We start from the raw sequence: 46,015 nt of genomic DNA, 5'->3' as shown, positions 1-46,015 counted from the left end.
CTGGTCCGGAGGCAGGCCCGGGCCTGGGATGCCCGAAGGGCACGGCGAAGCCGCGAAGTCCCAGGGGTGGGCCTGCCGCAGGGCCTGCAGGCCACCCCCTGTCAAGGGGCGCGGGGACCCACACACCACGGACGGCCGCCCCCGACCCGCCCCGCCCCCCACACACCACGGACGGCCGACCGCAGCCCCCCTAACCGAGGACCCCCAAGCCCCCCCAGCCCCCCAAAACTCGCCCCCTCCTCCCCGACCCCCCACAGTGTTCCCGTGACCCCCACACCACCCACACCACCCACAGAGGACCACCACCCCCTCCCCACCCGCCTCAACTGGCTCCGAGCCGGCGTGCTGGGGGCCAATGACGGGGTCATCTCCACGGCCGGTCTGGTGGTCGGGGTCGCGGGGGCCACGACCTCGCGGTCGGCGCTGTTGGCGGCCGGGGTGGCCGGGTTGCTGGCCGGGTCGCTCTCGATGGCGGCGGGCGAGTACGTGTCGGTCAGTTCCCAGCGGGACTCCGAGCGGGCCGCTTTGGAGAAGGAGCGGCGCGAGCTGGCCGCGGATCCGGCGGCCGAGCTGGAGGAGCTGACCGGGCTGCTGGCCGAGCGCGGGCTGAGCCGGGAGGTGGCCCGGGAGGCCGCCGAGCAGCTGACCGAGCGGGACGCGCTGCGCGCGCACGCCCGGGTGGAGCTGGGCATCGAGCCGGACGCGCTGGCCGACCCCTGGCAGGCCGCGTTCGCCAGCTTCGTGTCCTTCACGGCGGGCGCCCTGCTGCCGCTGCTGGCCATCCTGCTGCCGCCGCCGGGGCTGCGGGTGCCGGTGACGGTGGCGGCCGTCCTGGTCGCGCTGGTGGCCTGCGGCCGGGTGAGCGCGCGGCTCGGCGGCGCACCGCCCGGCCGGGCGGTGCTGCGCAACGCCGCCGGCGGCGCCCTCGCCATGGCCGTCACGTACGCCGTGGGGCACCTGCTGGGCACCACAGGGGGGTAGCGGCGTCCGGCAGACCAGGGCGACCAGGCGGATCAGGAGGACCAGGCCGATCAGGTAGACCAGGCAGATCAGCCGGATCAGGCAAACCAGGCAAACCAAGCAGACCAGGCAGACCAAGCGGATCAGGGCCGGTCCCGGGCCGCCCAGACCCGGGACCCGGACCCCAAACCCGGGACCCGGGACCCGGCCCCCGGACCAGGGACCCGGACCCCGACCCGGACGCCCATCCGCCGGACACCCCCCAGGTGACCTCCGGCCGCCGCCCGCTGGGGCAGGATGCGGTCATGCGGATCGTGGTCACCGGCTCGACCGGTCTCATCGGCAAGGCGCTGGTGCGCTCCCTGCGCGCGGACGGGCACGAGGTGGTGCGGCTGGTGCGCCGGCCGCCGGCCGCCCCGGACGAGGCGACCTGGGACCCGCGCCGCGGGTACGTGGCACCGGACGCACTGGCCGGCTGCGACGCGGCGGTGCACCTGGCCGGCGCGGGCGTGGGCGACCACCGCTGGAGCGAGGCGTACAAGAAGGAGATCCGGGACAGCCGGGTGCAGGGCACCCGCACCCTGGCCACCGCGCTGGCGGCGCTGCCCCAGCCGCCGCGGGTGCTGGTCTGCGGCTCGGCGGTCGGCTACTACGGCGACCGCGGGGACCAGGAGCTCGACGAGGACTCCTCCGCCGGTACCGGCTTCCTGCCCGAGGTCTGCGTCGCCTGGGAGGCGGCGGCGGACCCGGCCCGGGCGGCGGGCATCCGCACGGTGCACGCCCGCACCGGCCTGGTGGTCACGGCCGAGGGGGGCGCCTGGGGGCGGATGCTGCCGCTCTTCCGCGCCGGTCTGGGCGGCCGGCTCGGCAGCGGCCGGCAGTACTGGAGCTGGATCTCGCTGCGCGACGAGGTCGCCGCACTGCGCTTCCTGGTGGACGAGGAGTCCCTGGCGGGCCCGGTGAACCTGACCGGCCCCGGGCCGCTGACGAACCGTGAGCTGACCGCCGAGACGGGCCGGGTGCTGCACCGGCCGGCGGTGTTCGCGGTCCCGGCGCCGGCGATCCGGCTGGCCCTCGGCGAGTTCTCGCAGGACGTGCTGAGCAGTCAGCGGGCGCTCTCCCGGCGGCTGTCGGAGGCCGGCTTCTCGTATACGGACCGGACCTACGCCGACGCCCTGCGGTGGGCGCTGGCCACCGGCGCCGGCCGGTAGCGCGCGGGCGGCCGCGGCGGCGCGGTGGCCGGAAACGGCGGCCGCCGGGGCCCGGCCGGGGCGGGGCGGGCGCCGCAACGTGCGGTGAACTCGGGGCGGACGGGCGGGGGCGGATAGCGGACGTGCGCCCCCGGGACCGAATACGACCGTTGTGCGACCGGCGTGCGACCGTATGCGACCGGACTTGCGCCCACTCCCTTGCCGAACTCGGGTTCTGGTGGAGCCGGTTGGGGGAAGGAGGTTCCCCACACCAGCCGCGCCGACCTCGGGGAGGGGCACGTGCTCAGCAGCATGCATCACGCGGACGTCGTCATCGTGGGAGCTGGAGTCGCGGGACTCGCGGCCGCCCACCACCTGATCGGCGCCGGGATCAACGTCGTCGTACTCGAAGCCGCGCAGCAGCCGGGCGGCCGGATGGCCACCGACTCCGTGGACGGCTTCCGGCTCGACCGGATCGGCCAGTTGCTCGACACCTCGTACCCGGAGCTCGGCCGCGCTCCGGGACTGGCGGGGATGACCCTGCGGCCCTTCGCGCCGGGGGTGCTGATCTGCGGGGAGGGCCGGCGCCAGCGCCTGGGCGGCACCCGCACCGCCGCCCGCGCCCTGGCCAGCGGCTCGCTGCCGAACGCCGCGCTGGCCCGGCTGGCCGCGATGCCGCTGGACCGGCTGCTGGCCCGGCCGGAGCGCACCGCCCAGGCGGCCCTGCCGCGGCCGGTGGCGGGGATGCTGCGGCCCCTGCTGGCGACCTTGCTGAGCGATCCGGAACTGGGCACCTCGAGCCGGTGCGCGGACCTGGCCCTGCGGAGCTTCGCGCGGGGCGGGCCGGCGGTGCCGGAGGGCGGCGCGGCCGCGCTGCCGGAGCTGCTGGCCGCGGGGCTGCCGGCCGGCACGCTCTGGACGGGCGTGACGGTCCGCTCGGTGTCCACCAGCGTGGTGCGGACCGAGGAGCACGGCGCGTTCCGGTGCCGTTCGGTGCTGCTGGCGACGGGGGCGCGGGCGGCGGCGGAGCTGCTGCCGGGGCTGCGGGTGCCGGCCTTCCACGAAGTGTCGGTCTTCCACCACGAGGCGCCGGCCGCACCGATGACGGGGGCCTCGCTGCTGCTGGAGGCGGAGCGGCGGGGGCCGGTCGCGCACACCGCCGTGATGTCCTCGGTGGACCCCTCGCGGGCCCCGGCGGGCCGGACCCTGGTCTCCTCGACGGTCCTGGGGCCGCCGCCGCCGGAGGCCGAGGTACGGGCGCACCTGGCGGCGCTGTACGGCACCGCGACCGGCGGCTGGGAGCTGCTGGCCGTCCGGCACACGCCGGAGGCGGTGCCGGCCATGCCGCCGCCGTCGGACCTGCGGCGGCCGGTGCGGGTGCTGGGCGGGCTGTACGTCTGCGGGGACCACCGGGACGCGAACACCGTCCAGGGGGCCCTCTCTTCGGCCCGCCGCGCCGCCGCCTCCGTCCTCACGGACTTCGGCCTCCCGACCCTGACCGACCGCCGCACCCCCGTACCGGCCGCGGCCTAGCCACGCCCCCGGGGCTCAAACTCCCCCAGCTACCGCTGGGAGGTGCCCCCAGCGGGGCTGGATTTTCCAGCCCCGCTGGCGATTGAGGCGACCGCCCCGCCGGCCTACGGCAAGGCCGCCACGCGGTCGCGGTAGCTGCGGACGGCGGCGGCGTCGCGGTACGGCTCGAGGCGGCGCTCGAAGTCGCGGACGTACTCCACCGCCCGCACCGACCGCATCTCCGTGGCCTGCTGCGCCGCCTCCGCCCCCAGCGCACAGGCCTGGTCCAGCTCGCCGAGCCCCAGCCGGGCCGTGGCCAGCACCACCCGGCAGAAGAGCCGGGACCGGGCGTAGCCGGGCGCCCGCAGCTGGAGCGAGCGCTCCGCGTGCTGCGCGGCGGCCCGGTACTGCTGGAGGTCCCGGTGCGCGTGCGCGAACTCGTCCGCCAGCTGCCCCTCGTCGAAGTACCGGGCCCAGTGCGGCACGTCGTCGCCCGGCCGGACCGCCCCCAGCGCCCGCTCGGCCCGCACCAGCGAGGCCGTGCAGGCCCGTACCTCGCCGAGCACGCCGTGCCCGCGCGCCTCCGCCGCGTGCAGCAGCGCCTGCACCACCGGCGGGGCGCCGGTGCCCACGCCCTGCTGGGCGACCCGGGCCAGCTGGACGGCCTCCCGGCCGTGCCCCAGGTACACCGCCTGCCGGCTCATCGTGACCAGCACGTACGACCCGTACGGCCGGTCCCCGGCGGCCTGCGCCAGCCGCAGCGCCTGGACGAAGTACCGCTGCGCCAGGCCGTGCGCGGCGATGTCGTACGAGGTCCAGCCGGCCAGCCTGGTCAGGTCCGCGGCGGCGGCGAAGAGCCGGCGCCCGGTGGTCTCGCCGTAGGTGCCGCGCAGCATCGGCTCGGCCTCGTGCTCCAGGTACCGCACCAGCGCCTGCCGGGCGTGCCCGCCGCCGTAGGCGTGGTCCAGGGCGCGGAACAGCTCGCCGACCGACCGCAGGGCCGCGATGTCCCCGGCGGTCACCCGCTGCCCGGGCCCCCGGTCCACGGCCCGCTGCCGGGGGACGGTGAGCCGCCCCTGTCCCGGTACCCGGGCCGGGGCGGCGAGCTCGCCCCGGCCGACCCGCTCGTCGGGCCGGCCGATCAGCCAGTCGCGGCTGGGCACCACCAGTCCGGCGGGGGTGAAGGCGATCTTGCGGAGTTCGGCGTGGCTGCCGGAGTCCTTGCGCCACAGTCCACTGGCGATGTCCACGGCCTCTTCGGGCGTGGCCGCGAACTCCAGCCCGGCGTAGACCGGGGCGCACGCGTCCAGTCCGAGGTCCTGGGCGGAGAGCCGGCGGCCCAGCCGGCGGGTGAACACCTCGGCGATCAGCGCGGGGGTGGTGCCCCGCGGCTGCTGGCCGCGCAGCCAGCGGGTCACGGAGGTCTTGTCGTACCGGAGATCGAGACCGTGCTCCAGGCCGAGCTGGTCGACCCGCCGGGCGAGCCCGGCGTTGGAGAAGCCCGCCTCCGCGATCAGCGCCGCGAGCTGCCGGTTGGGGACGCGCTGCGGGGGTCGTTCCGTCATGGGCTCCACGGTCTCCTGCCTTGCCTGACCGGGTTTCCGGCCCTGTGAACGGCGTGAATGTAGCGGCCAACTCCCGCTTCGCCGCCCTGTCTGCCCCACATTCATCCGATCGTGCGAAGAACCGCCATGCCCCTTTACGGATCTCCGTGAGCCGCGCGCATAGGCTGCCCGGCATGAACCCGCACCATCCCGCAGATCCACTGCCGGCCCCGGAGATCACCGAGGCGGAGTGCCGCCGGTGCGGGACGCTGATCGCGGGGCTCGACGGGCGGTACGCGTGCGGGGTCTGCGGCTGGGTGAACGACCACTCCGAGGGTCACCGCCGGCTGCCCCGGGCGGAGGAGGACCCGGACTTCCCGCGGGGCCGGCGGCGCCGCAGGCCGCTGCCCGGTCCAGGGCCGGTGGACCTTCCCGGCTGACCGCCGCGGCGCCGCCGTACCCTTGCCGAGTGCGATACGTGCACGGGGCAGTTTCTACGAGGAGGCGCTGCGGTGGCTGAGCTGCGGTTTGTCCGTCTGGGTTTCGGGCCGGACAGGGTCGAGTACACCGAGGCGTGGGAGGAGCAGCGCCGCGTCCACGCCGCCCGCTTCGCGGACGAGATCGAGGACACCTGCCTGCTGCTGGAGCACCCGCCGGTCTACACCGCCGGCCGCCGGACCGCGGACAGCGAGCGCCCGCTGGACGGCACCCCGGTCGTGGACGTGGACCGCGGCGGCAAGATCACCTGGCACGGCCCGGGCCAGCTGGTGGGCTACCCGATCATGAAGCTGCCCCGGCCGGTGGACGTGGTCGCCCACGTCCGCCGCCTGGAGGACGCGCTGATCCTGACCGCGGCCGAGTTCGGCGTCGAGACCACCCGCGTCGAGGGCCGCTCGGGCGTCTGGGTCCTGGGCGACCCGGTCGAGCAGCGCCCGGCGCCGGGCGGCCTGAAGCTGGACTTCGACCCGCGGCTGGCGGACGAGGAGTTCGACCCGCGGCTCAACGGCCCCGAGTACGCCCCCTCCAACGCCGGCCAGCGCCGCGAGGACCGCAAGATGGCCGCCATCGGCATCCGCGTGGCCAAGGGCGTCACGATGCACGGCTTCGCGCTCAACGTGAACCCGGACAGCACCTGGTTCGACCGGATCATCCCCTGCGGGATCCGGGACGCCGGTGTGACCTCCCTCTCGGCGGAGCTGGGCCGGGAGGTCACCATCGACGAGGTGCTGCCGGTCGTGGAGCGGCACCTGGCGGCGGTCATGGCCGGGGCCACGCTGGCCCCGCGCGAGATCGAGCGGCCCGCGGCGGCGCCCGCGGCCGAGCAGGAGCCGGCCGCGTAGCGGTCCGGCCCCGGCTCCGGGGAATGCCCTCGGGCAGTCTCAGGTTGGCCGGACGTAAGAGCGTACGAATTACGGGCGTACCCTGGTGGGCGCCGAGGAATCAAAGTCACAGGGAGCCGGTCGTGTCCGCAGTCGCACCCGACGGACGCAAGATGCTGCGCCTGGAGGTCCGTAACGCCCAGACCCCCATCGAGCGCAAGCCCGAGTGGATCAAGACCCGGGCGAAGATGGGTCCCGAGTACACCGCCATGCAGAAGCTCGTGAAGAGCGAGGGCCTGCACACGGTGTGCCAGGAGGCCGGTTGTCCGAACATCTACGAATGCTGGGAGGACCGCGAGGCCACCTTCCTCATCGGTGGCGACCAGTGCACCCGGCGCTGCGACTTCTGCCAGATCGACACCGGCAAGCCCGAGGCCCTGGACCGGGACGAGCCGCGCCGCGTGGGCGAGTCCGTGGTCACCATGGACCTGAACTACGCCACCATCACCGGCGTCGCCCGCGACGACCTGGCCGACGGCGGCGCCTGGCTGTACGCCGAGACGGTGCGCCAGATCCACCAGCAGACCGCCGGCCGCGAGGGCGGCCACACCAAGGTCGAGCTGCTGGCCCCCGACTTCAACGCCGTCCCGGAGCTGCTGGAGGAGGTCTTCGCCTCCCGCCCCGAGGTCTTCGCGCACAACGTGGAGACGGTGCCGCGGATCTTCAAGCGGATCCGCCCCGGCTTCCGCTACGAGCGCTCCCTCGACGTGATCACCCAGGCCCGCGCGTACGGCCTGGTGACCAAGTCGAACCTGATCCTCGGCATGGGCGAGACCCGCGAGGAGGTCAGCGAGGCGCTGCGCGACCTGCACGCCGCGGGTTGCGAACTCATCACGATCACGCAGTACCTCCGGCCCTCCCCGCGGCACCACCCCGTGGAGCGCTGGGTGAAGCCGGCCGAGTTCGTGGAGCTGGCGAAGGAGGCCGAGGAGATCGGCTTCTCGGGCGTGATGTCCGGCCCGCTGGTGCGTTCCTCGTACCGCGCCGGCCGCCTGTACCAGCAGGCGATGGAGAAGCGCGCGAGCGTCTGATGCACACCTCCCGGAGCGGTCCGCAGCCTCGTGCCGCGGACCGCTCCGGCGGTTGCGGGCCCGCTCCGGACCCGTGACCCGACTCACGCTGCAGGGCCCGCACCAGCGGTCACATAGCGCGCTCCTGCCGCGTCAAGGTTTCATCACCGTTTGACCGACCGGTCACGCGCTGGTAACACCGGTCAGTGACGATTGCTCCACGCACCGCACACGACTCAGGCCGAGCGCACCACGAAGGGACCGTCATCATGCAGGCCGCGCCCGTACGCGCCACCGCCATCCCGACCGTCACGGACGCACTCCGGGCGGTCGAGACGCTCCTGATGCGCACCGCCCGCCGCAACGCCTGGACCGCGGTGCTCGAGGACCGCCGCCGGGCCAGCGACCGGGTCGAAACCGAGCACGCACTCGAGGCCGTGGCTACCCGTCTGCCGTAAGACACGTAAACTTCGGTACATGGCGAGGAAGGCAAACGCAGCCGAGGCTGCGAACTCCGGGCGACTCAAGCAGATCGCACTGACGTACAAGATGACGAGCAAGGCCGACCCCAAGGTCGGGCTGATCGTCGCAGGTGTGGGCATCCTCACGCTCGGTGTCTTCCTCGCGATCGGTTTCCTCATCGGACACCCGGTCTATCTGGGCATCCTGGGCTTCCTGCTCGCCTTCCTGGCGATGGCGATCGTCTTCGGCCGCCGGGCCGAGCGGGCCGCCTTCGGCCAGATGGAGGGCCAGCCCGGCGCCGCCGCGGCCGTCCTGGAGAACGTCGGCCGGGGCTGGACCACCACGCCGGCCGTGGCGATGAACCGCAACCAGGACATCGTCCACCGCGCCGTCGGCAAGGCCGGCATCGTGCTGGTGGCCGAGGGCAACGCGAACCGTCTGAAGACGCTGCTCGCGGCCGAGAAGAAGAAGATGAACCGGATCATGCCGGACGTCCCGGTGCACGACATCATCGTCGGCACGGGCGAGGGCGAGGTCCCGCTCAAGAAGGTCCGCACCACCCTGCTGAAGCTGCCGCGCGTGCTGGCCGGCCCGCAGGTCACCACGGTCAACGACCGGCTGCGCGCGATGGGCGACCTGATGAGCAACATGCCGCTGCCCAAGGGGCCCTTGCCCGGCCGTGGCGGCGCCCGCATGCCGCGCGGCGGGAAGATGCGCTGACCGCGCAGACCGCTCCTCGTACCTGACACGTCGAAGGGCCCCGGGAACTCGCTTCCCGGGGCCCTTCCGCGTACCCGTACCCGTACCCGCGGGGCGTGCGACGGGTACGCGCGGCCCTCGGGAGCCGGTCCGGGGCGGCGGTACAACCTTGGCCGGGCCTCGTCCGTCTCCCCTCCGGAAGCGATCGCACGATCACTCACCTCACGGGGGAAACTTGATGCTCTCCGTCTCTGCCGGCCGTCGCAACGGGCGCGTGCTCGCCACGATGGCGGCGCTGGCCACCGTCGCCGGGGCCGTGCCCCTGCTCGCCGCCGCACCGGCCACCGCCGCGGCCCCGGTCCCGCAGCCGTGGACCTCCGCGGCCAAGGTCACCGGCACGAACGCGCCCACCGGCGTCCAGGAGCTCGTCACCACGGCCGACGGCGCCGCGGTGGCGCTCTGGAACCAGCTCCCGGCCGGTTCCGGCGGCAAGCAGCGCCGGCTGTACGCGGCCGTACGGCCGGCCGGCAGCGGCACCTGGGGCGCGCCCCGGCAGCTGGCCGTGACGCCCACCGACGCGGGCGTGGCCAAGCTGGTGACCGCGGGCTCCCGGGTCGTGGCCGTCTGGACGGAGTTCCCGGACAGCACGGGCCCGGGCGACGAGGGGCAGACCCTCGGCCGGATCATGAGCTCCACCCTGTCGGCCGGTACCTGGTCCGCGCCGGCGAGCGCGCTGGGCCCGGCCGACCGGCGCTACCTGTCCGGCCTGGACGTGGCCGCGGGTCCGGACGGCTCGGTGACCGCCGTGTGGCGGGAGCGCCCGCTGGCAGGCGACACCTGGGGGATCACCACCGCCACCCGGGCCTCCGACGGCAGCTGGTCCGAGCCCGTCCGGGTGGACGACGTGGGGGCCGACAGCACCGACCGGGTCGAGGGCGGCGAGGTGGCCGTCGACGCGCGCGGCACGGCGGTGATCACCTTCCTGGAGACCAACCCCAGGTGGGAGTACCGGGTGCGGACCGTGACCCGGCCCGCCGGGTCGGCCGGCTGGGCGAAGCCGGTCACGGTGGCCTCGCACTCCTACACGATGGGCCTCCCGCAGGTCTCCGCCGGGCCGACCGGCACCATGGCCGTGAGCTGGTGGTCCGAGAACATCAACACCGGCGCCCGGACCATCGCGGTGGCATCGGCCGAGGACGTGCGGGCCGGCTGGGGCGCGGCCCTGCCCGTCGCCCGCGCCGAGGGGCTGACGGGGACCCCCGAGCCGCAGATCGGCCCGGACGGCGACCTCACGGTGGCCTGGGAGGACTGGGACGGGGACTACTACACCACCGCGGCGAGCCTGCCGGCGGGCGCCGCGCAGTGGTCGCAGCGCGTGGTCCTCTCCACCGGCAAGGTGTCCGGGCGGTCCGAGGTCTCGACCGCGGGGGACGGCACCGTGCGCGTGCTGTGGACCCAGGAGCAGGCCGACGGCTCGGGCCGGCAGCTGATGCAGGCCGTCCGCACCACCGACGACAAGTGGAGCGCCGGCGCCGAACTGGCCGGGTCCCGCGCCGACGCGGCCCACGGCGACATCGCAGCCGGTCCGGGCGGCACGGCCACGGCCGTGTGGACGGGGACGACCGGTGGGGCGTCCTACCTGTGGAGCGCCCGGGCGAGCGCGGACGCCCCGGTGGAGGTGACCTCCTCGTACGCCCCGCGCACGGCCGACCTGGCCGGGAGCAGCAGCTCCAGCACCGTCTGGGACCCGTGGTGGAAGCTGAACCGGCCGGTCGCCGGCTGGTCGCTGACCCTCACCGACGCCGCGGGCAAGGCGATCCGGGTCCGCACCGGCAGCGCCACCACCCAGAAGATCGCCGCCGCCTGGAACGGCCGCACCCTGGGCGGCGCACCCGCCCCCAACGGTCCGCTGAGGTGGCGGCTGGCGGCCGCGCCCGTGGGGTCGGCCACCAGGACCGTCCTGGCCACCGGCACCGTCACGATCACCGGCGGCGCGGCCGTGCGCCACGACTACGGCAGCGCCGCCGGCCGGCCCGACGGCATCGGCGACGCGGTCGTGCTCACCCCGAGTGGAGACGTCCGGTCCATCTTCGGCGACGGCGCCACCGGCAGGTTCGAGGGCAGCGCCACCGGCTACGGCTGGCTCCCGGGCATCCGTCCGGTCCCGATCGACGACATGGACGGCGACCGCTGCGACGACCTGCTCGTCCGCAGCAGCGCCGGACAGCTGCGCCGCTACACGCCCGCCTGCGGGACGCCCGTCACCCCGCGCACCCGCAACAAGCTGATCGGCGGCGGCTGGAACCAGTACGACGTGCTCACCTCACCCGGTGACGTCACGGGCGACGGCGCGGCGGACCTGGTCGCCCGCAACCCCGCCACCGGGGCGCTCTACCTGTACGTGCGCACGAGCCAGGGGGTGTTCGCCCCCCGCGTGCAGATCCCGGGGACGTACAAGGGCTACAAGAAGATCGTGGGCGCCGGGGACCTCGACGGCGACGGGCGCGGCGACCTGGTCCTCCAGGACGGCGGCAACGAGCTGTGGCGCATGAGCGGCCTGGGCCGCGGCAGGTTCGCCGCCCGGGTCAAGATCGCCGACAACTGGGGCGCCGGGTACGACGCCGTGGTCGCCCCGGGCGACATGAACGGCGACGGCCGGGCGGACCTCGTCGCCCGCGACGGCCACGGCACCGTCTGGCGGTACGACGGCACCGGCCGCGGCACCTTCGGCGCCCGCACCAAGGTCGCCACCGGCTGGCAGGGCTACGCCGGGCTGTACTGACCCGGGCCGTACCGACTCTGACCGCTGCGGCGGTCGGGCCCCTTCGGCGGATGCGCCGGGTCCGTCAGAAGCGGACCTGGACCGAGCCGGCGGCGCGGTCGTGCAGGCCCCGGCCGTCCCGGTCGAAGACCACCGCGGGCAGCACCAGGACCAGCAGCAGGCTGCGCAGCAGCACGCGGAAGAAGCCGAGGCGGGCGCCGTTGACCGCGACCACCCGAATGCCGAGGATCCGCTTTCCGGGCGTGAAGCCCACGGTGCCCACGGTCAGGACGCTGAGGACCAGGAACACCAGCAGCGGCCAGTTGCCCATCGCCAGCCAGTCACGGTGGGCGATGAGCCCGAATACGATCAACAGGCACAGCGCCCAGTCGATGGAGATGGCGGCGAGCCGGCGGCCGGCCCGGGCCACGGAACCCGGGCCCTCCTTGGGCAGACCCAGGCGCTCGCCCCGGTACCCGAAGTCGACGCCCATCTCCTCGGCCGTCGCCCGGGGGCCCGAGAGCCACGATCCGATTACTTGTCTGTTGTCCACCCGTCCACGGTACCCGCCCCGGAATGCGGATCTTCGGGGGCTCCGGGCCCCGCTGCGGCGTGCTCGGGCACCCGGCGACCGCGGCCAGGTTAACTTGTGCGAAACAAATGGGTCATGCTTGAGAAATCCCGTCTGCTTATGGTCGGGTCAGCGTGCGCCACCGCACTGACGCACCACGAGCTATGCAAACCCGCTCCCGCCCCGGGGGTCGGGGGTAGGAGGAGTTGGATGTTCCAGAACGCCGACGACGCGAAGAAGTACATCGCGGACAACGACATCAAGTTCGTTGATGTCCGGTTCTGCGACCTCCCGGGTGTGATGCAGCACTTCAGCATCCCGGCGAAGGCGTTCGACCCGTCCGAGGAGCTGGCCTTCGACGGCTCCTCGATCCGCGGCTTCCAGGCGATCCACGAGTCGGACATGGCGCTGCGCGCCGACCTGTCGACCGCGCGCCTGGACCCGTTCCGCCGCGACAAGACGCTCAACATCAACTTCTTCATCCACGACCCGATCACGGGCGAGGCCTACAGCCGCGACCCGCGCAACATCGCGAAGAAGGCCGAGGCGTACCTGGCCTCCACCGGCATCGCCGACACCGCGTACTTCGGCCCCGAGGCCGAGTTCTACGTGTTCGACTCGGTGCGCTTCGCGACCTCCGCGAACGAGGGCTTCTACCACATCGACTCCGAGGCCGGCGCCTGGAACTCCGGCAAGGAGGAGAACAACCGCGGCTACAAGGTCCGCTACAAGGGCGGTTACTTCCCGGTCGCCCCGGTCGACCACTTCGCCGACCTGCGCGCCGAGATCTCCCTCGAGCTGGACGCCCAGGGCCTCCAGGTCGAGCGCCAGCACCACGAGGTCGGCACCGGCGGCCAGGCCGAGATCAACTACAAGTTCAACACGCTGCTCGCCGCGGCCGACGACCTGATGCTCTTCAAGTACATCGTGAAGAACGTCGCCTGGCGCAACGGCAAGACCGCGACCTTCATGCCGAAGCCGATCTTCGGTGACAACGGCTCGGGCATGCACGTCCACCAGTCGCTGTGGCAGAACGGCGACCCGCTGTTCTACGACGAGACCGGCTACGCGGGCCTCTCGGACACCGCCCGCTACTACATCGGCGGCATCCTCAAGCACGCCCCGTCGCTGCTGGCCTTCACCAACCCGACGGTGAACTCCTACCACCGCCTGGTGCCCGGCTTCGAGGCCCCGGTCAACATGGTGTACTCGCAGCGCAACCGCTCCGCGGCCATGCGCATCCCGATCACCGGCTCGAACCCGAAGGCCAAGCGCGTCGAGTTCCGCGCGCCGGACCCGTCGTCCAACCCGTACCTCGCCTTCTCGGCGCTGCTGCTGGCCGGCCTCGACGGCGTGAAGAACAAGATCGAGCCGATGGAGCCGATCGACAAGGACCTCTACGAGCTCGCTCCCGAGGAGCACGCGGCGGTCCCGCAGGTCCCGACCTCCCTGGACGCGGTGCTCACCGCCCTGGAGAACGACAACGAGTACCTGCAGGCCGGCGGTGTCTTCACCAGCGACCTGATCGAGACCTGGATCGACTACAAGCGCCAGCACGAGATCGCCCCGATCCAGCTGCGCCCGCACCCGCACGAGTTCGAGCTCTACTTCGACCTCTAGGCCGGCCGGTCCCCTCGGGGGACCCCGGCCGGGACCTGCCGACGGCCCCCGGTCCCGCTCTTCCGAGCGGGACCGGGGGCCGTCGCTTTTGACATGCCGCGGGGGCGGGGGGACGGTGGAAGAGGGGCTCCACACGGACGAACCGACATGTGCGGAGGTGCATGGACATGCGCCGCAGGATCGTTGCAGGGGTCATCACCGGAGCGCTCGGGCTCAGCCTCGGGCTGCTGCCGGCCGTCAGCGCATCGGCCACGGACGGATGGCGTCGCTGCGACGACCGTCACGTGACCGACTGGCGCTGGTGGGACCACTGCTGCAACCGCGACTGGAACGACCGCCCGAGCTGGTGCTGGGACGACGTGAGCAGCCAGAGCGACCCGGCCTGGAACCACCACGACCACGGGAACGACAACCACTGGAACGACGGCCACTGGAACGACCACCGCAACGGCAACGGCAACTGGAACGGCGACGACCGCGGCAACGGCCGCGGCGACGGCGGCGGCCCCCGCGACGGCCGGTGACCACACCGGCCGGTGACCGCGGGTCGGTCACGTATCGTCGGCCGTGGCCGGCTCTGGTACCCGCCAGGTGATCTGGAACCGGCGTTCCGGCGATAGTGACGGACGGCCCACCACTCGGATCTCCTTGATCAGGTAGTCGAATACCTGGCGATGGGCCTCTTCCGATACCTCGTCCCAGCTTTCGGGTGTCAGCGTCATCACTTCCCGCATCAGCCCGGCATCGGCCTCAGCCCGGATCATCTCGGTCCGCTCGTCCGGACTCAGAGTCGTATCGGCACGCATGGCCGCGATGGACCGTGGGAGGAGATTGGGCTCGTCCCGGAGCCGCCGCCGGACCTCCTGACAGCCGTACCGAAAAACCTCGTACGCCTGGTCGACTTCGTACCATTCCGGCGGTCGGTAGCCGAAGGGAGCGCCGCCCTCCGCTCCGATGTAGTCGCCCTTCAGAATGCGTAGCAGAGCACGCAGAGCGAACTCGGCACCCGCCTCCTCGATCAGACGCACCCCGGCACTCACCCATTGGTCTTCGGAGATCAACGGCTCGTGGGGAACGGCGAGGGACGGATGGATCTCGATGGCGGTCGCCGGGTTGAGGATCAGTCCGGCGACCGCCTCGCCCGTCCACCGGCCATCCTCCCCGCCCCACCCCTCGGACAGCGCCAGTTCCCGACCGGACTTCATACCCCGGTTTTCGCCTTCCTGGACCTCCCGCCACAAGGGGAAGAAGCGTGCGACCTCGGAGGCGGGATCCCTAGGCGGATCGACACACATCGCGGCGAGTGCGCCGACGATCGACTGCACAGTCTCCCAACGCGGTACGACCCGGCCTTTGAGCGTCGTGCGGACAGCCTCGTGGCTGGGCGATGCGGGATGATCGCCCGCCGCGATGAGCGTGCTGACCCTCCGCATTCCCGGGCGGCCCGCCGCCCTGTGCAGTTCCTCCAGAGCCTCGACCAGTCGGCCGTGTGCCTCGGTCGGTAAAGGTCTGTGCCTCGTTGTCATGGTGTCCCGCGCTCCCTGGCTCTGCCCATCGGTCCGGTCATCCCGTCAGATAGCGCCAGATCCTACGAACCAGCAGGCCGGGGCTGGGCCAGATCGCGTCAACTCCGTCAGACAGCGACAAGTACCCACGACCGGCCCCCAGCATGGAAAGGGCACCACGTCGATCTGGTGCCCTTTCCGGAGGAGCCGCCCCCGTGCACATCCCTGCCTACGCCCATCCCACGATCCGGTCCGCGGTGCCCGTGCTGCCCACCTCTCGCCACGTCGCCGCGCTGGATTGCTGTTTCTGCGACGAGCCCTTCGGCGATCGGCTGCCCGTACCGCTGGGGCCCAGTAGTACGTCCGGGTTCTTCGGTTGTCACAGCTGCCTGCGGCAGTTGGTTTCCCGGGCGCGGCAGAGCCGCGACGATGCCTTCGCCCGCAGCGTCGAGCAGGCGGAAGAGGAGGCAGCGGCCTGGCGCGCGGCACGCGGCCGACACCTGGCCGATCTGGACCGGGTCCGGCTGGCGGCCGACACCGTGGTCGCGTTCGCCGGCGCCGGAGAGGTCGAGGCCCTGCGGATGGCCTGGCTGTTGGTCTCCCTTGAATCCGCCCACGCCTGGGCGACGGATTATGCCCCCGCGCCACCCCCGACCGTGCAGATTCCCGACACCGAGCTGAAGGAGGGGAGATTCCAGCTCGACCTCGCGATGGTCTCGGCACGTGAAGCAGTGGCCGAGCGACTCGCGTACCACCTGATCAACGAGTCCCAGCCCGTCGATCCGGAACTGTGTGCCGAGCTCGAGTGCCCGGACGACTGTTCAGGTCGTCATGACGACGTGCACATCGATTGCGGACCGGACCAAATCTTCGAAGACCTGGCCGAAGCCGGGCAGCAGCTCCCCGGGCATGGGGGCCTGCTCGAGCAACCTGTCGCGCGGCAGGACGGTACGCAGCCTTGAGGTGGGACGACCTGACCTTGGCCATCCTGGCCAGCTGCGGCTGCCTCACGCTCCTGCTGACGCAGGTGGACGAGGTGCTTACACGGCTCCCGAAAATCATCCGCTCCTGGCGGCGGATCCGCCAGGAGTGGACTGGATGCGGGAGGACGGAGGCCGAGGGGCATGACCGCACCTGCACCGGAGGGGAGGACGGGTGACGGGACCGCGGGCACGACCCCGCACCCGGCCGGGCGGTCGTCGAGTCTCAGGGCATCAGGGAGCGGACCAGTTTGCAGGTGGTGTTGGAGGGGCGGTGGATGCCGGTGCGGGCGGCCAGGGTGCGGATCTTGCGGTTGGTGGCGCGCTTCGCGTCGTAGGTGCCCGAGTCCAGCAGGGATATGGCCAGCCGCATGGCCTTCAGGCGGCGGTTGTGGTTCTCGTACCACTCGCGCGGCAGGCCGGCCGGCAGCGGCTTCTTCTTGACGGGCACAGGGACGGAGACGGGTACGCGGACGCGTACGGCAGCGGTCATCGGCAGCCTCCCGAGGGCGGTGTCGGACTGTCCTTCACTGTTTCGATTTTACTGCCGGGCACTGACAAAAGGCCCTGGCCAGCGGCTACTTCAGGGGCCCTGCGGGGCCTCTGCGGGGCCCCTCGCGGGCGGGTACCGTGTGCGGCATGGAGATCTGGATCAACCCGGCCTGTTCCAAGTGCCGCAGCGCCCTGCACCTGCTCGACGAGGAGGGCGCCCAGTACACCGTCCGCCGCTACCTGGAGGACGTGCCCACCGAGGACGAGATCCGCGCGGTGCTGGCGCGGCTGGGGCTGGAGCCCTGGGACATCGTCCGCACCGCCGAGGCCGAGGCCAAGGAGCTGGGGCTGAAGGACTGGCCGCGGGACGAGGCCGCCCGGGACCGGTGGGTGGCCGCCCTGGCCGGGCACCCCAAGCTGATCCAGCGGCCCATCATCACCGCCGAGGACGGCAGCGCGGTGGTGGCCCGGACCCCCGAGGCGGTCCGGGACGCGCTCACCCGGAGCGTGTCTTGACGCTGCGCTGACCTGGTGTCTCGTACGTTGGCGGCGACCGCGGGGGTGGCTGTGGAGGGAACGACGTGCACGACGACCCGACCGCCGGGCCCGCCCCGGCGCCCGGCGCCCCGGCGGGCCCGGGCACCCCGCAACCGGCCGCGGCGGCCGCCACTCCGGCCCCCGAGCCGGGGCCGGTCCCAGGGCCTGTTCCCGGTCCGGACGCGGGCCGCCGGGCCGGCTCCGAGTGGGTCTTCGGCGGTGTCTACGGCACCGTCCTCTCCAGCGCGCTGCTGGCCGCCCTCCAGAACTCCGGCGAGTACACGCCCTTCTACGACGCGGCCTGGGTGCTGGTGACGGTCGGCGCGGCCGGGCTGGTGCACGGCTACGCCCACCACATGTCCACGCACGCCGCGGCCTACCCCGACGCGCCCGGCGGCCACCGGTGGCGGCAGCTGGGCCGGGCGCTGCTGGACGAGTGGCCGATGGTGGTGGCCGCGCTGCCGACCGTGGTGCTGCTGTTCCTGGCCGGGCTCGGGGACTGGGCCGAGCCCGCGGTGACCGCCACCGGGCTGGGGCTGAACACCGGCCTGCTCTTCGCCTGGGGTGCCTTCGCGGCCCTGCGGACCGGCTACCGGCTGGCGTCGGCGCTGGTCATCGGGGTGGCGGACGCGGCGATCGGGCTGGCGATCGTGGTGGCCAACGCCGTCATCAAGTGACCCACCCGCATCAGATGCCCCGCCCATATCAAGTGACCCACCCGCATCGGACGACTCACCCGCAGGGTTCGACGGCTGCCCGGTCCTCCGCCGTCAGCTGGGCCTCGGCCTCGGCCAGCAGCTCCGTCAGCCGGCGGCCGAACTCCGCGTCGCAGGGGTGCGGGGTGCCGGTCCGGGCCGCCGTCAGCAGGGCGTCCAGCGCCCGTCCGTAGGCGCCCGGTACGTCCGTCCAGTCCGGCAGCTCCGCCACCCCGGGCGCCCCGCGCAGCTCCAGGCCCACCCCGGCCGCGGCCCGCGGCGCGCTCAGGGTGAGGGCGGCCGTGCTGGAGGCCCCCGAGGCGTGCCGCAGGACCAGGTGGACCAGGTCGGCCGGGCCCCGGGCGGCGCTGACCGAGGTGACCTCGCCCAGGACGGGGATCAGCACGGACAGGGCGTGCGGCCCCACGTCCCACAGCCCGCCCTTCTGCCGCCGCCACGGCGAGGCGGCGTACGGGCTCTGCTCCCCGTCGGGCGGGTAGACGGCGCCGAACCAGTGGGCCCGGCCGTGCAGCCAGCCCGGCCGGCCCGCCTGCTCCCGGATCCAGCCGGCGGCCGGTTCGGCGAAGCGCAGGGTGAGGAAGACGATGCTGGCCACGCCGTGCCGGGCGGTGGCCCCGGCCAGGTCCCGGGCGCCCTCGACGGTGGTGGCCACCGGCTTGTCGAGCAGCAGGTGGCAGCCGGCCGCGGCGGCCCGGACGGCGAGCGGGGCCTGCACGTCCGGCGGCAGGGCGAAGGCCGCCACGTCACAGTCCGCGAAGAGCGCGTCCGGTGATTCGTACACCTTCACGCCGTACTCCCGGGCGAGTTCCGCGGCGGCGTCCGCGTTGCGGCCCCAGATCCCGGCGAAGTCGGAGCCGGCGTGGGCGGCCAGGGCGGGGGCGTGGGTGCGGGCGGCCCAGGGGCCGGTACCCAGCAGGCCGACGCGCGGGCGCCGGGCGCCGGGGGTGGCGCCGCCGCCGGGGCCCGCGGCATCACCGGAGTTCAAATCGTACGAAATGGTCACCCGCACAGTGTGCCGTACGGGTGCCGCCGGACCCGGGAGCGGCCCGGGGGCTCGGTAACACGGGGTTCACACACGGGCAACGGTCGGGAAATCGCACCTTGGCACGCTGCGGTCAACACCGCAGCGTGCGCAGCGACGCGCAGCGCGCCACCCGCAGCAGCACCGCGAGCCGAAGGATGAGTCCCGTGACGTACAAGGCCGAGTACATCTGGATCGACGGCACCGAGCCGACGGCCAAGCTCCGTTCCAAGACGAGGATCCTGGCCGACGGTGCGGAGCTGCCCATCTGGGGCTTCGACGGTTCCAGCACCAACCAGGCCGAGGGCCACGCCTCGGACCGGGTGCTCCAGCCGGTCTTCTCCTGCCCGGACCCGATCCGCGGCGGTGACAACCTCCTGGTGCTGTGCGAGGTCCTGAACATCGACCTGACCCCGCACGAGTCCAACACCCGCGCGCTGCTGCGCCCGGTCGCGGAGAAGTTCGCCGCCCAGGAGTCGATCTTCGGCATCGAGCAGGAGTACACCTTCTTCGACGGGGACCGCCCGCTCGGCTTCCCGGTCGGCGGCTTCCCGGCCGCGCAGGGCGGCTACTACTGCGGCGTCGGCGCGGACGAGATCTTCGGCCGCGAGATCGTCGAGAAGCACCTCGACCACTGCCTGGCCGCCGGGCTGAGCATCTCCGGCATCAACGCCGAGGTCATGCCCGGCCAGTGGGAGTTCCAGGTCGGCCCGGTGGGCCCGCTGGAGGTCTCCGACCAGCTGTGGATCGCCCGCTGGCTGCTCTACCGCACCGCCGAGGACTTCAACGTCTCGGCCACGCTGAACCCGAAGCCGGTCAAGGGCGACTGGAACGGCGCGGGCGCGCACACCAACTTCTCCACCAAGGCGATGCGCGAGGACTACCGTGCGATCGTCGCGGCCTGCGAGGCGCTGGGCGAGGGCAGCAAGCCGATGGACCACGTCAAGAACTACGGCGCCGGCATCGACGAGCGCCTGACCGGCCTGCACGAGACCGCCCCGTGGAACGAGTACAGCTACGGCGTCTCGGACCGCGGCGCCTCGGTCCGCATCCCGTGGCAGGTCGAGCAGGACGGCAAGGGTTACATCGAGGACCGCCGCCCCAACGCCAACGTCGACCCGTACGTCGTCACCCGGCTGATCGTCGACACCTGCTGCACCGGCCTGGAGAAGGAGGGCCTGGTCTGACCGCATGGTGAGACCGGGTCCCATCAGGGGAGCTGACGGGCCGTCCGACGGCCCGACCGGGGAGCGCCCGCCGTACTCACGGCGGGCGCTCCGTCGTATGCCCGAGGGGTTCGCGGCGCTTCATCCGCTTCGCACCGGAGGATCCGTCTCACGGAATTCGAACTTCCGGATCTGCTGGCTGAGACGGGACTACGACGGGAGCGTGTCGTCTGCTTCAATGGGGCCATGGCCAGCCATCCGCACACCTCGACAGGTCGCAGCGACCTCGAGCCTTTCTGGCCCTCCCGTCAGCATCACGACTTCGACCGGGTGTGTTGCCGCGCGAAGAACGCGCCGGCCCTCTAACGCCTTTCCTTCCACAGGTTCAGGCCTTCGGTCTGCGCGGTACGACGCACGTCTCCTCCGACGACTCTCCGCGTGAAAGAGCTGACCACTCATGGCGAACACCCGTTCCTTCTCCGTCCCGTCCTCCGCTGCGACCGCGACCCTGCCGTTCCCGGCGGCCTCCGCCGCCCCCGCCCTGACCCCGGCCGCCGGGGCCGCGGGCCACGCCCCCTCCCCCAACCGCCACCGACTGCGCTCCGTCGGCCGTGACGAGGTCGCCCGGGTGGTGGACTTCCTGCCGCCCGGCGCCACCTGGCTGCCGGCTCCCCCGCACTCCCTGCCCAGCCTGCCGGGCCAGCCGCCGATGGTCGGCTACCTGGTGCTGGTACCGGCCGACGAGGCCCCGCAGCCGCCGGTGGCCCCGGTCCCGGCCCTCGCGGCGGCCGGTCCGCTCGCGGAGTCCGTCGTCACCGGGGACGCGCTCGTCCGCATCGACAACGCCCGGCGCACGGCCGAGGTCGACGGCCGGGAGCTGGACCTCACCTACCTCGAGTTCGAACTCCTCGCCCACCTGGTGGCCAACCCCCACCGGGTGCACAGCCGCGACCAGTTGGTGACCACGGTCTGGGGCTACGGGCACGTGGGCGACGGCCGCACCGTCGACGTCCACGTCGCCCGGCTGCGGCGCAAGCTCGGCGCCGCGCACCGCGGGGCCATCCAGACCGTCCGGCGCGTGGGGTACAAGTACGCGCCGTGAGCCGGCTGAACGGCGGCGGGCCCGCACTCCCTCCCGGGGGTGCGGGCCCGCCTCCTCACATCCGTCCGGGCGTCAGGCCGTACGGGCCGCCCGGACCCGGGCCACGGCCACGTCCAGCACCAGGAACGCCAGCAGGCTGATCCCGAGCAGCGGCACGAACCAGCCCACCAGCGCCGTCAGGGCGGCCAGCGGCAGCAGCACGGCCGGCGGGACCTTCCGCCAGGCGCCCGGCGGCACCGCGCGGCCGGCGCTCAGCAGCCGGTCCTTGGTCGGCCGGCGCAGCCACCACATGCGGTAGCCCCACAGGGTCAGCAGCACCACGGCCGTGCCGAGCGCGGCCAGCGCCAGCTGGTTGACCAGGCCGAAGAGGTAGCCCATGTGGACGTCGATGCCCCAGCGGGTGAGCTTGGCGAGCAGCGGGTAGTCGGCGAAGCGCAGGGTGTCCATGACCGTGCCGTCGGCCGGGTCCACCGACACCGAGTCGAGGTGGGTGGGGAACTCCCGGTCCCGCTCCTTGACCACGTACCCCTTGCCCTCGGCGGGCAGCGAGATCTGTATCTGCGTGTCGACCCCGGCGGCCCGGGCCGCCTCGGCCACCCGGTCGATGCCCACGTCCTTGCCCGCGGGCATCGGCATGTCCATCTTCGCGCCGCCGGGCATGTGGTGGCCGGCGTGCTCGCCGCCCCCGGTCTCCGGCGCGCCCGGGACCGCGGCCGCCACGCTCGGGGTGGCGCCGCCGAGCCGGTCCTGGAGCTGCCCGATGTTCTCGCCCGCGTACGTGGACCAGGTCAGGCCGGTCGCGGAGAGGACCACCAGGCCGGCCACCGACCAGAGGCCGACCGTGCCGTGCCAGGACAGGGTCCGGCGGCGGCCGGCGCTGCCGCGCTCGGGCAGCAGCAGGGCCTTGCGGGAGGCCCGCCGGCGGCCCAGCCACAGGGCGAGCCCGCCGAGGCCGACCACCCACATCCAACTGGCGGCCAGCTCGCTGTAGATCCGGCCGGGCTCGCCCAGCTGGAGGTTGCTGTGGAAGGCGGAGAGCCAGGCGCGCAGCGGGAGCGCGTCGCCGGAGGTCTCCAGGGCGCCGCGGACGTGCGCGGTGTAGGGGTCGACGAAGACGGTGAGGTCGTGGCCCTCCTCCGTCACCTTCGGGCTGGTCATGATGACGCGGGTGGTGGCACCGGCCTCGGGGGCCGGCCAGACCGCGGTCACCACGCCGTCCGGTTCGGCCGCCTCGGCGGCCTTGACCTGGGCGACCAGCGGGGTGACGGAGTCCCGGACGGGAGCGGTCAGTTCGTGCCGGTAGACCAGCTGCTCGGCCGGCAGGGCGAGCGCGTACAGGGTGCCGGTGACGGCGGCGAGCAGCAGGACGGGGGCGATGAGCAGCCCCGCGTAGAAGTGCATGCGCATGAGCAGCGGGCGCAGCGCGCTCCAGGTGGAGCGGCCGGCGGGCGGCTCGGGGGTGCGGTTGTCGTCCTCGACGGACGGGATCCCCTTCACGGGATCGATGACGGCCATGACGGTCCTCGGTGTTGGCGCAGACATGGGGAAACCGGCCCCTGGCCGCGCCGGGCCGCCGTCTGTCTCAGGCGGGGGCGCACCGGCCGGGGGCCGTGGTGCTCGGTGCTCGCAGCACCGGAGGTCCGCGCCGGACCAGGCTGTGTGCGGGGAGCGCGCCGCGCAGCCGGCGCCGCGGGCGGGCGGCGGCGGGGCGGGGGCGGCGCGGGGGTGCGGCGGGGGCGAGCGCCCGGACCAGGGCGACGGCCCGCCGGACCGGGGCGAAGGCGCGCAGCGCCACGACCCGGGCCAGCCGGAACACGGCCGCCTCGCCGCGGGCCAGCCACAGGGCGCAGAACACCCCGGCCAGCACGTGCGCCAGCACCATCCCGGCCATGCCGCCGTGGCCGCTCATGTCCATGGCGGACATCGCCATGTGGCCCATGGGCGGGTGGCCCATGGAGGTGCCCGCGTCCATGGGCATCGACATGTCCATGGAGGGATCCATCGGCATGTCCATCCGCATGGCGTGGTGCGCGGGCGGGGCGCCGGTGGCGGGCGGTGCGGTCTCGGTGCCGGCGAAGGCCAGGTGCAGGCTGCCCTGTACCGCGAGCAGTCCGCTGGAGATGGCGGCGGTGCCGCGCTGCCGGCCGGCGGCCGCGTAGGCGAGGGCCCCGGTCAACCCGAGGGCCCCGAGCAGCACGAGCGGCGGAATGTCATGCCCAGACATGTACGAATGCCCCACCGCGGCCAATGCCACGCACACCGCCGCAAACATCGCGGCCCGCACAGCACGCATCGGCGCAGGACTCCAGAACATGACCGGCCCATCTTTCCATCCGCCCCGCGGGGCTCCCTTACCGGGTGCCCCCGGTGTGACCCCGGCGCTCGTATCGGTTTTTATGGTCATACGACGATCAGTCGTCTTTGTTGCCGAGTGAGCTGGAGCCGTGCCCATGACCGCCACCGCCGCCCCGTCCACCACCGTGGCCAACCTGCGCGACCTCGGGGGCACCCCGCTGAGCGGCGGCGGGAGCGTACGGCGCGGGCTGGTGCTCCGGTCGGGGCAGCTGGACCGGCTGGACCTGGCCGCGGACCCGGTGGTGGCGGCGCTGGGGCTGCGGACCGTCCTGGACTTCCGGACCGACGCCGAGCGCCACGACCACCCCGACCGGGTGCCGGCCGGGGCGCGGCTGCTGGTGGCCGACGTCCTGGCGGACAAGGTGAACTCGGGCGAGATGCCGGCCGCGGCGCAGCTCAAGCACCTGCTGGCGGACCCGATCGTGGCCGAGCGGGAGCTGGGCGGCGGGCGGGTGGAGAAGCTGTTCGAGCAGACCTACCGGTCCTTCGTCAGCTCCGGTTCGGGCCGGGCGGCCTACCGGACGCTGCTGACCGAGCTGGCGGACCCGGCCGCCGGGCCGCTGCTCTTCCACTGCACGGCGGGCAAGGACCGCACCGGCTGGGCGGCGACGGTGCTGCTCACCCTGCTGGGTGCGGACGAGGAGACGGTGATGGCCGAGTACCTGTCGGTCAACCCGGCGGTCCGGCAGGCCTTCGCGCCGATGATCGAGGGCTTCGCGGCCTCCGGCGGCAACCCCGACATCGCCCTGGCGCTGATCGGCGTGGTGCCCTCGTACCTGGCGGCGGCCCTGGACGAGGTCGCGGTGCGGTACGGGTCGATGGAGAAGTACGTGCGGGAGGGCCTGGAGGTCTCCGACGAGGCGGTGGCGGCGATCCGGGCGCGGCTGGTCGTCTGAGGCGGGCGCGGTCCGGCGCCCGAGGCCGGGCGCGCCGGTTCGTCCGAGGCGGGGCGCGGCCGGTCGGCCGAGGGGCGGACGTCCGCCGCGGCGCCTCCGCGGCGGTGACCATCCGACCATTCGCTCGTTCTGCTGAACGTGCGTACCCCGGATGCCACCCGCGTGGCCGACCAGACCACCGGCCAGCCCGCCCGCCCCGCCCAGGCGCAGGCCCAGGCGGAGGCCGTCATCGCCGAGCACTACGGGCGGCTGGTGCGGATCGCCTATCTGGTGCTGCCGCCCTCGCCGGGGCGGCACCGGCGGGTGCTGACCGCACACGCGCTCGCCCAGCGGGCGCTGCCGCGGGCCCGGTCCGCGGCGCTGCCGGCCCAGCGCGGCGGGCGCCGGGCCCCCGGCGGGAGCGCCGCGGCGACCGGGTACCCGGAGGTCCGGCTGCGGGTGCTGCGCGCCGCGCTGGAGGCCGGCCGGCCGCTGCGCCGCGGGGCCCTGCCCCGGCGGGCCCAGCTGCCGGGGCTGCTCCCCCAGGTGTGGGGGCTGCGGGTGTTCCCCCGGGCCGGCGGGGCCGAGGAGCTGGCGCTGGACCAGTGGCTGGCGACCCTCAGCGGGCCCGGCCGGGCGGCGTACGTGCTGCGGGCGCTGGAGCGGCTGCCCGCGGACGAGGTCCGGCGGGTGCTGGCCGAGGCCGGTGCGGCCGATCCGGCCGGGGCGCTCGCGGAGGCGGGCGAGGCGGACTCCGACGCCCTGCTGGACTCCCCCGAGTTCGACCCCTGCGTACTCCAGGTCCGCCCCACCGACCTGCTGCGCCGCCGCCGGCTGGGCCGGGCCGCGCTGGCCGCGGTGGCCGCCGCGGCGGTGGCCGGCACCCTGCTGGCGCTGCCGGGCGGCGGCTGGGGCGCGGACGGTGCCGCGGCCCCGCTCTACGCCCGCAACAGCGCCGCCGAGCAGGCCCTGGACCCGGCGCTGCTGACCCGGGCCGGGGCCACGGACTGGCGTACCGGATCGCGTACCGACTTCGCGGCCTGGCCCGCGCGCGGCGGCCGCACCGGCGACACCGCGCTGCTGCGCCGGGCGCTGGCGGTCTGGGCGCGGCCCGGCGCGAGCGTGCACGTCTCGGCGACCCCGGGCACCCCGTCCGGCCCCCCGATGGGCCCCCCGCAGCTGCTCTTCGCGGGCGAGGTGGACGAGGCGGTCGTGGTGCTCCTGTACGACGGGCTGCGGGTGGTGCGGTACGCCGAGCCGCGCACCGGCACCGCGGTCGCCGCGCTGGACTTCGCCCGGGCCGACGCGGCCACCGCCGACACCGCGACCGCGGTGGTGCTGAGCCGGGTGGACGGCAACGTCCGCTACCTGACCGCGCCCTGGGTCCGGTCCGTGGCGGTGCGCGACCTGCTGGAGCCGGCCACCGCGCCGGCCGAGGTGCACCTGACGGACGGGGTGACGGCGCCGGTGGCCGGTCCGGCGCTGGACCGTTCCTGCGCCACCTGGAACGCCCTGGAGCTGGCCTCGGCCGCGCCCACCCGGCTGGTCACCGACCTGGGCGAGCTGATCCCGGCCCGGCTGACCTCGGGCCCGCCCGGCTCCCCCCACGAGGTCGCCGGCGCCACCGAGCTGGGCCGCTGGGCCCGGACGGCCTGCCTGCTCCCGGCGGTCCGGGCGCACGGCGTCCGCTCGGTCAACTCCTGGACGTACGCCGAGCAGAAGCTGCCGGAGGCCTCGGGGACGGCTGCCTGGGTGTGCACCCGGGCGGAGACCTGGCGGGGCGCGCAGGACCGGGTACTGGCCGAGTTCCAGGCGCCGGGCACGGGTCCCGGGGCGCTGGTGGCGAGGGCCGAGGGCGGGCCCGACTGCGGTTCGAGGCGTCCTCGAGCGCTTGCGGGGGTGTTGTGGAAGTCCGGTGGCGGACACTGGTACGTGCTGGCCGCGGGGAGCGGGCAGTTCGCCTCGGTGACGGTCGGCGGCGCGGTGCACGGTACGGCCCCGGGCCACCGGATCGCGGTCCCGGCCCGGGCCGGGGCGCAGGTGGAGCTGAGCGGGAAGCTGTCCGACGGCAGCCGGGTGGGCGTCATCCGGTAGCCGCGGGGGCGGTACGGCGGGGCGGGTGTCCGTACGGCGGGCCGGTCCCGGTCGGCAAGAACTGGGCGCCCGGGGCTGTTGCGGGGCTCTACCGCTCAGTACATTGACGCCATGTCTAATACGCAGCCTGCCCCGGTGGCGTCCGAGCACATAGAGCTGAAGGCCCGCCAGGTCTCGTTCTCCTGGGAGGACACCCCCCTCCACTGGCTTCCCGGCGACCCCTTCTCCACCCACACCATGAACGTCCTGCACCTGCTGCTGCCGGCCGGCGAGCGCTGGTTCGTGCACGTCTACAAGCAGGTGCTGCCGTACATCGAGGACGAGCGGCTGCGCGAGGACGTGATCGGCTTCATCGGGCAGGAGGCGATGCACTCCCAGGCCCACGACGACGTCCTGCCGCACCTGCGGCGCCAGGGCCTGGACCCCACCCCGTACACCGCGCAGGTGGACTGGCTCTTCGAGAAGCTGCTCGGCGACCGCACCCTGCCGCCGGGGCGGGCGCGGCACTGGTGGCTGATGGAGCGGGTCGCGATGATCGCGGCGATCGAGCACTACACCGCCTTCCTCGGGGACTGGATCCTCAACGCGCAGGAGCTGGACCGCCGGGGCGCCGACCCCACGATGCTCGACCTGCTGCGCTGGCACGGCGCGGAGGAGGTGGAGCACCGGTCGGTGGCCTTCGACCTCTTCATGCACGTGGACGGCAGCTACCGGCGCCGGGTGCGGACCTGGGCGACCGGCTTCAGCGCGCTGGTGTTCCTGTGGCAGCGCGGGGCGCGCTTCTTCATGGAGAACGACCCGACGCTGCGGGACGGCAAGGCCTCGGTGGGGCAGTTCTTCCGCGCGGGCGCGCAGGGCACGCTGCCCTCGACCCCGGCGATGCTGAAGTCCATCCCGCGCTACCTGTCCCGCTCGTACCACCCCTCCCAAGAGGGGTCGACCGCGCAGGCGGTGGCGTACCTGGCCACCTCGCCGGGCGCGAACGGCGGTGCGCACGGTGCCTGACGCCTCCCGCGCCCTGAAGCTGGCCGCGCTGGCCGCCGGGGCGCTCCTCGCCCGCCGGGCGCTGCGGTCCAGGATCGCCGACTCGCCGCTGTGGCCGCTGCCGGCCCTGGCCGAGCCGGTCTCCGGCCGCTCGCCGCGCCGGCCGCTGTACGGGCGGATCACCCGGCGGGAGGTGATCGCCGAGGGGGTGGTCCGGATCCGGGTGGAGTCCGCCGACCTGCCGGCCTGGCAGCCGGGCGCCCATGTCGACGTGCACCTGCCGTCGGGGCTGATCCGGCAGTACAGCCTCTGCGGGGACCCGGCCGAGGCGGGCGCCTACACCTTCGCCACCCGGCTGGTCGAGGACGGCCGGGGCGGCTCCCGCGAGGTCCACGAACGCCTGGTGGAGGGCGCCGAGCTGGAACTGCGCGTGCCGCGCAACCGCTTCGCGCTGGTCCCGGCCCCGCGGTACGTCTTCCTCGCCGGCGGCATCGGCCTCACCCCGGTCCTGCCGATGCTCCGGGCGCTGGGCCCGGACGCGGACTGGCACCTGTACTACGGCGGCCGCAGCCGCGCCACGATGCCCTTCCTGCCCGAACTGGCCGGGTACGGCGACCGGGTCACGGTCGTCCCCCAGGACGAGGCCGGCCTGCTCGACCTGTCCTTCCTGGCGGACCTGGCGCCCGGCACGGCCGTCTACTGCTGCGGCCCCGAGCCGCTGATGGACGCGGTCGCCGACCTGGTGCCGGCCGGCGACCTCCACCTGGAGCGCTTCGCCCCGGCCGGCGACCCGGTCCCGGGCCGCCCCTTCACCCTCGAACTGCGCGCCTCCGGCCGCACCGTCGAGGTCCCGGCCGACTCGACCACCCTGGCCGCGGTCCGCGCGGCGCTCCCCGACACCCCCTACTCCTGCGAACAGGGCTTCTGCGGCACCTGCAAACACCGCGTCCTGTCCGGCGCCGTCGACCACCGCGACGACCACCTCACCGACGAGGAACGCCAGGACTCCATCCTCCTCTGCGTCTCCCGCGCCGCCGGCGACCACCTGGTACTGGACCTGTAGGGGCGGAACCCGGCCTCCCCGGCCCGGTAGCAGGCTGGTTGGGGATGGGTAGGGTGGGCGGTATGACAAGCGGGGTGCGGCGCAGGATGGGTGTGGAGGAGCGGCGGCAGCAGCTGATCAGCGTGGCGCTGGAGCTGTTCAGCAACCGCTCGCCCGACGACGTGTCGATCGACGAGATCGCCGCCGCCGCGGGGATCTCCCGGCCGTTGGTCTACCACTACTTCCCCGGGAAGCTGAGCCTGTACGAGGCGGCGCTGCGGCGGGCCGCGGACGAGCTGGCGCGGCGGTTCGACGAGCCGATGGAAGGGCCGCTCGGGGCGCGGTTGTTGCGGGTGATGGGCCGGTACTTCCAGTTCGTCGAGGACCACGGGCCGGGCTTCTCGGCGCTGATGCGCGGCGGGCCCGCGGTGGGTTCCAGCCGGACCAACGCCATGATCGACGAGGTGCGGCAGGCCGCGTACGTGCAGATCCTGGCGCACCTGGGCACCTCCGCCCCGCCGGCCCGGCTGGAGCTGGTGGTGCGGTCCTGGGTCTCGCTGGCCGAGTCCACCGCGCTGATCTGGCTGGACGGGCGGCGGATCCCGCGTGCGGAGCTGGAGTTGCAGCTGGTGCACGACTTCGCCGCGCTGGCCGCGGTGAGCGCCGCGTACGACGCGGAGATGGCCGAGGTGCTGGTCCGGATCCTCTCCGACGAGCCGGCCGACGGCCCCTTCGGCGAGCTGGTGGGCCGCCTGGTGGCCCTGGTCCCCCGGGTCGGCGACCCGGTGTCGGCCGCCTCCGCCGCCGCGGACACGGTGCCGGCACCGCGCTGAGGACGGCTCCGCCGCCCATAATGCTCGGGTGATCTTCGACGAGGGGTTGGTCTTCCGGGCCGCGCTGGAAGGCGACGTGCCGGAGTTGGTGCGGCTGTACGACGGGGCCGCGGGGTGGATGCGCGGGCGGGACATCGCCCAGTGGCAGCCCGGGGAGAAGGACGCCGGCCACTTCCTGCGGATCCTGCGGGAGGGCGAGGTCTGGCTGGCCTGTGACGCGGCCGGGGCGGTGTGCGGGGCCTATGAGCTCTGGTGGTCCGACGAGGAGGCCTGGGGCGTGCAGCCGCCGGTCGCCGGGTACGTGCACCGGCTGATGACCGACCGCGGACGGGCCCCGGCGGGCACCGGGCGGCACCTGCTGGCCCACGCCGAGCAGCGGATCGCGGCCGGCGGCCGGGAACTGGCCCGGCTGGACTGCCAGTCGGCCAACCCGCGGCTGGTGGAGTACTACCAGGGCGCCGGGTACACGGTGGTCGGCGAGTTCCCCTCGAAGGTCGGCAAGGACGGCCGGGTCTACGGCGTGACCCTCCTGGAGAAGCGACTGCCGACGACCTGAGACCCGCGGCCCGGCCTCCCGCAGCCCGGCCGGGGACGGCCCCGACGCCGCGGTGGCCGCCCGCCGGGCCCAGTGCCCGCGCAGCCGCCGGTCCGGGCCGCGGCCCCGGTGTCGCAGGTCGGTGCGCCGGCCTCGGTGGTGGCCGAGGTGAAGGCGGCCACCAGCCGTGCGCGGGCCGCGTTCGGCCCGAACGCCCGGGTGGTCTGCTACGCCGCCCACCTCCAGGACATCGGCTGGCAGGGCTGGGCCTGCGGCCGGGACGGTGAGGTGGTCGGCGTCGGCACCACCGGGCAGTCCCGTCGGATGGAGGCGCTGGGCCTCCAGGTCGGCTCCGGGACCGTGAACGCGCAGGCGCACGTGCAGGACTACGGCTGGCTGGGCTGGGTCGGCGGCAACCCCGTGTACGCGGGCACCACCGGCCAGTCGCGGCGGCTGGAGGCGATCCGGATCACGGTCTGACCGCCGGTCGTCCCGCACCGCGTACCCGGTAGCCGTCCGGCACCGGGCACCCGCCGGACGGCGTACCGCCCGCACCACGCACGGATGCCGGGCCCGGTCCTCCCCGACCGGGCCCGGCATCCGCCGTTCGTGCGCCGCCGCGTGGGTCAGCGGCGGGTGAAGACCGCCACCGTGCGGGCGGGGACGGTGAAGGTGCCGGAGTCGGCGGTGGCGTGCTTGACCGTGGGGTCGGCGCCGGCGGCCTGGACCGGGTGAAGGGCGTAGCGGGCGTCCTCGAGGGCCGCGACGTGCTGGCGCTGCTCCTGCGGGGTGGCGTTGAAGACCACGACCAGGCCGCCCAGCCGCATCGTGATCACGCCCGGGGTCTCCTCGGTCCCGGAGAGCGGGAAGGACAGCGCGGACTGCACCTCGGCGGCCGTGGCCAGGCCGAAAGCCGGTTCGGTGGTGCGGATCCGGAGCAGGTCCTGGTAGGCCGCCGAGGCGCCCCGGATCTGCGCGCAGCCCGGTGCCGGTCCGGTCAGCAGCGGCTTGGCGTACTCCCACTTGGCGCGGTTGTCGGCGGCGGGCGGCAGGCCCCGGCCGAAGCCGTTGCCGTCGGCGCAGTCCCAGTGGATCGCGTTGAACCAGTCGCCGCTGTCGAAGGAGTTGCGGTCCAGGGACTTGGAGCGCAGCAGGTCGGAGCCGGCCTGGGAGAGCGCCGGGCCCTGGGAGAGGGCGGCCGTGGCCATCGCCAGGACCTGCATCCGGGCCCGGTCGGCGGCGGTGGTGCCGGCCGGGAGCTTGTAGGCGAGGGCGTCGTAGAGGGATTCGTTGTCGTGGGCGTCGGCGTAGGCCAGGGCGTCGCCGGGGTCGGCGGCGTAGCCGGCCGGGGCGCCGTTGTAGTCGACCTCGGAGCCGGTGACCCGGCGGCCGGTGCTGTCGGTGAAGGCGTAGCCGGCGAGGTTTCCGGTCAGCCCGACCTTGATCAGGTCCTGGTCGTGCAGCAGCCGGGCCTTCTGTTCGGCCGGGGTGCCGTTGCCGGGGGCCGTGTTGGGGTCGGTGTACAGGCCGGAGGCGAAGCCCTGCAGGCGCGGGTCGGCGTCGAAGGGTCCGCCGCCGCGGACCGCGTCGCGGGCCCGGTCGGAGAAGGTCGCGATGCCGGTGCCGGCCATGTTCTTCTGGGTGGCCTGGACGAAGCGGGCGTCGTCCGCCACCTCGCCGAAGTTCCAGCCCTCGCCGTAGAGCACGATCTTCTTGCCGTCCACGCCGTCCTTGGTCGGGGTCAGGGCGTCCAGGGCGGCCCGGACGGCCAGGATGTTGGCCTTGGGGTGGTGGCCCATGAGGTCGAAGCGGAAGCCGTCGACCTTGTACTGCCGGGCCCAGGTGACGACCGAGTCGACGACCAGCTTGCCCATCATGGCGTTCTCGGGCGCGGTGTTGGCGCAGCAGGTGGAGGTGGCCACCGAGCCGTCGGCCAGCAGCCGCTGGTAGTAGCCGGGCACGATCCGGTCGAGGACGGACTTGTCCGACTGCCCGGCCGCGACGGTGTGGTTGTAGACCACGTCCATGACCGTGCGCAGGCCGGCGCCGTTCAGTCCCTGGACCATGCGGCGGAACTCGACGGTGCGGGCGGTGCCTTCGGGGTCACTGGCGTACGAGCCCTCGGGGACGGTGTAGTGCAGCGGGTCGTAGCCCCAGTTGAAGGCGTCCTTGGCGGCGGCCTTGGTGACGCAGTCCTGCTGCTCCTCGGAGTCGGGGGCGTAGACGGACAGGTCGCAGGCGGGCGTGGTGCGGTCGGTGGGCTTCTCGGGGACGGTGCCGAAGTCGAAGGCCGGCAGCAGGTGGACGTAGGAGGTGCCGTGCGCGGCCAGTTCGCGCAGGTGCTTCATGCCGGCCGAGCCGGTGTCGGTGAAGGCGAGGTACTGGCCGGGGTGGGCGGAGGTGCGGTCCGCGATCGAGAAGTCGCGGATGTGCAGCTCCTGGATCTGCGCGTTGCGCAGCGGTACGGCGGCCGGCTTGCGCAGGCCGGTCCAGCCGGCCGGCTTCAGCTTCGGGTCGGCCAGGTCCACGGCGAGGCTGCGGGCCGAGTCGGTGGTCAGGGCGGTGGAGTAGGGGTCGGTGACCAGGTTGGTGACGACCTGCCCGACGGTGGGCGCCCAGACGGTCACGGCGTACCGGTAGGGCTTGCCCTGCCAGGCGGCCGGGCCGGTGGCGGTCCACACCCCGGAGGCGTCCACGCGCTTCATGGGGACGGTACGGCCGGCCAGGTCGAGGGCGACCCGCTGGGCGGTGGGCGCCCAGACGGACAGGCGTACGGAGCCGTCGCGGCCGAAGACCGGGCCGAGGGCGGCGCCCTTCGCGGCCGGGGCGTACAGGTCGTCGAGGACCCCGGCGAGCTGCACGCCGGTGGCGGCGAGCACCGCGCCGTTGACGGCCCGGGCGCTGGCGACCAGTTGGCCGCGCAGGGCCGCCGGGATCCGGTCCCGGTCCCGCTCGTCCACGGAGTACGCGGCATAGGAGGCGAGGTGCGGGAAGCGGGCCCGCTGGGCGTCGGTGAGCCGGGTGCGGTTCAGCCGCAGCCACTGGGCGGTGCCGGTGAGGGCGCCGTGCTCGGCCTTGACCGAACCGTCCGGCGAGGCGAGGAGCTGGACGGAGGCGGCGGTCTCGGGGGCGTTCCAGGCGAGGGTGGTGCGGTCGATCCAGACGGCCTTGGCCTGGCTGAGGTCCAGGGCGGCGGCGGAGCCGGCCGGCTGGGGCAGCAGGTGCTTCTCCTGGCCGGCCAGCAGCCAGGCCTCGGGGCCGGTGGCCTGCAGGTCGAGGGACTGGTCGGCGGGCAGGTCCTTCTGGTCGCCGTTGTGCAGGATGTAGCTGAGCGAGGTGGCGCCGGGGGCCAGCGGCACCTCGTAGACCGCGCCGTACGCGTCGAAGCGGGCGGGGAGCAGCGGCTTGGACCAGTCGGTGGGCGCGGCGGCGCCGGTCCAGGTGTGCAGGCCCCAGCCGTCGTAGTCGCCGGCGGCGCGGCGGTAGTGCAGGACGGCCGTGCCGGGGTCGGGGGCGGGCAGGTCCGGGCGGTCGGTGCGGACCGCCTCCTTGCCCTGTTCGAGCCAGATCTCGCCGCTCTTGGTGACGTCCAGGGTGCGGTCGGCCGCGACGTCCTTGTTGCCGTCCTTGTCGATCACCAGGTAACCGACCGAGGTGGCGCCGGGCTTGAGGCGGACCCAGGCGAAGGCGCCGTAGGCGTCCCGGCCGGTGAAGCCGTGACCGGCCGGCCACGGGGTCGCCTCGCCGTCGGCGAGGTCGCCCCAGGCGTACAGGCGCCAGTCGGTGTAGTCCCCGTCGGGGCGCTTGTAGTGGACGACCGCGTAGTCGCCCTGGGTGGCGGTGGGGACCTCGGCGGGCGGCACCGGGCCGGCGGCCGACTGCGCGAGGGCGCTCGCGGTGCGGCCGTCGGCCGAGACGGCCACGGCCTTGTAGCGCAGGGCGGTGCCCTCGGCGGCGGTGACGTACTGGGTCACCCGGTACGGGGCGTGGTCGGCGGAGCCGAGCACCTGCCAGGGGCCGTCGCCGGTCTGGGCGGCGAAGACGACCCGGTTGCGGGCGCCGCCGGTGACCTCGGCGGAGAGCTCGACGGTGCCGGTGGCGCCGGGCGCCGGGGCCTTGAGGGTGAGGGCGGGGGCGGTGGCGGGGGCCGGCAGCGGGGCGTCGGCCTTGAGGACGACGGAGCCGAGGGCCGGGACCGTGACGGTGACCGTGCCGCCGTCGGCGGTGCGGGCCGCCTCCGAGGTGCCGTACAGCGGGGTGAGGTCGGTGCCCGGGGCGCTGTCGACGGGGATCTGGGCCGTCTTCGGCGCGGTGGCGTTGTTGACGGCGACCAGGTACTCGGTGCCGGTGTAGGCGTCGGTGCGGGTGAAGGCGTAGAGGGAGTCCTGGGAGAGCCGCTCGGTCTGGACGCCGCTGCGCAGCGCCGGGTTGGCCTTGGTCAGCTTCGAGAGGGCGGCGATCTGCCGGTAGAGCGGGTGCTGCGGGTCGTAGGCGTCGCTCGCGTGGGTGCGGTCTGTGCCGAGCTCGTCGTCGTCCAGGTAGTCGGGGGTCTTCGAGGCGAAGAGGGACTGCCGGGCGTCCTTGTCGCCGCCGGCGCCGGTGAAGCCCTGCTCGTCGCCGTAGTAGACGACCGGGTTGCCGCGGGAGAGGAACATCAGCTCGTTGGCGAGCCGGTAGCGGTCCAGCAGTTCCCGCTCGGCGGCGGCGGGGTGGTCCTGCTTCAGGAAGGTGCCGAAACGGCCCATGTCGTGGTTGCCGAGGAAGGTCACCTGCTCGTAGGCGTTGGCCTTGTCGGTGGTGTACCGGTAGTCGTCGGCGAAGACCGAGCCGAGCCGGGCGGCCGGCGCGCCCTGGGATGCGTACGAGCGGATCGCGTCCTGGAGCGGGAAGTCGAGGGTGGCGTCGAGCCGTCCGCGGGTCACGTACGGGGAGGTGATCGCGGTGTCGGCGGAGTAGACCTCGCCGAACATGAAGAAGTCGGGGCGCCCGCGGCGGGCGGCGAAGGCGTCGAGGGCGGTGGCCCACTGCGTCCAGAAGGGCAGGTCGACGTGTTTGACCGTGTCGATCCGGAAGCCGTCCACGCCGAAGTCCGCGACCCACTTCTCGTAGATCTTCTCCATGCCGGAGACGACCTCGGGGCGCTCGGTCCACAGGTCGTCGAGGCCGGAGAAGTCGCCCTGGTCGGAGGACTCGCCGGCGAAGGTGGAGTCGCCCCGGTTGTGGTACATCGACGGGTCGTTGAGCCAGGCCGGGACCTTGAGGTCCTGCTTGCCGGCCGGCACGACGGGGGTGCGCGGGAAGGACGCCGGGCCGGTCTCGGGGAAGGGGTGCTTCCCGTCGGCGTGGTCGGAGTCGTCGAAGGGCTTCCCGTCCTTGGTGAGGTAGGGGAAGGCGCCCTTGGAGAGGTAGCCCGAGGCGTCCGGTGAGTAGCGGATGACGTCGGCGGTGTGGTTGGTGATGACGTCGAAGAAGACCTTCATGCCCTTGCGGTGGGCGGCGCCGATCAGCTTCGTCAGGTCGGCGTTGGTACCGAAGTGCGGGTCGACCTGGGTGAAGTCGGTGATCCAGTAGCCGTGGTAGCCGGCCGACGCGTCCTTGCCGGTGCCCTGCACCGGCTGGTTCTTGAAGATCGGGGCCAGCCAGATGGCCGTGGTGCCCAGGCCCTTGATGTAGTCGAGCCGGTCGGTCAGGCCCTTGAGGTCCCCGCCCTGGTAGAAGCCCTTGTCCGTGGGGTCCAGGCCGGTCTCCAGGCGTCCGCCGGTCAGACCGCCGGCGTCGTTGGCCGGGTCCCCGTTGGCGAAGCGGTCGGGCAGCACGAAGTAGAACTGCTCGCGGGTCAGGTCGTGCCGGGCCGGCTGGGCGGCGAGGCGGGCGTCCGAGGGCGGCGCGGGCGGCGCGGCCGCGGCCGCCGGGAGGGCGGGGGCGAGCGTCGCGGCCAGGGCGGCGGCCAGGGTGCCGGCCGCCGTGCGCAGGACTGGGCGTATCAAGGGTCGGTCTCCTTGAGGTGGTGGTGGGGGCCGCCCGGCAGTGGGGGGAGGTGCGGATGCCGGGCGGCCCCCGCTCGGGGGCGCGGGGTCAGTTGCGCCAGGTGTCGTTGAGCGTGACCTTGCCGGTGGCCGGGACGGTGGCGGTGCGGTTGGCACCGCTCTCCCAGGTGACGTTCCCGGCCGCGTCCTTGCGGACGTACTTGTAGGCGAAGGCGGTGCCGGCCGGCAGCGTGAGGTCGAGCTTCCAGACGGGGTAGGCGGCCGGGTCGAGCTTGAGGGCGGCGGCGGTGTTCCAGTTGCCGAGGGCGGCCTGGTCGCCGGTCACGTAGACGTCCTGGCCCCAGCTGGTGGTGGCGGTGACGTTGAAGGACGCGCCGCCCTGGGAGGCGGGCGGCGGGTTGGTGCCGGTGCAGGTGCGGGCGCCGGTGTGCAGGGCGAGGGCGGTGTCGGCGGCGAGGGTGGCGGTGAACCGCCCGGAGCCGTCGACGGTGACGCTCCGGCCGCTCTGCACGTCGCAGTAGTCGCCGCCGGGCAGGGAGGTCTGGAAGGTGCGGGTGAGCGCGGCGGACTCGTGGTTGATCGCCACGTACGCCCTGTCGCCGCGGCCGAAGGCGATCTGGTTGCCGCCGTTGTCCCACCAGTTCACGACGCCCTGACCGTGGGCCGTGTTGCGGAGGGCGACCATGGAGGCGATCTCGCGCCAGGCGTGCTGGCACTTCCAGCCGTCGCTGTAGCAGGCGTTGACGGTGCCGCCGTTGGGCGGGCCGGCGTCCTTGTCCGTCCACTCGTAGCCGGAGTGCACGTCCGGGGAGCCGTAGGGCCAGGCCAGCATGAAGACGGAGGCGAGGGTGTAGCGGGCGCCGTCCTTGTAGTTGAGGGTGTCGCCGCCGCGCTCGGTGTCGTGGTTGTCGACGAAGACGGCGGCCCGGTCGCTGGGCAGGTAGCCCCAGGCCTCGCCGAAGTTCTTCAGGTACGCCAGCTTCTCGGAGCCGAAGACGCGCTTGAGGTCGCGGGCGTAGCGGAACTCCTGGACGTCGCCGTTGCCGAGGTACTCGCTCGGGGAGACCGCCTCGCCGGCGCCGTAGATGGCCTCCTGCTTCCAGTAGGCGTTCGGGTCGGTCAGGCGGGACTTGATGTTCGCCAGGTCGGCGGCCGGCATGTGCTTGGCCGCGTCGATGCGGAAGCCGTCGACGCCCAGGGACAGCAGGTCGTTGAGGTAGCCGGCGATCCGGCCGCGGACGTACTCCTCACCGGTGTCGAGGTCGGCGAGCTGGACCAGCTCGCAGTTCTGGACGTTGGCCTTGTCCTGGTAGTTGGAGATGGTGGCGCGGCAGTCGTCCATGTCGGAGCCGGAGTAGAGGCCGGGGTAGTCGTACTTCGAGTACGCGCTGCCGCCGGTGCCGGTGCCGCTGCCGGGGCCGGCCATGTGGTTGATGACGGAGTCGGCGACGACCTTCACGCCGGCGGCGTGGCAGGTGTCGACCATCGCCTTGAAGGCGGCCCGGTCGCCGAGCCGGCCGGCGATCTTGTAGCTGACCGGCTGGTACGAGGTCCACCACTGGGGGCCCTGGACGTGCTCCTGGGGCGGGGAGACCTGGACGTAGCCGTAGCCGGCCGGGGCGAGGGTGTCGGTGCAGGCCTTGGCGACGTCCTGGAAGCGCCATTCGAAGAGGACGGCGGTGACGTCCTTGGTGCCGGGCGGGGTGGCCTGCGCCGTGGCCGGGGCCGTCAGGACCGCCGCCGCGGCGATCGTCGCGGCGACGGCGGCTCTTCTGGCGGGGCGTCGGGTCGTGCGGGGCATGGGACCTCCTGGCGGGAGAGGTGGGGATTGCCAGGACCGTAGGGGCGGCCGCAGGGATGTTGCAAGACCTTGCGCAAGAGATTGCAGAATTGTTTCGCGGGCGGGTACGCAGAACCCCGCCCGGCCGGGGCGACAGGCTCCGGCCGAGCGGGGCGAGGGGGGCCCTGCCTACGGGATCAGGGAGCGGGCGGCGCCGGGGCCGTGGAGGCCCGGACCACCAGTTCGGGCTGGAAGACGAACTCGGTGTGGGCGACCGGATGGCCCGCCACGGCCTCCAGCAGGGCGCCGACCGCGGCGGTCGCCATGGCGCGGACCGGCTGGCGGACCGTGGTCAGCGGCGGGTCCGTGAAGGGGATCAGCGGAGAGTCGTCGAAGCCGATCACCGAGACGTCCTCCGGCACCCGCAGGCCGCGCTGCCGGACGGCCCGGATCGCGCCCAGCGCCATCGGGTCGCTGCCGCACACGATGCCCGTGCAGCCCCGGTCCAGCAGCGCCTGGGCCGCCGCGGCCCCGCCCTCGACCGTGAACAGCGTGCGCTGGATGTACGGTTCGGCGTCGGCCACCCCGAACAGCTCGGCCAGCGCCGCCGTGAAGCCCTCCGCCTTGCGGCGCGAGGGGACGTACCGGGTCGGGCCGATCGCCAGCCCCACCCTCCGGTGGCCCAGTTCGGCGAGGTGCCGTACCGCCATGGTCGCGGCGGCCCGGTCGTCCGGGGACACGAAGGGCGCGTTGATCTGCTCGTGGTAGCCGTTGATCAGGACGAACGGCACGCCCCGCGCCGCCAGTTCCCGATAGCGGGACGGGTCGGCGGAGGCGTCCGCGTGCAGCCCGGAGAGGAAGACGATGCCGGTGACCCCGCGGGCCTCCAGCTGCTCGACCAGCTCGTCCTCGGTGGCCCCGCCCGGCGTCTGGGTGCACAGCACCGGCGTGTAGCCGTGCCCGGCCAGCGCCTGCTCGATGACCTGCGCGAAGGCCGGGAAGATCGGGTTGGTCAGCTCCGGGATGAGCAGTCCGACCAGGCCGTTGCTCTTGCGGCGCAGCCGGACCGGCCGCTCGTACCCGAGGACGTCGAGCGCGGCCAGCACCTTGTGCCGGGTGGCCGCGGCCACCCCGGCGCGGCCGTTGAGCACCCGGCTGACGGTGGCCTCGCTGACCTTCGCCTGGGCGGCGATGTCGGCGAGGCGCAGGGTGCCGGGGCCACCCCCGTCGGCCCCGGCCGCACCCCCGCCGTCCCGCGGGACGGGCAGGGTCACTCCTGCCACCACACCGCGCTGTCGGCGGACAGCTCGCCGGCCGCCCCGAGCGGGGTGCTGGCCAGCAGCGGGGTGCCGGTGACCGGGTACGGGACCGGCTCGGCCGTGGTGTTGACGGTGACCACCAGCGAGCCCCGGCGCAGCACCAGCACGCCCTCGGGGGCGTCCAGCCACTCCACCGCGTCGCCCGCGCCCAGGTCCGGGTGGGAGCGGCGCAGCTTCAGCGCGGACCGGTAGAGCTCCAGGGTGGAGGCGGGGTCGCCGGTCTGGGCCTCGACGCTGAGCCCGGCCCAGGAAGCGGGCTGCGGCAGCCAGCTGGGGCCGCCGGCCACCGGGCCGAAGCCGTACGGGGCCTCGGTGCCGGACCACGGGATCGGCACCCGGCAGCCGTCGCGGAAGCCGTCCTGGCCGGCGGCGCGGAAGAAGGACGGGTCCTGGCGGACCTCGTCCGGCAGGTCGGTGACGTCCGGCAGGCCCAGCTCCTCGCCCTGGTAGACGTACGCCGAGCCGGGCAGCGCCAGCATCAGCAGGGTGGCCGCCCGGGCCCGCCGCAGGCCCAGCTCGCGGTCGCCCGGCTCGCGCAGCTGGGTGCCCAGGCCCGGCGGGTTGCCGAAGCGGGTGGCGTGCCGGGTCACGTCGTGGTTGGACAGGACCCAGGTGGTGGGGGCGCCCACCGGCCGCATCGCGGCCAGCGAGCCGTCGATGACCTTCCGCAGCCCGGCCGCGTCCCAGTCGGTGGTCAGGTACTGGAAGTTGAAGGCCTGGTGCATCTCGTCGGGCCGGACGTACCGGGCCGTGCGCTCCACGGTCGGGGTCCAGGCCTCGGCGACCAGGACCCGGTCGCCCTCGTACTCGTCGAGGATCCGGCGCCAGGAGCGGTAGATCTCGTGGACGCCGTCCTGGTCGAAGAAGGGCATGACGTCGTTGCCGAGCAGCTTGAGCTGGTCGTGGCCGCCGATGTCGGGCAGGCCGGGGGCCTTGACCAGGCCGTGGGCCACGTCCACCCGGAAGCCGTCGGCGCCCAGGTCCAGCCAGAAGCGCAGGATGGAGCGGAACTCGTCCTGGACGGCGGGGTGTTCCCAGTTGAAGTCGGGCTGCTCGGGGGCGAACAGGTGCAGGTACCAGTCCCCGTCCGCGGTGCGCGTCCAGGCCGGGCCGCCGAAGATGGACTCCCAGTCGTTGGGCGGCAGTTCGCCGTCCGCGCCCTGGCCGGGACGGAAGTGGAAGCGCTCGCGCAGCCGGGAGCCGGGGCCCTCGCGCAGCGCCTGCTTGAACCACTCGTGCTGGTCGGAGCAGTGGTTGGGGACCAGGTCCACGATGATGCGCAGGCCCAGCGCGTGGGCCTCGCGGATCAGCGCGTCGGCGTCGTGCAGGGTGCCGAACATCGGGTCGATGGCCCGGTAGTCGGCCACGTCGTAGCCCGCGTCGGCCTGCGGGGAGGCGTAGAAGGGGCTGAGCCAGACGGCGTCGACCCCGAGGTCCTTGAGGTAGGGCAGGCGGCTGCGCACGCCCTCGAGGTCGCCCATGCCGTCGCCGTTGCCGTCGGCGAAGCTGCGCGGGTAGACCTGGTAGATCACCGCGTCTCTCCACCAGCCCGTGTGCGTGCCGGTGTTCCGTGCGGCGGGGGCAGCGAGGTGCTGGGTCATGTCGTCCCTGAGGTTTCGGGGTGGGACGGCGCCGCCGGTGGTCGGGGGCGGTGCCGTGCTGGATGTCGTACGCGCGTCGTGCTCTGGTGGGTGGCCCGGGCCGTCCGTACGGGGCCCTGTGCGGGGGCCGCCGTACGGACGGCCGCGGGCCGGCTGCCGGGTCCGGCCGGTGGCGGGGTCAGGTGCCGCGACCGGGACCCGGTCAGCCCTTCGTGGCGCCCGCGGTCATACCTGCCACCAGGTGGCGCTGGGCGAAGAGGAAGAAGACCGCCGCCGGGACCGCGATCAGCACCGAGGCCGCGGTCATCGGGCCCCAGTTGGCCGTGTACTGGGTGACGAAGGTCTGCAGGCCGCCGGCGAGGGTCAAGTGTTCGTCGCCGACCATGAAGGCGGAGGCGTACGCCACCTCGCCCCAGGCGGTGATGAAGGAGTAGAAGGCGGTGACCGCGAGGCCGGGCTTGGCCAGCGGCAGGATCAGCCGCCAGAAGGTCCCGAAGGGGTTGAGGCCGTCGACCCGGCCGGACTCGTCGATCTCGACCGGGATGGTGTCGAAGAAGCCCTTCATCATCCAGGCGCAGAAGGGCACCGCGATGGTGAGGTAGGTGACGATCAGGCCGACCGGCTGGTTGAGCAGCCCGAGCTGGCTCATCAGGTTGTAGAGCGGCACGATCAGGATGGCCATCGGGAACATCTGCGTGATCAGCAGGGTCCACATCAGGGGCCGCATCCCGGGGAACTTGAAGCGGCTGACCGCGTAGCCGGTGGTGGCGGCGATCAGCACGCCGAGCACGGTCGTCACGGCCGCGATCAGCGCGGAGTTGGCGAACCAGGTGAAGAAGGAGGTCTTCTCCACCAGGTAGCGGTAGTTGTCGAGGGTGGTGTCCTTGAACAGGTCCGTGCTGATGGCGTACTTGGCCGGCTTGAGCGAGGTGAGCAGCACCCACAGCACCGGGAAGACGGCGACCAGCGAGGCGACCGCCAGGGTGGCGTGCAGCCCGAAGGAGGCCAGCGGGCTGCGTTCGCCCCGCTTGCGTACGGAGGTGGCCACGGTCACCACACCTCTCCCTGCTTGCGCAGCGAACGCCGGTAGACCAGCGCGAAGATCATGAGGAGGGCGAGGATCAGCACGCCCCAGGTAGCGGAGCCGGCGAAGTCGCGCGGGCTCTCGACGAAGGCCTCGCGGAAGGCCTGCGTCACCAGGATCTCGGTGCTGTCGCCGGGGCCGCCCCGGGTCAGCAGGAAGATCACCGGGAACATGTTGAAGGTCCAGATGGTGGAGAGCAGGACCACCGTCATGCTGACCGTGCGCAGCCCCGGCATGGTGATGTGCCGGAAGCGCTGCCAGGGGCCGGCGCCGTCCATCTCGGCGGCCTCGTACAGCTCGCCGGGGATGGACTGGAGGCCGCCGAGGAGGGCGACCATCATGAAGGGGATGCCCAGCCAGACGTTGACGGTGATGACCGCGACCTTGGCCCAGGTGGGGTCGTCCAGCCAGGGGACGGCCGAGATGCCGCCGCCCTCGAGGATCTTGTTGAGGACGCCGTTGTCGCGGTTGAAGAGGAACCGCCAGGCGAAGACGGAGACGAAGCCCGGCACGGCCCACGGCAGGATGAGCGCCATCCGGTAGGCGCCGCGGCCCCGGAAGGAGCGGTTGAGGAGGTTGGCGAGGCCGAGGCCGAGCGCGAAGGTGATCGACACGCAGGCGACCGTCCACACGACCGTCCAGGTCAGCCGCTGGAGGAACACCGGGTCCTGGAGGACCGCGGTGTAGTTGTCCAGGCCGACGAACTGGTAGGTCGCCTCGATGTGGTTGGCGCCGATCGTGCGGCCGACGTTGCGCTCGTTGGCGTCGGTCAGCGACAGGTAGATGCCGCGGACCAGCGGCCAGCCGATGATCACGCCGAGCACGAGGACCACCGGGGCGACCATCGCCCAGGCGTACCAGTGCGTCGTCACGGCCCGGCGCACGCGCCCGGGTCCCTGGTCAGTCCTGCGGCTGGGGCCGCGGGCGTCGTCGCCCGCGGCCTCCGCCACCGACTGGCTGGTGTGGACAGCCATCTCCGTCGGCCTGCCTTCCTCTACCGTCTACCGTCCGGGGCTCTCGGCTACTTCCAGCCCTTGAGGATCTTGCGGAACTCGGCGCCGGCCGCCTTGGCCGCGTCCTCCGGGCTCGAGGTACCGGTCACCGCCTTGGTGTACTGCACCTGGAGCGGGGCGAACAGGCTGCCGTTCTCCGGGATCCAGGCGCGCTCGACGGCCTTGTCCACGGCGGGCTTGAAGAACTGCACCATCTCGTTGCCCTTGACGTCCGGCTGGTCGTAGGCGGCGGTCCGGGTCGGGAGCAGGCTCAGCTCCTTGGTCGTCTGCACCTGGACCTCCTGGGAGGTCATGTAGTCGACGAAGGCGTGCGCGGCGTCGAGGTTCTTCGAGCCGGCGTAGACGGCCAGGTCGTGGCCGCCCTGCGGGGCGCCCTGACCGGCGGAGCCGGCCGGGACGGCGGCGATGCCCAGGTTGGCCTTGTCCTTGAACTGGTCACCGGCGTAGACGTCGGCCACGGCCCAGGGGCCGTTGATCATCATGGCGGCCTTGCCCGACTTGAAGGCGGTCTCCATGTTGTTCCAGCCGTCGGTGGCGTTGGTGATCGCGGCGCCGGAGGTGACCAGGTCGCGGGCGGCCTTGAAGGCCTTCACGCCGGCCGGGCCGTCGACGGTGACGGTCTTGTTCTTGGCGTCGACCAGGTCGCCGCCCTCGCCGTAGATGAGCGGCAGGAACCAGTAGGAGTCGTCGCCGCGCAGGTACAGGCCGCTCTTGCCGGTCTTCGCCTTGATGGCGGCGGCGGCGGTCTTCAGCTCCTCGAGGGACGTGGGGACCTCGACGCCGGCGTCCTTGAGGATCTTCTTGTTGTAGAAGAGGCCCATGGTGTCGATGACCTGCGGCACGGCGTAGGTGGTGCCGTCGAACTTGCCGCTGGCCGCGGCCTGCGCCAGGAACTCGGAGTCGACCTTCTTGGCGGTCTCGGCGGGCACCTTGTCCAGGTAGCCGAGGGAGGCGAAGTCGGCGACCCAGCCGACGTCGGCGCGGATCACGTCGGGGGCGTCGGAACCGCCGCCGCCGAAGGCGTTCTTGACCTTGTTCTGGGCGTCGCCGTACGGGACGTTGACGTACTTGACGGTCACCTTGGGGTGCTTGGCGGTGAAGCCCTCGGCCAGCTTCTGGAAGACGGCCTTCTCCGAGTCGCCGGAGGTGTCCCACCAGGTGACGGTGCCGGAGAGCTCGCCGCCGGCCTTCTTGTCGTCCCCGCCGTCGTTCTTGTCGCCGCCGCAGGCCGTCGCCGCGAGCGCCAGGGCCGCGACCAGCGCGGTGGCCGCTATGCCACGCCGCATGTGAACTCCTTCAGTGATCCCGACCGCTCCCTCGCGGTGCCGAGTGCCAGGAACGTAACAAGCTTGAAAGGGCTCCGAAAGACCTTGCGGCAATTTTCTGCAAGGAGCGGGGATCGTTACATCGGCGTGTCCTGAAGGTTGCCGCACGTTGCTGTTTGTTCGAGGAGCAACCCCCGCAACCAGGGGGGTGTCGGCCGCGTTGACCCCGATATGACCCAGGAGCTCACCGCCGCCCGCCTTGCAAGCGCTTCCAGCAACCCTGCCGGCGCCGCCCGCGGCTGGTGGCACGACGCCGTCGTCTACCAGGTGTACGTCCGCTCCTTCGCGGACAGCGACGGCGACGGGATCGGGGACCTGCGGGGGGTGCGCTCCCGGCTGCCGCACCTGGCCCGGCTCGGGGTCGACGCGCTCTGGCTCACCCCCTTCTACCTGTCCCCCGGCGCCGACGGCGGGTACGACGTGGCGGACTACCGCACCGTCGACCCGCTCTTCGGGGACCTGGCCGACGTCGAGGAGCTGGTCCGGGCCGCCCACGAGCTGGGGCTGCGGGTGATCGTGGACGTGGTGCCCCACCACACCTCCGACCGGCACCGGTGGTTCCGGGAGGCCCTGGCCTCCCCCGCGGCCCGGGACCGCTACCATTTCCGGCCCGGCCGGGGCGAGGACGGGGCGCTGCCGCCCAACGACTGGGAGTCGGTCTTCGGCGGGCCGGCCTGGAGCCGGGTGCCGGCGGCCGGGGACGGGGCCGACCCCGGGCCGGCGCAGTGGTACCTGCACCTGTTCGCGCCCGAGCAGCCGGACCTCAACTGGGCGCACCCGGAGGTCCGCGAGGAGTTCGAGGCGGTGCTGCGCTTCTGGCTGGACCGGGGCGTGGACGGCTTCCGGATCGACGTGGCGCACGGCATGGTCAAGCCCCCGGAGCTGCCGGACGTGGGCCGCGGCGGGCAGGCCGTGCTCATCGGCAGCGGCCCGCTGCCCTTCTTCGACCAGGACGGGGTGCACGAGATCCACCGCTCCTGGCGGCGGCTGCTCGACTCGTACGACGGCCAGCGGATCGGGGTCGGCGAGGCCTGGGTGCCGACCCCGGAGCGGCTGGCCCGGTACGTCCGGCCCGACGAGCTGCACCAGGCCTTCGACTTCCGCTTCCTGAACTGCCCCTGGGACGCCGCGGCGCTGGAGGAGGTCATCACGCAGTCGCTGGCCGCCACCGCCGCGGTGGGGGCGCCCACGACCTGGGTGCTCTCCAGCCACGACGTGGTCCGGCACCGCACCCGCTACGGCAGCCTGGCCCGGGCCCGGGCGGCCGCGCTGCTGATGCTGGCGCTGCCGGGCTCGGCGTACCTCTACCAAGGGGAGGAGCTGGGGCTGCCGGAGGTGGCCGGGCTGCCGGCCGCGGCCCGGCGGGACCCGGCCTTCCGCCGCCGGCACCCGGCCGGGGCGGTCCCCGGCGAGGGGGCCGCCGCGGCCGACGGGCAGGACGGGCTGCGGGACGGCTGCCGGGTGCCGCTGCCCTGGTCGGGCACCGAGCCGCCGTACGGCTTCGGGCCCGAGGGCAGCTGGCTGCCGCAGCCCGACGACTGGGCCGCGCTGACCGTCGAGGCGCAGACCGGGGACCCGCACTCGACGCTGGAGCTCTACCGGGCGGCCCTCGAACTGCGCCGGGCGCTGCCGGGGCTGGGGGCCGGCACCTTCGCACCGGAGACCGTCGCGCCGGGGACCCCGGCCCCCTGCACACCCGCCCCCGGGACGGCCGACGCCGGGTCCGAGCACCCGGGGATGCGTTGGCTGGCCGCCCCCGAGGGGGTGCTCGCCTTCACCCGGCCCGGGTTCGTCTGCACCGTCAACACCCGCCCCGAGCCGGTGGAACTGCCCGCCCCCGGACGGCCGGTGCTCTCCAGCTCCCCGATCGGCACCGACGGCCGGACAGTCCTGGTGCCCGCGGACTCCTGCACTTGGTGGGCAATCTGACATGCGACCGGTACAGTCCAATCCCATGACCG

39 protein-coding genes (1 of these 39 cut by a window edge) are annotated in these 46,015 nt (G+C 73.6%); 25 read left to right on the top strand and 14 right to left on the bottom strand.

Features of this window, described 5'->3' with window-relative positions:
- The first annotated feature begins 264 nt into the window (after positions 1–264).
- The 3 genes from AB0O40_RS11430 to AB0O40_RS11420 all read left to right on the top strand — a co-directional run bounded on the left by AB0O40_RS11430 (position 265) and on the right by AB0O40_RS11420 (position 3,683).
- Positions 265–981 carry a VIT family protein gene (locus AB0O40_RS11430; protein WP_365038411.1) on the top strand — a complete coding sequence of 239 codons (717 nt, stop codon included), beginning with the start codon at positions 265–267 and terminating at the stop codon, positions 979–981.
- Positions 982–1,265: 284 nt separating this feature from the next.
- The gene (locus AB0O40_RS11425; protein WP_365038408.1) at positions 1,266–2,171 is read left to right on the top strand and encodes a TIGR01777 family oxidoreductase; all 906 of its coding nucleotides are present in this window, start codon (positions 1,266–1,268) and stop codon (positions 2,169–2,171) included.
- 279 nt (positions 2,172–2,450) lie between these two features.
- Complete coding sequence (locus AB0O40_RS11420) at positions 2,451–3,683, top strand: FAD-dependent oxidoreductase (RefSeq protein ID WP_365038405.1); 1,233 nt, start codon at positions 2,451–2,453, stop codon at positions 3,681–3,683.
- 104 nt (positions 3,684–3,787) lie between these two features.
- Here the strand turns inward: AB0O40_RS11420 and AB0O40_RS11415 are convergent, their stop codons facing one another.
- On the bottom strand, positions 3,788–5,227 hold the full coding sequence (locus AB0O40_RS11415) for a regulator (RefSeq protein WP_365038402.1): 1,440 nt from the start codon (positions 5,225–5,227) through the stop codon (positions 3,788–3,790).
- A gap of 173 nt (positions 5,228–5,400) precedes the next feature.
- Here AB0O40_RS11415 and AB0O40_RS11410 point away from each other — a divergent pair, with 173 nt between their 5' ends.
- From AB0O40_RS11410 to AB0O40_RS11385, 6 genes are all read left to right on the top strand, one after another.
- Positions 5,401–5,646 carry a hypothetical protein gene (locus tag AB0O40_RS11410; protein WP_365038399.1) on the top strand — a complete coding sequence of 82 codons (246 nt, stop codon included), beginning with the start codon at positions 5,401–5,403 and terminating at the stop codon, positions 5,644–5,646.
- A 72-nt stretch (positions 5,647–5,718) separates the two neighbouring features.
- The gene (gene lipB, locus AB0O40_RS11405; RefSeq protein ID WP_365038396.1) at positions 5,719–6,546 is read left to right on the top strand and encodes a lipoyl(octanoyl) transferase LipB; all 828 of its coding nucleotides are present in this window, start codon (positions 5,719–5,721) and stop codon (positions 6,544–6,546) included.
- Positions 6,547–6,668: 122 nt separating this feature from the next.
- Positions 6,669–7,616, top strand: a complete 948-nt coding sequence (lipA, locus tag AB0O40_RS11400) for a lipoyl synthase (protein ID WP_365038393.1) — start codon at positions 6,669–6,671, stop codon at positions 7,614–7,616.
- Between the two features lie 248 nt (positions 7,617–7,864).
- Positions 7,865–8,053, top strand: coding sequence for a hypothetical protein (locus tag AB0O40_RS11395; protein WP_365038390.1), 189 nt, complete (start codon positions 7,865–7,867; stop codon positions 8,051–8,053).
- A gap of 19 nt (positions 8,054–8,072) precedes the next feature.
- Entirely contained in the window at positions 8,073–8,777 is a 705-nt protein-coding gene (locus AB0O40_RS11390) for a DUF4191 domain-containing protein (RefSeq protein ID WP_365038387.1), read from the top strand.
- Positions 8,778–8,994: 217 nt separating this feature from the next.
- The gene (locus tag AB0O40_RS11385) at positions 8,995–11,538 is read left to right on the top strand and encodes a VCBS repeat-containing protein (RefSeq protein ID WP_365038384.1); all 2,544 of its coding nucleotides are present in this window, start codon (positions 8,995–8,997) and stop codon (positions 11,536–11,538) included.
- A 64-nt stretch (positions 11,539–11,602) separates the two neighbouring features.
- On the opposite strand, the gene AB0O40_RS11380 is transcribed toward AB0O40_RS11385, so the two are convergent.
- Entirely contained in the window at positions 11,603–12,070 is a 468-nt protein-coding gene (locus AB0O40_RS11380) for an RDD family protein (RefSeq protein ID WP_365038382.1), read from the bottom strand.
- A 228-nt stretch (positions 12,071–12,298) separates the two neighbouring features.
- Between AB0O40_RS11380 and glnA the strand changes: the two genes are divergently transcribed.
- Complete coding sequence (gene glnA / locus AB0O40_RS11375) at positions 12,299–13,708, top strand: type I glutamate--ammonia ligase (protein WP_365038379.1); 1,410 nt, start codon at positions 12,299–12,301, stop codon at positions 13,706–13,708.
- A gap of 167 nt (positions 13,709–13,875) precedes the next feature.
- Entirely contained in the window at positions 13,876–14,232 is a 357-nt protein-coding gene (locus AB0O40_RS11370) for a hypothetical protein (RefSeq protein ID WP_365038376.1), read from the top strand.
- Between the two features lie 27 nt (positions 14,233–14,259).
- Here the strand turns inward: AB0O40_RS11370 and AB0O40_RS11365 are convergent, their stop codons facing one another.
- On the bottom strand, positions 14,260–15,234 hold the full coding sequence (locus AB0O40_RS11365) for a hypothetical protein (RefSeq protein ID WP_365038373.1): 975 nt from the start codon (positions 15,232–15,234) through the stop codon (positions 14,260–14,262).
- 194 nt (positions 15,235–15,428) lie between these two features.
- Here AB0O40_RS11365 and AB0O40_RS11360 point away from each other — a divergent pair, with 194 nt between their 5' ends.
- The gene (locus AB0O40_RS11360; RefSeq protein ID WP_365038371.1) at positions 15,429–16,175 is read left to right on the top strand and encodes a hypothetical protein; all 747 of its coding nucleotides are present in this window, start codon (positions 15,429–15,431) and stop codon (positions 16,173–16,175) included.
- A gap of 244 nt (positions 16,176–16,419) precedes the next feature.
- Here AB0O40_RS11360 and AB0O40_RS11355 read toward each other — a convergent pair whose 3' ends face one another.
- The gene (locus AB0O40_RS11355; protein WP_365038368.1) at positions 16,420–16,686 is read right to left on the bottom strand and encodes a hypothetical protein; all 267 of its coding nucleotides are present in this window, start codon (positions 16,684–16,686) and stop codon (positions 16,420–16,422) included.
- Positions 16,687–16,832: 146 nt separating this feature from the next.
- On the opposite strand from AB0O40_RS11355, the gene AB0O40_RS11350 reads away from it, so the two are divergent.
- Positions 16,833–17,201 carry an arsenate reductase family protein gene (locus AB0O40_RS11350; protein ID WP_365038365.1) on the top strand — a complete coding sequence of 123 codons (369 nt, stop codon included), beginning with the start codon at positions 16,833–16,835 and terminating at the stop codon, positions 17,199–17,201.
- 65 nt (positions 17,202–17,266) lie between these two features.
- A complete protein-coding gene (locus AB0O40_RS11345; RefSeq protein WP_365038362.1) occupies positions 17,267–17,899 on the top strand; it encodes a hypothetical protein in 633 nt (210 codons plus the stop codon).
- Between the two features lie 55 nt (positions 17,900–17,954).
- Here AB0O40_RS11345 and AB0O40_RS11340 read toward each other — a convergent pair whose 3' ends face one another.
- Positions 17,955–18,923, bottom strand: coding sequence for a Gfo/Idh/MocA family oxidoreductase (locus tag AB0O40_RS11340; RefSeq protein WP_365038435.1), 969 nt, complete (start codon positions 18,921–18,923; stop codon positions 17,955–17,957).
- A gap of 203 nt (positions 18,924–19,126) precedes the next feature.
- On the opposite strand from AB0O40_RS11340, the gene glnII reads away from it, so the two are divergent.
- Complete coding sequence (gene glnII / locus AB0O40_RS11335) at positions 19,127–20,146, top strand: glutamine synthetase (protein WP_365038359.1); 1,020 nt, start codon at positions 19,127–19,129, stop codon at positions 20,144–20,146.
- Positions 20,147–20,582: 436 nt separating this feature from the next.
- Positions 20,583–21,227, top strand: coding sequence for a winged helix-turn-helix domain-containing protein (locus AB0O40_RS11330; protein ID WP_365038356.1), 645 nt, complete (start codon positions 20,583–20,585; stop codon positions 21,225–21,227).
- Between the two features lie 72 nt (positions 21,228–21,299).
- On the opposite strand, the gene AB0O40_RS11325 is transcribed toward AB0O40_RS11330, so the two are convergent.
- Entirely contained in the window at positions 21,300–22,634 is a 1,335-nt protein-coding gene (locus AB0O40_RS11325; RefSeq protein ID WP_365038432.1) for a PepSY domain-containing protein, read from the bottom strand.
- Between the two features lie 175 nt (positions 22,635–22,809).
- The gene (locus tag AB0O40_RS11320; protein WP_365038353.1) at positions 22,810–23,451 is read right to left on the bottom strand and encodes a hypothetical protein; all 642 of its coding nucleotides are present in this window, start codon (positions 23,449–23,451) and stop codon (positions 22,810–22,812) included.
- 226 nt (positions 23,452–23,677) lie between these two features.
- Between AB0O40_RS11320 and AB0O40_RS11315 the strand changes: the two genes are divergently transcribed.
- The 7 genes from AB0O40_RS11315 to AB0O40_RS11285 all read left to right on the top strand — a co-directional run bounded on the left by AB0O40_RS11315 (position 23,678) and on the right by AB0O40_RS11285 (position 30,425).
- Positions 23,678–24,478: a tyrosine-protein phosphatase gene (locus AB0O40_RS11315; RefSeq protein ID WP_365038350.1), complete on the top strand. Its 801-nt coding sequence runs from the start codon at positions 23,678–23,680 to the stop codon at positions 24,476–24,478.
- A gap of 162 nt (positions 24,479–24,640) precedes the next feature.
- Positions 24,641–26,551, top strand: coding sequence for a hypothetical protein (locus tag AB0O40_RS11310; protein ID WP_365038429.1), 1,911 nt, complete (start codon positions 24,641–24,643; stop codon positions 26,549–26,551).
- Positions 26,552–26,662: 111 nt separating this feature from the next.
- Positions 26,663–27,556 carry a metal-dependent hydrolase gene (locus tag AB0O40_RS11305; protein WP_365038347.1) on the top strand — a complete coding sequence of 298 codons (894 nt, stop codon included), beginning with the start codon at positions 26,663–26,665 and terminating at the stop codon, positions 27,554–27,556.
- Entirely contained in the window at positions 27,549–28,598 is a 1,050-nt protein-coding gene (locus AB0O40_RS11300) for a PDR/VanB family oxidoreductase (RefSeq protein ID WP_365038344.1), read from the top strand. The genes AB0O40_RS11305 and AB0O40_RS11300 overlap by 8 nt, the downstream gene beginning before the upstream one ends.
- Positions 28,599–28,660: 62 nt before the next feature.
- Positions 28,661–29,410 carry a TetR/AcrR family transcriptional regulator gene (locus AB0O40_RS11295; protein WP_365038341.1) on the top strand — a complete coding sequence of 250 codons (750 nt, stop codon included), beginning with the start codon at positions 28,661–28,663 and terminating at the stop codon, positions 29,408–29,410.
- Between the two features lie 28 nt (positions 29,411–29,438).
- Entirely contained in the window at positions 29,439–29,966 is a 528-nt protein-coding gene (locus tag AB0O40_RS11290; RefSeq protein ID WP_365038338.1) for a GNAT family N-acetyltransferase, read from the top strand.
- Between the two features lie 72 nt (positions 29,967–30,038).
- Positions 30,039–30,425 carry a hypothetical protein gene (locus AB0O40_RS11285; RefSeq protein ID WP_365038335.1) on the top strand — a complete coding sequence of 129 codons (387 nt, stop codon included), beginning with the start codon at positions 30,039–30,041 and terminating at the stop codon, positions 30,423–30,425.
- A 146-nt stretch (positions 30,426–30,571) separates the two neighbouring features.
- On the opposite strand, the gene pulA is transcribed toward AB0O40_RS11285, so the two are convergent.
- The 7 genes from pulA to AB0O40_RS11250 all read right to left on the bottom strand — a co-directional run bounded on the left by pulA (position 30,572) and on the right by AB0O40_RS11250 (position 44,015).
- Positions 30,572–35,917 carry a pullulanase-type alpha-1,6-glucosidase gene (gene pulA, locus AB0O40_RS11280; protein WP_365038426.1) on the bottom strand — a complete coding sequence of 1,782 codons (5,346 nt, stop codon included), beginning with the start codon at positions 35,915–35,917 and terminating at the stop codon, positions 30,572–30,574.
- Positions 35,918–36,020: 103 nt separating this feature from the next.
- Positions 36,021–37,733: a carbohydrate-binding module family 20 domain-containing protein gene (locus AB0O40_RS11275; RefSeq protein ID WP_365038332.1), complete on the bottom strand. Its 1,713-nt coding sequence runs from the start codon at positions 37,731–37,733 to the stop codon at positions 36,021–36,023.
- A 176-nt stretch (positions 37,734–37,909) separates the two neighbouring features.
- Entirely contained in the window at positions 37,910–38,920 is a 1,011-nt protein-coding gene (locus tag AB0O40_RS11270; RefSeq protein ID WP_365038423.1) for a LacI family DNA-binding transcriptional regulator, read from the bottom strand.
- A 62-nt stretch (positions 38,921–38,982) separates the two neighbouring features.
- The gene (locus AB0O40_RS11265; protein ID WP_365038329.1) at positions 38,983–40,632 is read right to left on the bottom strand and encodes a glycoside hydrolase family 13 protein; all 1,650 of its coding nucleotides are present in this window, start codon (positions 40,630–40,632) and stop codon (positions 38,983–38,985) included.
- 202 nt (positions 40,633–40,834) lie between these two features.
- On the bottom strand, positions 40,835–41,686 hold the full coding sequence (locus AB0O40_RS11260) for a carbohydrate ABC transporter permease (protein ID WP_365038326.1): 852 nt from the start codon (positions 41,684–41,686) through the stop codon (positions 40,835–40,837).
- Positions 41,683–42,690, bottom strand: a complete 1,008-nt coding sequence (locus tag AB0O40_RS11255; protein WP_365038323.1) for a sugar ABC transporter permease — start codon at positions 42,688–42,690, stop codon at positions 41,683–41,685. The genes AB0O40_RS11260 and AB0O40_RS11255 overlap by 4 nt, the downstream gene beginning before the upstream one ends.
- 47 nt (positions 42,691–42,737) lie before the next feature.
- Entirely contained in the window at positions 42,738–44,015 is a 1,278-nt protein-coding gene (locus tag AB0O40_RS11250) for an extracellular solute-binding protein (protein ID WP_365038320.1), read from the bottom strand.
- 210 nt (positions 44,016–44,225) lie between these two features.
- On the opposite strand from AB0O40_RS11250, the gene AB0O40_RS11245 reads away from it, so the two are divergent.
- A complete protein-coding gene (locus AB0O40_RS11245; RefSeq protein WP_365038317.1) occupies positions 44,226–45,983 on the top strand; it encodes a glycoside hydrolase family 13 protein in 1,758 nt (585 codons plus the stop codon).
- A gap of 25 nt (positions 45,984–46,008) precedes the next feature.
- Positions 46,009–46,015, top strand: the start of a protein-coding gene (locus AB0O40_RS11240) for a LacI family DNA-binding transcriptional regulator (RefSeq protein WP_365038314.1). It continues 1,016 nt past the right edge of the window; 7 of the gene's 1,023 nt are visible here — the first part of the coding sequence; it begins with the start codon at positions 46,009–46,011; its stop codon lies off the right edge, out of view.

The organism is Streptomyces sp. NPDC089919 (genome assembly GCF_040684615.1).
In the GTDB taxonomy this organism is placed as follows: domain Bacteria; phylum Actinomycetota; class Actinomycetes; order Streptomycetales; family Streptomycetaceae; genus Streptomyces.
Note: the sequence above shows the minus strand (reverse complement) of the source record. Positions and strands in the feature narration are given on the sequence as shown.

Bases quoted from the DNA above. Each gene is read 5' to 3' on its own strand.
- AB0O40_RS11425 (WP_365038408.1), top strand. From the start codon at position 1,266: ATGCGGATCGTGGTCACCGGCTCGACCGGTCTCATCGGCAAGGCGCTG.
- AB0O40_RS11415 (WP_365038402.1), bottom strand. From the start codon at position 5,227: ATGACGGAACGACCCCCGCAGCGCGTCCCCAACCGGCAGCTCGCGGCG.
- AB0O40_RS11410 (WP_365038399.1), top strand. From the start codon at position 5,401: ATGAACCCGCACCATCCCGCAGATCCACTGCCGGCCCCGGAGATCACC.
- AB0O40_RS11395 (WP_365038390.1), top strand. From the start codon at position 7,865: ATGCAGGCCGCGCCCGTACGCGCCACCGCCATCCCGACCGTCACGGAC.
- AB0O40_RS11390 (WP_365038387.1), top strand. From the start codon at position 8,073: ATGGCGAGGAAGGCAAACGCAGCCGAGGCTGCGAACTCCGGGCGACTC.
- AB0O40_RS11385 (WP_365038384.1), top strand. From the start codon at position 8,995: ATGCTCTCCGTCTCTGCCGGCCGTCGCAACGGGCGCGTGCTCGCCACG.
- glnA (WP_365038379.1), top strand. From the start codon at position 12,299: ATGTTCCAGAACGCCGACGACGCGAAGAAGTACATCGCGGACAACGAC.
- AB0O40_RS11370 (WP_365038376.1), top strand. From the start codon at position 13,876: ATGCGCCGCAGGATCGTTGCAGGGGTCATCACCGGAGCGCTCGGGCTC.
- AB0O40_RS11365 (WP_365038373.1), bottom strand. From the start codon at position 15,234: ATGACAACGAGGCACAGACCTTTACCGACCGAGGCACACGGCCGACTG.
- AB0O40_RS11355 (WP_365038368.1), bottom strand. From the start codon at position 16,686: ATGACCGCTGCCGTACGCGTCCGCGTACCCGTCTCCGTCCCTGTGCCC.
- AB0O40_RS11350 (WP_365038365.1), top strand. From the start codon at position 16,833: ATGGAGATCTGGATCAACCCGGCCTGTTCCAAGTGCCGCAGCGCCCTG.
- AB0O40_RS11330 (WP_365038356.1), top strand. From the start codon at position 20,583: ATGGCGAACACCCGTTCCTTCTCCGTCCCGTCCTCCGCTGCGACCGCG.
- AB0O40_RS11325 (WP_365038432.1), bottom strand. From the start codon at position 22,634: ATGCGCATGCACTTCTACGCGGGGCTGCTCATCGCCCCCGTCCTGCTG.
- AB0O40_RS11320 (WP_365038353.1), bottom strand. From the start codon at position 23,451: ATGTCTGGGCATGACATTCCGCCGCTCGTGCTGCTCGGGGCCCTCGGG.
- AB0O40_RS11315 (WP_365038350.1), top strand. From the start codon at position 23,678: ATGACCGCCACCGCCGCCCCGTCCACCACCGTGGCCAACCTGCGCGAC.
- AB0O40_RS11305 (WP_365038347.1), top strand. From the start codon at position 26,663: ATGTCTAATACGCAGCCTGCCCCGGTGGCGTCCGAGCACATAGAGCTG.
- AB0O40_RS11295 (WP_365038341.1), top strand. From the start codon at position 28,661: ATGACAAGCGGGGTGCGGCGCAGGATGGGTGTGGAGGAGCGGCGGCAG.
- AB0O40_RS11275 (WP_365038332.1), bottom strand. From the start codon at position 37,733: ATGCCCCGCACGACCCGACGCCCCGCCAGAAGAGCCGCCGTCGCCGCG.
- AB0O40_RS11265 (WP_365038329.1), bottom strand. From the start codon at position 40,632: ATGACCCAGCACCTCGCTGCCCCCGCCGCACGGAACACCGGCACGCAC.
- AB0O40_RS11255 (WP_365038323.1), bottom strand. From the start codon at position 42,690: ATGGCTGTCCACACCAGCCAGTCGGTGGCGGAGGCCGCGGGCGACGAC.
- AB0O40_RS11250 (WP_365038320.1), bottom strand. From the start codon at position 44,015: ATGCGGCGTGGCATAGCGGCCACCGCGCTGGTCGCGGCCCTGGCGCTC.
- AB0O40_RS11245 (WP_365038317.1), top strand. From the start codon at position 44,226: ATGACCCAGGAGCTCACCGCCGCCCGCCTTGCAAGCGCTTCCAGCAAC.